Raw genomic sequence first — 54895 nt, 5'->3', positions numbered from 1 at the left:
CCCACATCGGCGGCGGCGGCGCCGCCATGCCGCAGGCGGTGGCGCAACGCCTCTTCGAGCAATACGGCCTCAAGTACCAGGAGGGCTACGGCCTCACCGAGACCGCCGCGCCCTCGCACACCAACCCGTCGGACCACCCGAAGCAGCAGTGCCTGGGCATTCCGTTCATGAGCACCGATGCGCGCGTCGTCGATCCCGACACGCTGGCCGAAATGCCCATTGGCGAATCGGGCGAAATCATCATCCACGGCCCCGAGGTGTTCCAGGGCTACTGGAAGCGCCCCGACGCCACTCGCGCCGCTTTCGTCGAGTTCGAAGGCAAGCGCTTTTTCCGCTCCGGCGACATGGGCCGCATGGACGAGGACGGCTATTTCTTCATCACCGACCGGCTCAAGCGCATGATCAATGCGAGTGGCTTCAAGGTGTGGCCCGCCGAGGTGGAGCTGCTGATGTTCCGCCACCCCGCCATCCAGGAGGCCTGCGTCATCTCGACCAAGGACAGCTACCGCGGCGAATCCGTCAAGGCCGTGGTGGTGCTGCGCGCCACCCACAAGGACACCACCGAGCAGGAGATCATCGACTGGTGCCGCGAGAACATGGCCGTCTACAAGATCCCGCGCAAGGTGCAGTTCGTCGATGCGCTGCCCAAGAGCGGCAGCGGCAAGGTGATGTGGCGGTTGCTGCAGGAAGACGAGAACGGCGCGGCCGCGTAACAGCCGGTTCGCGCCACGGCGCGCGGGCGCCTGGCACGGAGAATCCGTGGCTTCGGCCGCCATGGTCTATGCTTCTCCGCCCATGCCCTCGCGCTTCCTCCTGGCCCTCGGTCTCTCGCTCCTGCCCCTGCTGTCGCAAGCCGCTGCCCGGACCTGTCTCGTGGTGGGCATCAGCGACGGCGACACGCTCACCGCGCGATGCGGCCGCATCGGCTCTTATGAAGAGGTCAAAGTGCGCATCGCCGCGATCGATGCACCTGAAAGATCCCAGCCCTATGGCCAGCGCAGCCGGCAGGCGTTGAGCCGCCTCTGCTATTTCGAGCAGGCCGTGATCACCGAGCGCGACACCGACCGCTATGGCCGCACGGTCGCCGATGTGAGCTGCAAGGGAGAGGATGCCGGCACCCATCTGGTCACCGAAGGCTGGGCCTGGGTGTACGACTTCAACGGCATCGCGACGCGGCGCGGCGGCGAATTGTTCAAGCTGCAGGACAGCGCGCGCGCACAGCGGCTGGGCCTGTGGGCCGGCGCCAAGCCGACGCCGCCGTGGGAGTGGCGGCGGCACGAGCGCGAGAGCCGTTCGAACGACTTTCTTTTCTGACCCGTCCGGGGGGAGCGCCGCTACGACTCGCTCTTGCCCTGCACGTCGGCCACCACGCGCGCGTTGCGCTGGAAGCTCCAGTAGGCGCTGGCCCAGTCCATCATCACCACGAGGCGGTTGCGAAAACCGATGAGGAAGTAGGCGTGCGCGAAGAGCCAGAAGAGCCATGCGAGCCGGCCGCTGAAGCGCAGCGGGCCCAGCGGGGTTTCCAGGTCCACCACCGCGGAGTTGCGGCCGATGGTGGCCAGGTTGCCGTAGTCGCGATAGCGGAACGGCGCGGTCGGCTCGCCCTTGATGCGGCGCAGGATGTTCTCGGCCGCCGCACGGCCCATCTGCTTGGCACCGGGAGACACGCCGGGCACGGGTTTCGGCGGCTTGCCGGGCGCATGGCTCAGTGCTGCGGCAAGGTCGCCCACCACGCTGATCTCCGGATGGCCGGCCAGGCTCAGGTCGGGTTCGACCTTGATTCGGCCCGCGCGGTCGCATTCGACGCCGGTGGCGCTGCCCAGCATCCGGCCCAGCGGGGAAGCGGCAACGCCCGCCGCCCACACCACGCAACTGGTTTCGATTCGGTAGCCCGTGGCCGGCGCGCCGTCCGCACCGCCCGACTGCACTTCGACCCCGGTGGCGTCGATGGCGGTCACGCGGGCATTGAGACGCACCTCGACCCCGAGTTTTTCCAGCTGGTCCAGCGCCTTCCGGCTCAGGCTCTCGGGCATGGCCTGCAGCACGCGCGGGCCGCCTTCGATCAGCAGCACCTGCGCGGTCGCGGGGTCGATGTGGCGGAATTCGCCGGCCAGCGTGTGCTTGGCAATCTCGGCCAGCGTACCGGCCATTTCGACGCCCGTAGGGCCGGCGCCGATGACCGCGAAGGTGAGCAGGGCGCGGCGGCGCTGCGGATCGGTGGCGGTTTCGGCCGCCTCGAACGACATCAGCACGCGGCGGCGGATCTCGAAGGCGTCGGCCAGTGTCTTGAGTCCGGGCGCCACGGGCGCCCATTCGTCGTGGCCGAAATAGCTGTGCGTGGCCCCGGCCGCGACGATCAGGTGGTCGTAGGGCACGCGGTCGCCGCTGGCGAGTTGCACCGCGCGTGCCGCGGTGTCGATGCTGCCCACCTCGCCGAGCAGCGTGGTGATCCGCGGCTGCTTGCGGAAGAGGGCGCGCACCGGCGCCGCGATCGAGGGCGCGGCCAGCCCGGCGGTCGCCACCTGGTAGAGCAGGGGCTGGAACAGGTGATGGTTGGTCTTCTCGATCACCGTCACGTCCACATCCGCACCCTCGAGCTTGCGGGCGGCCTCGAGCCCGCCGAATCCGCAGCCGACGATCACGACACGGGGGCGGGTGGGGGCGTTGTTCGTTTGCATCGGGCGGATGATACGCAGCCGCCCTGCACGCCAGCCCGTCTTGTGCCAAAGTGGCTTCCCCCGCCGATGCGGCAACCCCCGCGGAACAGGGCAGGCGAGCCCTTGTCCTACGCGGCGCTGCAACACCGATCGGCTACAAATTGCGGTTGACCCGACTGGAGACTCCATGACGCTTTCCCGGCCGAACGCCCAGGCGGCAAGCGCACTGCGCGACAAGTTCCGCGAAGTGCGCGCGGCCAGCCTGGCACTCGCCGCCCCGCTCTCCGCCGAGGACCAATGCATCCAGTCGATGCCCGACGCGAGCCCGACCAAGTGGCACCTGGCGCACACGACGTGGTTCTTCGAGACCGTGCTGCTGCAGCCCCACGCCGCGGGTTACCGGCCCTTCGATACCCGTTTTCATTACCTCTTCAATTCCTACTACGAGGCGCTGGGCCCGCGCCATCCGCGGCCCCACCGCGGGCTGCTCACGCGGCCGTCGGTGGACGAGGTGCATGCCTACCGCAGCCATGTCGACGAGGCGGTGCTCGCCCTGCTCGACGGCGACGCCGGCGAGCAGGGCTGGACCGCCATCGAACCCATCGTCACACTCGGCCTGCACCATGAGCAGCAGCACCAGGAGCTGCTGCTCACCGACATTCTTCATGCGCTGTCCTGCAACCCGTTGCTGCCGGCCTACAAGCCTGCCGCCGGTCCCGCGCTGCGGCTTGCCGCCGTGCCGGCGGCGATGCGCTGGCTGCCGCAGCCCGGCGGCGTGGTCCAGGTCGGCCATGAGGGACCGCAGCAGGTCTTTGCCTTCGACAACGAGACACCGCGCCATTCGGCGCTGCTGCAGCCCTATGCCATTGCGGACAGGCTGGTGAACTGCGGCGACTTCGCGCAGTTCATCGCCGACGGCGGCTACCAGCGGCCCGAACTCTGGCTCTCCGACGGCTGGGCCGCGGTCCAGGCGCAGGGTTGGCGGCATCCGGCGTATTGGCTCGCGGCGGACGATCCGCGGCTCGGGGCCCAGCAGCAGCAGGGCGGCTGGCATGTGTTCGGGCTGCACGGCGTGCGGCCCATGGAGGCCGATGCGCCGGTGTCGCAGCTCAGTTTCTACGAGGCCGCCGCCTATGCCGAGTGGGCCGGCGCGCGGCTGCCGACCGAGTTCGAATGGGAGGCCGCCTTCGACGTGCCCGGCATCTCCCAGATGAACAGCCATGTGTGGCAATGGACGCGGTCCTCCTACGATCCGTACCCGGGGTTCCGTCCCATGCCCGGCATCGCGGCCGAATACAACGGCAAGTTCATGGTGGGCCAATTGGTGCTGCGTGGCGGCAGCGTGGCGACCCCGCCCGGGCACACGCGGCCCAGCTACCGCAACTTCTTTCCGCCGGCCGCGCGCTGGCAGTTCTCGGGGCTGCGCCTCGCGAAAGACCTCTGAAATCATGCGCAATCCAACTTCTTCGTCCTCCTTCTCATTCGCCGCCGCACCGCAGCAGCGCCCGCCCGAGGCGACCAGCGCGGTCTCCGCCGTGCCGCTTTCCGAGTTCGGCCGCGAGATGCAGGCATGCCTCGCGCGCAAGCCACGCCGGATTTCACCCAAGTTCTTCTACGACGCGGCGGGTTCGCAGTTGTTCGATCGCATCTGCGACTTGCCCGAGTACTACCCCACGCGAACCGAGCTGCGCATCCTCGGTGAACGTGCCGGCGAGATCGCAGCGCAGATCGGGCCCGGCGCGGAGATCGTGGAGTTCGGCGCCGGCTCCCTCACCAAGGTGCGGCTGTTGCTCGATGCGCTCGAGTCCCCCCGGCGCTACCTGCCCATCGATATCTCGGGCGAATACCTCGAGGCCGCCGCCGAGCGGCTGAAGGCCGACTACCCCCGGCTCGCGGTGCAGCCCATTGCTGCCGACTACACGATGCCGCTGGTGCTGCCGGCACCACTGCCCGGTGCGGGCAAGCGCGTGGGATTCTTTCCGGGTTCCACCATCGGCAACTTCGAGCCCGACGAGGCCCTGGCGTTCCTGCAGCTGGCAGCGCGGATGCTGCGCGGCGGAGGCCTGCTGATCGGCGTCGACCTGGTGAAGGACCCCGCGCGCCTGCATGCGGCATACAACGACGCGCAAGGCGTGACCGCCGCCTTCAACCTCAATCTGCTGCGGCGCGCGAATGCCGAGCTCGACACCGATTTCGACATCGACGGCTTCGCGCATGCGGCGTTCTACAACGCGCCGAAGCAGCGCATCGAGATGCATCTTGTGAGCCGGCGGGCGCAGACGGTTTCGTTGAGCGGAGAGCGCTTCGGCTTCGAGGAAGGCGAGACGATCCATACGGAGTACTCGCACAAGTTCACTGTCGATGGGTTGCGGGCGCTGGCTGTGAAGGCGGGCTTCCGACCGTTGGCGGTCTGGACGGATCCGGAGAGGCTTTTCAGTGTGCATTGGTTGGGGGCCTGATTTAGATTCCGAGGCCGGGACTCGCCCCGGCGGGCGACCTACTTTTCTTTGCTTCGCCAAAGAAACGTAGGCAAAAGAAAGGCGACCCCACTGTCTGCGTCCCTCCGCTTCGCTGCGGGCAACCTGCGGTGCTCGGGTTTCGCGGGGTCTCGCAGAACTCGCTTCGCTCAAACAGCTGCGAGCCCTGATCCGCGAAACCCTGCGCTCCTCGGCGCATACAGAGGGGCGGGGGAACCGCACGGGCCTTTGCTTCGCTCGGCCACCAGCCCCCCGGCGCTGCGCGCCGCGGGGGTTGGTATTGGCTGTTGGTCTCTGGGCCGAGCGGGAGCGAAGGCTGCCCGTTCCCACCCCTTCTGTATGCGCCGAGGAGCGCAGATGGAGGCGGGATCAGGGCCGCAGCTGTTTGAGCGAAGCGAGTTCTGCGGACCCCCGCCGGAGTCGAGCACCGCAGGTTGCCCGCAGCGAAGCGGAGGGACGCAGACAGTAGGGTCGCCTTTTCTTTGCTTACTTTCTTTTGGCGAAGCAAAAGAAAGTGAGTCCGCCGCCGGGCGGATATCCCGGCCTCGGGAAAGAACCAAAAGCCCAAGTAACCCGGACAGAAAGCTATGCCAAAAGCAAAGGGCACAATATCCCTCCCCCGTGGAGAGCAAGAAATGAAAGCAACCTGGAACGGCGTCACCATCGCCGAAAGCGACGACACCGTGCTCGTCGAAGGCAACCACTATTTCCCGATGAGCGCGCTCAACCGCGATCACGTCACCTTCAGCAACCACAAGACCACCTGCCCCTGGAAGGGCACGGCCAGCTACTACTCGCTGCTGGTCAACGGCGAACTCCATGCCGATGCCGCCTGGTACTACGCCGATCCCAAGCCCGAAGCCGAGGAAATCCGCGACCGCGTGGCATTCTGGAAAGACGTGAAAGTCACTGCCTCGTGACCACGGCCGCGTTCGCCCCGCCGTTCGTTGCGCCCGCCGAACTCACGGCCGGCCTGCGCGAACAGGGCTATGCGGTGCTGAGCCCGCAAGGCGTGAGCGAGTGGCTCGGCGTGCCGATCGCGCAGCTCGAGGCACTGCATGCCGATTGGAACGATCTTCCACCGGACGAGTATTTGAAGGACGGGGGGCGCTACCGGACGCGGCGCCATGCGTGCTTCACGGTCCAGGGCGAGGCGATTGCCCAGGTGCCGCACCGCGCGCACTGGCAGCCGGTCGAATACAACGCGCTGCATGGCGGCATGCAGCGCTGGTTCGCGCCCATGCACGAAGCGACGGTGGCGCAGCCGGCTTGGCAGCGCCTGCTGCAACGCCTGGCCGAGGCCGCGAGCGGCATGCGCGGAAACGCGGCGCAGCCATGGTTCGTCGAGGCGCACCAGTTCCGCATCGACACGGCGGGCGGCATCGGCCGGCCCACACCCGAAGGCGCCCACCGCGACGGTGTCGACCTGGTGGCGGTGGCGCTGGTGGGGCGCAGCGGCGTGAAGGGCGGCGAGACGCGCGTCTTCGAAGCCAACGGGCGGCGCGGCGAGCGCTTCACCATGACCGAACCTTGGACGCTGCTGCTGCTCGACGATGCGCGCGTGATCCACGAGTCCACACCCATCCAGCCGATCGAAGAGGGTGCCGCCGGCTGGCGCGATACCCTGGTCGTCACTTGCCGCGCTCAGGGTTTCCAGGGGGATTGAGCCCGCTGGCTTGAGTCCTACAGTCACGCCTCCGCGCAGGGGGTAAATTCGAGGGACGGTTCGGTTGCGAGCCGCGCCTGTCCGCGAACGATAAAGTGAGGTCCGCCATGTTCAATCACATCCTGGTTCCGATCGACGGCTCCGAAACTTCCATGCTCGCGGTCAGCAAGGCCAGCGGCCTGGCGCTGGCGTTCGGAAGCCGGATCACGCTGATCCACGTGATCGACAACTATCCCTTCATCGGCGTGGGGGCGGACTATGCATTGGGGCAGAACGAATACCTGGCGGCGGCCACGGCCAGTGCGAATGCAGCGCTGGCACGCGGTGTTGCGGCGCTCGCGGCCGAAGGCCTGCACAGCGACCAGCGCGTGATCGACGGGCACGTGGTGCACGAAGGCATCGTCGACACCGCCATTGCCATCGCGGCCGACCTGATCGTCATGGGTTCGCACGGCCGCAGCGGCATCGAGAAGCTGCTGCTCGGCAGCGTCACGCAGCGTGTGCTGCAGGACGCGCCCATGCCGGTGCTGGTGGTCAAGGGCGGCTGAGCGCGAAGTCCGGCGCGCGCTCGAACCGAAGAGGCTGTTGCGTCGCGGGATGCACGAAGCCCAGCTCGCTCGCATGCAGCAGCAGGCGCGGCGCACGCGCCTGGACTTCTTCACTGCCGTAGAGCGCATCGCCCAGAATAGGATGGCCGATCGAGAGCAGGTGCACGCGCAATTGATGCGAACGTCCCGTGAGCGGCTCCAGCTCCACGTGCGTGGCCGCGGCGTTTGCTGCCGGCGATGAATGCATTGCCCGCCAGCGCGTGATGCTGGGCTTGCCCGCCGGGTCGACTTTCTGCAGCGGACGCCGCGGCCAGTCGGCCATCAGGGGCGTATCGATCACCGACCACTCGTCTTTCACGGGCATCGCGCCATCGACGATGGCTTCGTACCGCTTGTGCACCCGGCGCTCGGCAAAGGCATCGCCCAGGGCCCGCCTGCATGGCGGCGCCGCGCGCCATCAGCACGAGGCCGCTGGTGGCCATGTCGAGCCGGTGGACGATCAGTGCATCGGGCCACTGCCGCATGGCGCGCGCGCTGAGGCAATCCTGCTTGTCTTCTCCGCGCCCGGGCACGCAAAGCAGGCCGGCGGGCTTGTTCAGCACCAGCAGGTGTGCGTCCTCGTAGACCAGGTCGATGGCGGCGGCGGCGTCGGTTTGCGGCATGGGTGGCCAGAGTGTAGAGAGCCCGTGCTCATGCGCGGCTCATGGTGCCTCGGCTATCCTCGAACGAATGTCAGGCCCCGCCTCCGCTCCTGCTTCCCGGCCGCCGAGCTTTTCCGAACTCACGCGCGAACGCCCGTTCATGCGGATGTGGGTGGCCCGCCTCTTCGGCACGGCGGCCTCGCAGATGCTCCTGGTGGCCATCGGCTGGCACATGTACGAGCTCACCGGCAGCGCCTGGGACCTCGGGCTCGTGGGCCTCTACCAGTTCGTTCCCGCGCTGTTGCTCGCGCTCCTGGCCGGGCACGTGGTCGACCGCCATCACCGCGGGCGCATCGTCGCGGCCTGCTTCGCGGTGCAGGGGCTGGTCGCGCTGGTGCTGCTGCTTGCGGTGCTGCAGCGCTTCGATTCGCGCGGCCTGCTGCTCGGCCTCTCGCTGGTGCTGGGCGCGGTGCGTGCCTTCCAGATGCCGGCGCAGCAGGCGCTGACGCCGCTCCTGGTACCGCCCACCATGCTGCCGCGCGCGATGGCCTTCAGCTCGGCCGGCATGCAGGGCGCGATCATCGGCGGGCCGGCCCTGGGCGGGCTGCTCTTCGTGGCCGGCATGCAGGTGGTGTACGGCGCCAGCGTGCTGTGCTTCGCGGTGGCTTGCACGCTGGTGTTGCGGCTGCGCTATGCCCATACGCCGGCCGCGCGCGAGCCGGTCACGCTGGCCACCGTGTTCGCCGGGGTCGATTTCATCTGGCGGCGCAAGCCCGTGCTCGGCGCCGTCTCGCTCGATCTGTTCGCGGTGCTGCTGGGTGGCGCGGTGGCGCTGTTGCCGATCTACGCCAAGGACATCCTGCATACCGGCCCCTGGGGACTCGGCCTCTTGCGCGGGGCGCCGGCGGTGGGAGCCCTGGTGATGTCGATCGCGCTCACGCGCCGCCCCATCGAGCGCAACATCGGCCGCACGCTGCTGATGGCGGTGGGGCTCTTCGGGCTGTGCATGGTGGTGTTCGGCATCTCGCGCAGCTTCGCCATCTCGCTGATCGCGCTGGTGGTGTCGGGCGGTGCCGACATGGTCAATGTGGTGATCCGGCAGACCCTGGTGCAACTCGAGACGCCTGATGCGATGCGCGGCCGCGTGAGCGCCGTCAACTCGATCTTCATCGGCGCCAGCAACCAGCTGGGCGAGTTCGAATCGGGTGCCACCGCAGCGCTGCTGGGACCGGTGGGCTCGGTGGTGCTGGGCGGCGTCGGCACCATGATGGTGGCGCTGGGCTGGTTCAAGCTGTTCCCGTCGCTGGCGCAGCGCGACCGGCTGGTGGTGGCGATTCCTTCGGCGGCCGCCAAGTAGCGCGAAGCGGTGCGGTGTTCTTCAGAAGACCGAGAACGCCTTGGGCACATCGATCGTGAGGTCGCCTTGCGCCTCGGCCACGCAGGGCAATATCCAGCCCTCGGCCTTTTCCTCGGCGCTCAGGCCGGGCCATTCGATGACGTGGCGGATGGCGCCCGACACCAGCTGGCAGATGCAGGTGCGGCAGGTGCCGTTGCGGCAGGAGCTCGGCATCTCGATGCCGGCCGCCTCGGCCGATTTGAGGAGCGTGGTGCCGGGCTCGGCCTCGAAGGCCAGGCCCGACGGTTCGAGTCGAACCCTCATCGCGCGGGAGGCTGCTGCTGTTGCTCGCGGCGCTGTTCGCGCAGCATGAAGAGATAGAGGCTCTCGACCTTCTCGCGCGCCCAAGGCGTCTTGCGCAAAAACTTGAGGCTGGAGCCCACGCTGGGGTCGATGGCGAAGCAGCGGATGGGAACGAGCTCCCCGAGCTGTTCCCAGCCGTAGTGCTCGGCCAGCGCCGTGACGATGGCCTCCAGCGTGAGCCCGTGCAACGGATTGCGCGGCTGCGCCGGTTTGGCGGGCGCCGGTGGCGGCACCGCCGGTGCCTCGTCGGTCACTTGTTCTTGAGCTTGCCGCGCGGAATCACCGCCGTGGTGATCGTGCGGACGGGCTCGATGCCGCCGGTGCCCACCGGCTTGGGCGGAGAAGTGTCCTTCTTCGGTTTCTTGGCTTCCTTGTTCGCGCGTTGTTGACCTTTGGCCATATCGACTCCTTTTGATGCTGCGTATGCGGCGTAAGTAGCGGGCAGTTTAGCGGTGCGGCGACAATACCCGGTTCCATCTGATTTTCCGCATCCATGTCCGATTACGAAGTTCGCCCCGCCACCCTGCGCGACGCCAAGGCCGTCGCCGAAGTCCACGCCCTGGCCGCCAAGGCCGCCTACGAAGGCATCCTGCCCGAAGAAGAGCTGCGCCTGCTGGCTCCCGCGTCGCGCGAAGCCAAGTGGCGCGAAGCCATCGAGTTCAGCGAGCCGCAGGTGCAGGTGGCGGTGCTCGACGACGAGATCGTCGGCTTCGTCGGTTTCGACCGCTCGCGCGATCCCAAGACGCCGTCCACCACGGGCGAGATCTGGGCCATCTACGTAAAGCCCGAGCATTGGGGCAAGGGCATCGGCGTCGCCCTGTGGGACGCCGCGCGCGAAGGCCTGGAGGAAGAGGGCTGCACCACGGTCACCGTGTGGGTGCCCATTCGCAACGACCGCGCCATGCGCTTCCACGAGCTCGCCGGCTTCAAGCGCGAAATGAAGACGGCCAAGACCACCGCGCTGGGCACGGTGCGGGTCGAAGAGATCCGCCTCAAGCGCAGCGTCGCCTGACACCGCGGCCGCCCCTGGCGGGGCTGCCGCGTACGGGTATTGCCGGCGCGGACGGCGCTTGCGGCTAAGCTCGCCGGTTCTTTTTTCCATACCGACCCTTGCTCATGGCCACCAGCCTGCTTCTGCTGCTCGACGACATCGCGACCGTCCTGGACGACGTGTCGATCCTCACCAAGGTGGCCGCCAAGAAGACGGCCGGCGTGCTCGGCGACGACCTCGCGCTCAATGCGCAGCAGGTTTCCGGCGTCAAGGCCGAGCGCGAAATCCCGGTGGTCTGGGCCGTGTGCAAGGGCTCCTTCGTCAACAAGCTCATCCTGGTGCCCGCGGCCTTGGCCATCGGCACATGGCTGCCGTGGCTGGTGACGCCGCTGCTCATGGTGGGCGGCGCATTTCTGTGCTTCGAGGGCTTCGAGAAGCTCGCGCACAAGTTCCTGCACAAGCAGGCGCACGACGCCGACACCGCCCGCCACGAGCGGGCCGTGGCCGACGAAACCGTCGACGTGGTAGCGGTCGAGAAGGACAAGATCAAGGGTGCCGTGCGCACCGACTTCATCCTCTCGGCGGAAATCATCGCCATCACGCTGGGCACCGTGCAGGGCCAGTCCTTCGTCACGCAGCTCACCGTGCTCGCGGGCATCGCGCTGATCATGACCATCGGCGTCTACGGGCTCGTGGCCGGCATCGTGAAGCTCGACGACGCCGGGCTCTACCTGAGCCGGCAGGCCAGCAAGGCTGCGCAGGCGCTCGGCCGCAGCATTCTGGCGGCGGCACCTTGGCTCATGAAGGGGCTGTCGATTGCCGGCACCGCAGCCATGTTCCTGGTGGGCGGCGGCATCCTCGTGCACGGCGTGCCTGCGTTCGGCCACGCGGTCGAAGACTGGGCCAAGGCCACGGGCGGCGTGTTCGGCGCGCTCGGGTCGATGGGGGTGAACGCAGGCGTCGGCATCGTGGCCGGCGCCATCGTGCTGGCGTGCGTGGAGCTCGCCGGCAAGCTGCGCGGCAAGAAGGCCTGAGGCCCCGTTACTTGCCCCGTTTGAAAAGGCTGACCGCCACCAGCGCCACGCCCAGCGCCAGCGCGAACCAGCCGACCAGGTAGGCGCCCGCGACCATGTCGAACCAGCGCGTGCCTTGCAGGAAGCGCGGACCCAGCAGGACGGCGGCGCCGATCGCCAGGCAGAGAATGCCGCGTTCCAGCGTGCGGAGTGGTCGTTTGGGTTGCGCCATGGCGTTGCGGTTCAGCTCGGTTCGCGGGGTCAGTGCGACATTGTCCCGCGCATGGCGGCCGGATGTCCCTGCAGCTGGAACGACTTGCCCGTGGGCACCAGCGTGTCGCCGTCCACGCGCAGGATCGTGATGTCCTGGTCGATGAAGTTGCCCACGTACAGGTATTGGCCGTCGGCGCTCCACACGGCGCCTTCGGGCAGGCCGCGCACCACCACTTCGTTGGCGCGCGTCACCTTCTTGCCGTCGATCTTCAGCAGCACCACCGAGCCATTGCGGTTGTAGAAATAGGCGTTCTTGGCGGCGTTGCTGCCGCGCAGGAGCACGGCCACGGCATGGCGGCCCGTGGGGCTCACGGCCAGGCCCTCGGGGCCGTCGCCCACCACCACCTTGTCGACCACGCGCGGCGGCACGGCTTCGAGGTCGATCACGCTCACGGTGTCGATCTGTCCGTCCGACGCGCCCGAGTTGCCGTTGTCGGCCGTGAGCGCGAGCTTGCCGTCCGGCGTCACGTCGACGTTGTAGGGCCAGAGGCCGGCCGCGAGGTCCACCTTGTTGTAGCTGACCTTCTCGCCGTTCACCTCGAGCAGCGCGATCTTGTGGGTCGGGAACTTGGCCGCCAGCGCGCGCTTGCCGTCGGGCGTGAAGCGCACGTGCGCCACCGAATCGTTCATGGCCACCGTGTCGATCAGCGTCACCTTCTTGCCCGCGATGCGCAGCACGCTGACCGAGTTGTCGGCGCGGTTGGCCACCAGCGCAAGGTCGCCCGCGCGGTTGATCGACATGCCCGAAGGCTGCTTGCCCACGGTGAGCGTGTCGATGAGCTTGGGCGGCGTGGTGGTCAGGTCGATCACGAAGAGGCGGTTGTCGGGCACCTGCTTGCGCACGCCGTTCTCCTCGACCACGTTGAGCGAGTTGGCCACCAGCGCCAGCGTTTCGCCCGGCGTGATCGCAAGATTGGTCGGGGGGCCGGCGATGGTGTTGTCCAGCTGCAGCGTGCCGACGAGCCGGGGTGCGAGCGGGTCGGTGCCGATGTCCAGCACCTGCACCGTGTCGCGGCCCATCGGGCCCAAGATGACGGCGCCGGCATCGCTCCACGACTGCTTCTCGTCGTTCGCCACCAGCATCAGCTGGCGCTGTGGAGCGGTGGGCGTGAGGTTGGTGCAGCCGGCAAGGGCGGCCAGGGCCAGGGCGGTCGAAATGGCCGTCGACAGGGCCGTGCTGAATTTCATGAGGCGTCTCCGTGTTGTAGGTCTTTGTGCAGCGGGCCGCTCGCGCCCGCAGCGCATGGTAGCGGCACAATCGACCGGCCCATTCAAGAACCGTGGAACAGTCCGCAATGACCATCGAAATATCCAGGGAAGCGCGCCAGCAGGCCATCGCCTCGATCGAGCGCTACTTCAACGAGAACATGGACGAGAAGATCGGCAACATCGCGGCCGGCGCACTGCTCGGGTTCTTCCTGGAGGAGGTCGGCCCCCTGGTCTACAACAAGGCCGTGGCTGACGTGCAGGAGCGCCTGCAGTCGCGCATCTCGGAAGTCGATCTCGAAGTGCACGAGGACGAATTCCAGTACTGGCGCAAGTTCGACCGGCAGAAAAAAGGCAAGTAGGCGTGGCGCCCGCCACGCAAAGTTGCTTCCAGACGTTGCAAAATCCAGAGCCATGCAACCACACCGCCCGACCCACCTCCTGGCCGCTTCGCGCTTGACGCTGCGCACCTTCGTCGCCGTGCCGCTGCTCTGCCTGGCCGCATCCATCGCCGGCGCGCAGCAGGCGCCCTCCGACTTTCCGATGGATTCCATGGGCTACCTGAACGAGGAACTGCCTCGCATGGAGGCGGCCATCGCGGCCAGGGACCGCAGCTTCTTCCACGGCGCAATGGCGCGCACGGTGCAGTTCTCGGAGCGCTGGGGCTTCAAGGCGCAGGCCAATCCCGACCTGGCCAAGTACCCGATGTGCACCGACGCGGTGATGGACTACGTGGTGGTCGGCATGTGCAAGCTCAACCCCTCGGGCGACGGGTGCGAACCCGGGTTGGCGCAGCGCTTCGATGCCAACGTGCAGCGCTGCCGCGACATGGCGGCGCGAAAATAAGCCTCCCGTCGCTCGACGCAAGAATGTCCTCGCGATAACGCGAGGCGGAGACACGCCATGGACTACGCCCGTTACCAGACCCTTGCCATCACGCGCCGCGGCACCGGCGACGCGGTGCTCGACATCCAGATGCGCGCCGCCAACGGCAAGCTGCCCACGGCGGGCCATGACGGCCACCGCGAACTGGCCGAGATATGGCGCGACGTGTCGGCCGACGACACGGTGCGCTGCGCGGTGCTGCGCGGCGAAGGGCTGGGCTTCTCGGGCGGCGGCGACCTGGCGATGGTGCAGGACATGACCACCGACGACACGGTGCGCCAGCGCGTGTGGAAGGAAGCGCGCGATCTGGTCTACAACCTCATCAACTGCGACAAGCCCATCGTGAGCGCCATGCACGGCCCGGCCGTGGGCGCCGGGCTGGTGGCGGGGCTCCTTGCCGACATCTCCATTGCCGCCAAGACCGCGAAGATCGTCGACGGCCACACGCGCCTGGGCGTGGCCGCGGGCGACCACGCAGCCATCGTCTGGCCTCTGCTGTGCGGCATGGCCAAGGCCAAGTACCACCTGCTGCTCTGCGAGCCGGTGAGCGGGGAGGAGGCCGAGCGCATCGGCCTGGTGTCGCTGGCGGTGGACGAGGCCGACCTGCTGCCGCGCGCCTACGAAGTGGCCGACCGGCTGGCGGCCGGCAGCCAGAGCGCGATCCGCCTCACCAAGTACGCGCTCAACAACTGGCTGCGCCAGGCGGGGCCGACCTTCGATGCGTCGCTGGCGCTCGAATTCATGGGCTTTGCAGGCGCCGACGTGCGGGAGGGCGTGGCCTCGCTGCGCGAGCGGCGGGCGCCGAACTTCGGCTGATCAGGCGGGCGGGTAGGCCACGCCGCTTTCGCCGGCGTTCCACGGTGCGTATTTGCGCATCGCACGTTCGAACAGCGGCGAGCCCGTCCAGCCCGAGAGCCAGGCGCGCAGGTTCGGCCAGGGCTCGCCCTCGAACCACGCGGGTTCCACCATCGCGAATTGCCGCACGAACGGCACGATGGCGGCATCCGCCAAGGAAGCACGCGCACCGAACAGCTGGCCGGTGTCGGCGAGCCGCGCATCGAGGTGCAACAGGAACTGAGCGCCCCGTCCGCGCGCATCGGTCGACAACCCGGCGAAACGGCCCGGGTACTTGTAGCGGTCGAGCTGCAGCTTGAAATTGCCGTCGCATTCGGCCACGAGCGCGAGCATGGCGGCCAGCGTTCCAGCGTCGGGCTCCAGCCATCGCAGGGGGTCGTTGCGGTGCAGGGTCCACCGCATGATGTCCAGGCTTTGCTCCAGCACCGCTCCGTCGGGCAGCACCAGCACGGGCACGGTGCCCTTGGGCGAGGCGGCAAGCATCTCGGCCGGCTTGTTCTTCAGCACCACTTCGCGCAGCTCGCAGCGCTCGCCGCTTGCGGCCATTGCCAGCCGCGCGCGCATCGCATAGGGGCAGCGGCGAAAGCTGTAGAGAACGGGCAGGCCGGGTGGTTGCAGTTGCATCGCGCAGGACTTCATGCCGGGGAGCGCTGAAAGCCGGATTTCAGCCCCTGCATTCCCCGCAGGTGCCGTGCAGCGTGAGCGCGGTGTGGCGGGTGTCGATGCCTTGCTTGCGCAGCTCGCGGCCCAGGCGGCTCATCACCTTGGGGAGCTCGGGATCCGATGGAAGCGCGAGCACCTTGTGGCACTGGTCGCATTCGAAGATGTGGCCCGAAGCGGCTTCCACGTGGCGCGAGAAGCGGTTGACGCGATCGGCGCCCACGCGGCGATCGCACAGGCCCGCTTCCACCAGGCGGTCGAGCACGCGGTAGATGGTCACGCGGTCGGGCGCCTCGCCAGCGGCGGCGGTGTAGGCGGCCACCATGTCGTCGTGCGTGAGCGGCTGCGAGGCGCGTGCGAGCAGATCCAGCACGGTTTGCGCAGCGCGCGTCACGCGCAGGCCACTCTGGCGCAACAGGGTTTCGCTGTCGGGCGCGTTGGAGGCGGGCGAGGGCTTCGGATGCAGGCTCATGGGTTCTTTGCGGAACCGCCATTGTGTTGCATTCCGTGAGTCCGCGTCCCGGCCGTCCCGAATGCGCTAAGGTCTGGTTTTCGCGTCCCTGAATACCTTCTACCGACCATGTCCCGTTCCCCGATCGAAATCGAAACCGCTCCCCATCCCACCGCCACGGTGATCGTGATGCACGGCCTGGGTGCCGACGGCAACGACTTCGTGCCGATTGCCAACGAACTCGAGCTCTCGAGCGTGGGCCCGGTTCGCTTCGTGTTTCCCAATGCCCCGGTCATCCCCGTCACCATCAATGGCGGCTACCAGATGCCTGCCTGGTACGACATTGCCGTGGCCGACCTGGCCGCGCGCGAGGACGAGGCAGGGCTGCGCCGTTCGCAGGCCACCATCGAGACGCTGATCGCCAACGAGAAGGCCCGCGGCATCGCGGCGGGCCGCATCGTGGTGGCGGGTTTCTCGCAAGGCTGCGCCATGGCGTTGATGACCGGCCTGCGCCACACCGAGCGGCTGGCGGGCATCGTCGGCCTTTCAGGCTACCTGCCCATTGCCGCCACCACCGCGGCCGAGCGGCATGCCGCCAACCACGAGACGCCGGTCTTCCTGGCCCATGGCCGGCAAGACCCCGTGGTGCCGCTCGACCGGGCCCTGCAATCGCGCGACGCGCTCATCGCGCTCGGCCATCCCGTCGAGTGGCACCAGTACACGATGGCGCACTCGGTCTGCATGGAAGAAATTGCCGACCTGAACCGGTTTCTTCTGCGCGTGCTGGCATCCTGACGCTTTCGGGCCCTCACGCATCCGCGGCAACAAAGGAGACAACGCAATGATCCTCGTCATCGGACACGCCATGGCGAAACCCGAAACCCTGCAGGCGATGCTGGCCATCAGCGTGGAACATGTGCTGCGCTCGCGCACCGAACCCGGCTGCATCTCGCACGAGGTCAGCGCGGACGTGCAGCAGCCGCTGCGGCTCAGCTTCGTCGAACGGTGGAGCGACATGGCGGCGCTGAAGGCGCACTTTCGCGTCGAGGCTTCGCGCGCGTTTGCCAAGGCAATGGCCGGCATGGCCGACGGCATGCCGCAGATGTCGGTCTACCAGTCGGAAGAGATCGACCTCGCGGCGGGACGCGGCTGATCCTCTGATCCTGCCCGCAGGCGGAACCGATGAGCGCAGCTATCAAAACCGTAGCGCGGCGCAGGATAGCGGAAGACGGGATTCCCTGCGCCAGCAATGCCCGCGCGGCCGTGCTACCTTCCAGCCCCTCAGAGAATGACGGGTCATAACAATATGAGCAGCAGATTGCAGGAGAGGTTGGGTGCAATCCCGACCACGCGGTTGAAGGGAATGCGCCGCGGCATCGAGAAGGAAAGCCTGCGCGCGCTCCCGGACGGCAAGCTTGCGCTCACGCCGCACCCGATCGCACTGGGCTCGGCCCTGACCCACCCGCACATCACCACCGACTTCAGCGAGTCGCAGCTGGAGCTCATCACCGGCGTGCACGGGGGCGTCGAGTCGGCGCTCGAGGAACTGACCCGCGTGCACCAGTTCACCTACCGCGTGCTCGACACGCTGGGCGACGAGCGGCTCTGGGTGTCGAGCATGCCCTGCGGCCTGCCGACCGATGAAACCATTCCGATCGGCCGCTACGGTTCCTCCAACGTCGGCCGCGCCAAGAGCGTCTACCGCATGGGCCTGAGTCACCGCTACGGGCGGCGCATGCAAACCATCTCGGGCATTCACTACAACTGGTCGCTGCCCGACGTGTCGAGCGAACAGTATTTCGCGCTCATCCGCAACTTCCGGCGCCACGCCTTCCTGCTGCTGTACCTGTTCGGCGCCTCGCCGGCGCTGTGTTCGAGCTTTGTCGCTGGCCGCCCGCACGAGCTGCAGCCGCTGGGCGACGGCAGCATGTTCATGCCGCACGGCACGTCCTTGCGCATGGGCCGTCTCGGCTACCAGAGCGATGCGCAGGCCTCGCTGGCAGTGAGCTACAACAGCCTGGAAGGCTATGCCGCCTCGCTGCAGGACGCGCTCACGCGGCCGTGGCCGGGCTACGAGGCGATCGGCATCCAGAACCTCGGCGGCGACTACAACCAGCTGGCCACCAGCCTGCTTCAGATCGAGAACGAGTTCTACGGCACGATCCGCCCCAAGCGCGTGATCAACCCCGGCGAGCGCCCGCTGCATGCACTGCGGGAGCGCGGGGTCGAATACGTCGAAGTGCGGCTGATGGACCTCGACCCCTTCGAGCCGGTGGGAATCAATGCGCAGACGATGCGCTTTCTCGACGTCTTCCTGCTGCAGTGCCTGCTCAGCGACAGCCCGGTCGACACGCCGCAGGAAATTGCCGAACTCGCCCACAACCAGCATCTCACCGCCGCATGCGGGCGCGAGCCCGGCCTCAAGCTCCTGCGCAGCGGGCGCGAGGTGCCATTGACCGATTGGGGCGTGGAACTGGTCGAGCAGTGCCTGCCGATTGCCGCGGCGCTCGATGCCGCGAACGGCGGCACGCAGCATGCCGACGCGGTGCGCGCGGCGCTTTCCGCCTTGCAGGACCCCGACAGCCTGCCTTCGGCGCGCGTGCTGGCCGCCATCGAGGAGCGGCACGGCAACTCGTTCATCGGCTTCGTGCGTGCACAGTCCGAGCAGACCCGCACCACGCTGCTGGCGCTGCCGTTCTCGGACCAGCAGAAGGCCGAGTTCGAGCGCATGACGGAAGAATCGATCCAGGAGCAGAAACGCATCGAGGCCGCCGACACCATGCCCTTCGAGATCTACCGCGAGCAGTACGTTTCGCCGGCGCGCCTGGGCATCGGCCGCGGCCGGATGGCCGTGGCCGCCTGAGCCCTGCCTGTCCTGCGCGTTCTCACCGCCTCACGGTCCGCCTGACGACAGGCGCGGGGGCCGATGGCCTACAGGCATTGGCCAGCATGACCCACTGCGGGCGCCGCTTCGGAGGCGACCATGGGTCCATGCACCGCGCAAGCTCCCGTTTCCCCCTTTGTCCCGTATCCCGTCCCCTGTCCCGGCCAGAGATTCCGGTATGACTTTCAAGGCCTATCTCGTCGAGGACAGTGCCCTCATTCGTGACAACCTCGTGGGGTTTCTTCACGACGTTGCCGACGCGGACGTCGTGGCCTGCGCCAGCAGCGAGGAAGAGGCGGTGCACTGGCTGCGCCAGCACCGCGACGACTGGGACCTGACCATCGTGGACCTGTTCCTGGCGCGCGGCAACGGCCTCGGCGTGATCAAGGCTTGCCGCAACCGCAAGGCCAGGCAGAAAGTGGTGGTCTTGAGCAACTACGCCACCGCCGACATGCGCCAGCGTTCCGCGCAACTGGGCGCCGACGCCTTCTTCGACAAGTCGGCCGAACTCGACCAGCTGGTCGCCTATTGCGAGACGCTGCGTCACGCCCGCGACTGAGCGGATGAACGCGCGGCCTGACCGGCGCGCGTTTCTGGGGTAAAACGCCACGCGGCCGCCATGGCCGCACAACCCCCATCCAGGCAAAGCAGCGAGAGCGACACATGAGCAACAGCACCATCGATTTCAAGGACCGCGTGGCCATCGTGACCGGCGCGGGCGGCGGCCTGGGCCGCCAGCATGCACTGGCCCTTGCGGCGCGCGGCGCCCGGGTGGTCGTCAACGACCTGGGCAGCGCCAGCGATGGCTCCGGTGCCTCGGTGAGTGCGGCGCAGGCCGTGGTCGACGAGATCGAGGCCGCGGGCGGCGAGGCCATGGCCAATGGCGCTTCGGTGACCGACTTCGACGCCGTGCAGGCCATGGTCAAGCAGGCGACCGACGCCTGGGGCCGCGTCGACATCCTGGTCAACAACGCCGGCATCCTGCGGGACAAGAGCTTTGCCAAGATGGAACTGGCCGATTTCAGGCTCGTGGTCGACGTGCACCTGATGGGCGCGGTGAACTGCACCAAGGCCGTCTGGGCGCTCATGAACGAGCAAAAGTACGGCCGCATCGTCATGACCACGTCGTCCTCCGGGCTGTACGGCAACTTCGGCCAGAGCAACTATGGCGCCGCCAAGCTCGCGCTGGTGGGCCTGATGCAGACGCTGAGCATCGAAGGCGCCAAGAATGACATCCGCGTCAACTGCCTCGCACCCACCGCGGCCACCCGCATGACCGAAGGACTGATGCCGCAGGAAGTGCTCGATGCGCTCCGGCCCGAGGCCGTGGTGCCGGCCATGCTGGTGCTGGCCTCCGAGGACGCGCCGAACCGCACCATCCTGTGCGCGGGTGCAGGCACCTTCGAGGCCGCGCACATCACGCTGACGCAGGGCGCATGGCTCGGTATCGGGCCGGACACGCCGGAGCAGCTCGCCGCACGGCTTTCCGAAGTGACGTCGCGCGACGGCGAGGCCGTGCCCCAGAGCGGCACCGCGCAGGGCAGCAACGAAGTCGGCAAGGCCATGGCTGCCAACGCGAAAAAAAGCTGACGCGAAATCCCCATGACCCTCGCCGAAATCGCCCCCCTCCTGCTGCCGGAGGGCATTCGCTCGCGCCAGGTCGACAACGGAAACGGCCTGTCCATGCACGTGCTCGAGGCTGGCTTCGACACGCCCGGGCGCCCTTGCGTGCTGTTGCTGCACGGCTTTCCGGAACTGGCCTACAGCTGGCGCAAGGTGATGTTGCCGCTGGCCGAGGCGGGCTTTCACGTGGTCGCACCCGACCAGCGCGGCTACGGCCGGACCACGGGCTGGCGGCAGGGCTACGAAGCCGGGCTGGACGAGTTTCGCCTGCTCAACCTCGTACGCGATGCGGCGGGGCTCGTGTCGGCGCTCGGCCACCAGACCGCGGCGGTGGTGGGCCACGACTTCGGTTCGCCGGTGGCGGCCTGGTGCGCATTGACCCGTCCCGACGTGTTCCGCTCGGTTGCGTTGATGAGCGCGCCGTTCCCGGGCCCGCCGGCCGCCGGGTCGGCACCCGTGTTCGCAGAGGCCACCCGGCACCTGCTCGAGGGCCTGGCTGCATTGCATCCGCCACGCAGGCACTACCAGTGGTACTACTCGGGGCCAGAGGCCGATGCCGACATGCGGCATGCACCGCAAGGGCTGCATGCCTTTTTGCGCGGCTACTACCACCACAAGAGTGCCGACTGGCCGCAGAACCGGCCGTTTCCGCTGGGCGCCATGAGTGCCGGCGAACTGGCCCGCCTGCCCACCTACTACGTGATGCGGGCCGACCAGACCATGGCCGAAACGGTGGCTGCCGAAACGCCCTCGGCCGAACAGATCGCCGCCTGCCGATGGCTGCCCGAAGAAGAGCTGGCCGTGTACACCGCCGAGTACGCGCGCACCGGCTTCCAGGGCGGACTGCAGTGGTATCGCTGCGGAACGGGCGGGGACTACATCCAGGAAATGCAAGCCTGGTCGGGACGCACGATCGACGTGCCCGCGTGTTTCATCGCGGGCCGCAGCGACTGGGGCGTGTTCCAGAAGCCTGGCGACTTCGAAGCCATGCAGGCAACGGCCTGCACGCGGTTGCGCGGCGTGCACTGGATCGAGGGCGCGGGGCACTGGGTGCAGCAGGAGCAGCCCGCCGAAGTGAGCCGCCTGCTGCTGGATTTTCTGGCTACTCCGCGATAAAGCCGGTGTCCTTGCGGATCGAGTCGCGGTCGCGATGGTTGTTGAGGCGGCCGAGCGTGTTGTCGATCAGGCGCTTGAGCTTTTCGGCCGCGCCGCGAAAGGCCTCGTCGAGGCTGGTGGCATGCTGCGTCACCACCAGCGGCTGGTGATGCGCAAGGCGTGCTTCCATCACGCAGCACTTGTCGCCGGCGCCGGTCTTGTCGTGGTTCTCGTCGCTCAGATGCACTTCGACGCGGGTGACGTCGTCGACGAAACGGCTCAGCTGCTGCTTGATCTCCGTGTCCGCCCAGCGCTCCAGCGCGTCCTTGTTGTTGACGCCGTTGCTCGTGTTGACCTGAATCTGCATGCCATGTCCCTGCTGATGGATGAACGAGCCCCTAATGTGCGCCCTAAACGGTGACCCTGCGCGTAGGCGTGTTCCCCACGCGCCGGCCGGGCCCGGTCCGGGTTCGGGGTCTGCCTAGCTCTGGATATAGCTGGTGAGCTGGTCGATGGTCTGCTCGTGCTCGCTGATGATGTCGTCCATCAGGTCCTGGATGGAGATCATGCCGACCACCCGGGTGCCGTCGACCACCGGCAGGTGGCGGAACTTGCGCTGGCTCATGAGGGCCATGCAGGCGCGCGTGCGGGTCTGCGGCGTGACGGTCATCACGTCGGGCGTCATGATCTCGGAGACCTTCATTTCCTTGGAGTTCTTGCCTTGCAGTGCCACCTTGCGGGTGTAGTCCCGCTCGGACAGGAAGCCCACCAGGCGGTCGCCGTCCATCACCATCAGGGCGCCCACCTCGAAGTGCGCCAGCGTGGCCAGGGCATCGAACACGCTGGTGTCGGGCGAGGTGCGCCAGGCCGCGGAATCATGGCGCTTGAGAAGTTCGGAGACGGGTTTCATCGCGGGAGCTCCATCAGGAAGGTTTCGATCCGGCCGGCGCGCCGATGCGCCGCACTCGCTCAAATGATAGGGGCGATGGCCGGTGGAATCGCCCCCCGCGATGCAAAAACCTCTAGGGGATTGTGCGCGTGCGGCGCACTGCGCGCCCACGCGAACTTAGGTGTCGGTGCCGGCACGCGACAATACCCTCCCGGGCTTCGAGCCCCACCCTCCCAGACAGAGCGAAGAAAGAGCATCCATCGATGGCGATCCAGTGGTTCCCCGGGCACATGTACACGACCCAGAAGGCCATCACCGAACGGGTGAAGGACATCGACGTGGTCATCGAGCTGCTCGATGCGCGGCTGCCGGGCTCCAGCGCCAACCCGATGCTGGCCGAGCTCACGGCCGGGCGGCCCTCGCTGAAAGTGCTCAACAAGCAGGACCTGGCCGATCCGGCGCGCACAGCGCTCTGGCTCGCGCACTACAACGCCTTGCCCGCCACGCGCGCCATTGCGCTCGATGCGAGCCAGGCCACGCCGGCGCAAGCCATCGTGCGCGCCTGCCATGAGCTCTCGCCCAACCGAGGCGGCATGGCCAAGCCGATGCGCGTGCTGATCTGCGGTATTCCGAACGTCGGCAAGTCGACCCTCATCAACACCCTGACCGGCAGCCGCAAGGCCAAGACCGGCGACGAGGCCGGCATCACCAAGCTGGAGCAGCGCATCACGCTGGCCGACGACTTCTACCTGTGGGACACGCCCGGCATGCTGTGGCCGCGCATCGTGGTGCCCAAGAGCGGCTACAACCTGGCGGCCAGCGGCGCCGTGGGGCGCAATGCCTTCGACGAGGAAGAAGTGGCGCTGGAACTGCTCAACTACCTGAAGGCGCACTACGCGGAAGGCATCACCGCGCGATTCAAGCTGGCCGAGCATGACGCTGTCGCCATCGCCGCCATGAAGGACGAGGAAGTGCTCGACCTCATCGGACGCAAGCGCGGCGCGCTGCTGGGCAAGGGCCGCGTCAACCTGCAGAAGGCCGCCGAGATCGTGATGCACGAGTTTCGCGCCGGCAACCTCGGCCGCGTCACGCTCGAAACGCCTGAAGAGTTCACGCAATGGCTGGCCGAGGGCCAGCGCATCGATGCGGAGCGTGCGGCCAGGAAGGCGGCGCGGGGCAGCAAGAAACGCAAGCCGGGCGCCGAGCCCGCCGAAGGCCAGGCGCCCGAGCCGCACTGAGTTGCGCGCGCTCAGCGCATCTGCAGCCGCGCGTCCTTCGGGTAGCTGATGGTGTAGTCGGCCGCCACGCGCGCAGTCTTGCCCGCGTCCAATTCGAAGCTCCACATGGCGAGCCCCGGCTGCTTGTTCCAGGCCAGCTCGCCGGGCTGGGGCGAGAACTGCGCGGCCACGCGCACCTGCTCGTCGACCGAGACCGGCGCCGCTTCCAGCACCTGCACCGCGATGGGTGTGCGGTGGCGGTTCTCCACCACGTAGGCGCGCTGGACCTTGCGCTCGGCGCGCGAGCCCACGAACCCGCCCGTGCCCTGGCTGTCCTGCTCGGGCTCGGGTTGCACCCGAACCAGTTCGTCGCGCCCGAAGGAGAGCGTGAGCTTTGCGTCGCTGGGTGCGTTCCAGCGGCCGCTGCCGACGAAGTTGCCGTCGCGGTAGAGCTGCAGCGCACCGGCCGGCCACACGCCCGCGGGCTGGGCGAGCTCGGCGACCAGGAAGGCGCTGGCATCGACGCGCGGGCTGGTGCGCGCGGCGAGCTTTGCGGTGTCTTCGTGCTGGCCCAGCGCCAGCGTGACGCGCTGTCCGTTGGAGGGCACGTCGATGCTCTGCGGCACCGCGAATTCGGTCGCAAAGCTGTTGTCGAACACGTTCACGTCGAAGAGCGGCTGCGCAGCCTCGGCCATCACACGCTTGTCGGCCGACGCCATGGGCGCAGGCGCAGCCATCATGCCCCCCTGGGCGGGGCTCGCGGGCGCACGCTGCGGCGGCTCGATGCCGATGCGCCATGCGCCAGGCGTGCGGCCCGCGGTTTCGCGGCGTGGCTGGCCGGTGGAGAGCACCAGCGTCACGCCGCGCCAGTCTTCGCCCGTGGCCTGCGCCACCAGGGCCTGGCGCTCGATGCGCACTTTTCGCGTGGCGGTGTCGAGCAGTGCGCGGTAGGTGGGCGTCCAGCCAGGGCCGTTGACCTGGTAGCTGAGCTTCACGTCGGCATCGGCGCTGGCGGCGAGCGTGACGGTCACGGCCACCACCTGCGCGCCGTTGCCCTGCGTGCGCGTGCGCTCGGCCAGCAGCGGGTTGAGCTGGCGGTCGATGTCGGCCTGCCGGCGCTGGATCTGGTGCTGCTTGAGCAGCGACTCCTGTCCGGTGCGGCGCATCGCATCGGCTGTGGCGGCGAGGTTGCGCGCATCCAGTGGCGCGCGTGCGCCCTGGGGCGATTCCCCGCCGCCCGAGAGGCCCTTGAGATAGCCCGTCACCATGCCGAGCGCGTCGTTCTCGGCCTGGAGCGCGGCCTTCTGGTCTTCGAGTTCACGGATGCGTCCGTCCAGCGCGCTGGTGGCGCAGCGCGCCGAGAGTTCGCGCGGCACGCTGAGCACCGAGGTCTCGCCCACGCGCACCGATGCGCCGGCCGACACCTGCAGGCTCTGCACGTCGAGCCCTGCGGGCAGGCAGGCGAAGGTGACCGAGCGGCTGCCGGCCGCGATGCGCGCCACCCGCTCCACCGTGGCACTGCCCGGATAGACCTTGACCTGCGTGATGCGCGACGACGCATCCGCACCGGTGCCGACGGCCTGTCCTTGCGCGCCGGCGGCAAGCATCAGCCAGGCGGCTGCGACGGCGACTGCGCGCAGGTCGGACCGGAAGGAAAAAGAAGTGGAGATGGCGTTCATCGGAGCCTCGGTAGTGGATCGTTCCCCGGCTCATACGGCCGGGCCGGCCGAACGGGGTTAAAGCCGGTGCAAAAGAATTGCGCTGTCGCCAAGGCAACTGGCCGGACCCGCCGCGTCGCGGGCGCGACGACGCGTGGCGCGGCTGCTTCGTAGAGTGGCTTTTCCGTTCTCGACGCTTCATCCTTCTTCGCGAAAGACCGCCATGCTCGACACCCTCCAGGCCATCAACAGCACCGCCGCCTTCAATCGCTGGGCTGGCTTCGAAGTCACCCGGGCCGCCGCCGGCGAAGCCGAGGTGCGCATGGCATGGCGCGAGGAAGACATGGGGCAGTACGCCGGGTTCCTGCATGCGGGGCTCATCGGCGCCATGCTCGACACGGCCTGCGGCTTTGCGGCCGCCACGGTGGCGGGGCGGGTGCTGGCCTCGCACTTCTCGGTCAACTGCCTCTCGCCCGCGCTGGGCCGCGCCTTCATTGCGCGCGGCAAGGTGGTGAAGGCCGGCCGCAAGCAGGTGTTCGCGACCGCCGAGCTCTATGGCCAGGGAGAGGGCGACAGTCTCAAGCTCGTCGCGACGGGGAGCGCCATCCTGGTGCCGGTGGAAGAGGCGCCTCCGGCAAAAGTGGCCCCGCGCGCCGGGGCTTGAGCCCGAACAGCGGCCGCAGCCAGCGGGTGATCAGCGTCTGGTGCAGCACGTACCACGGGTACACCGATTCGCTGGCCCAGCGCAGCGCTGTGCTGTTCCGGTGCGCCGTGAATGGTGGTGGCCCCGTTTTGGCTCCGTAACGCACCATCGAAGAGCCTGCAGGCACCATTTTTGCTTTCTTGCTGCGCTGCCCCGCGCAATCCGGGTGCATGCACCAATTCAAACCAGAAAAAATGCAAGAAGCTCCAATGGACGCACTTAAACAGGGCGCTGACGCGCTGTTCATCCTTCTCGGCGCCATCATGGTGTTGGCCATGCACGCCGGGTTCGCCTTTCTCGAACTGGGCACGGTCCGCAAGAAGAACCAGGTCAATGCGCTGGTCAAGATCCTGGTCGACTTCTCGGTTTCGACAATCGTCTACTTCCTGGTCGGCTACGGCGTGGCGTACGGCACGCACTTCTTCGTGAGCGCCACGGAGCTTGCGGCCAGGAGCGGCTATGAGCTGGTGAAGTTCTTCTTCCTCCTGACCTTTGCAGCGGCCATTCCGGCCATCATCTCGGGCGGCATCGCGGAGCGCGCCAAGTTCTGGCCGCAGCTGATCGCCACCGCGGTCATCGTCGGGGTCGTCTACCCGCTCTACGAGGGCATTGCATGGAACAAGGCCTTCGGCATCCAGGCGTGGATCGCCTCCGTCACCGGCAGCGAGTTCCATGACTTCGCCGGTTCGGTCGTGGTGCACGCGGTGGGCGGCTGGCTTGCGCTGCCGGCCGTGGTGCTGCTGGGCGCGCGGCGCAACCGCTACCGTGGCGACGGTTCGCTGAGCGCGCATCCGCCGTCGAACATTCCCTTTCTCGCGCTCGGCGCCTGGGTGCTGTGCGTCGGCTGGTTCGGCTTCAACGTGATGAGCGCGCAGAGCATCGACAAGATCTCGGGCCTGGTGGCCGTCAACTCGCTCATGGCGATGGTGGGCGGCACACTGGCGGCGCTGGCCTTGGGCAGGAACGATCCCGGCTTCGTCTACAACGGCCCGCTCGCCGGGCTGGTGGCGGTGTGCGCCGGCTCCGACCTGATGCATCCACTGGGCGCGCTGGTCGTCGGCGGCGTGGCGGGTGCCATCTTCGTCGCCATGTTCACGCTCACGCAGAACAAGTGGAAGATCGACGACGTGCTGGGCGTGTGGCCCTTGCACGGCCTGTGCGGCACCTGGGGCGGCATCGCAGCCGGCATCTTCGGCTCGCAGGCGCTCGGCGGCATCGGGGGCGTGAGCCTGTGGGCGCAGCTCATCGGCACCTTGATGGGCGTGGCCTGGGCTGCGCTTGCCGGCGCGGTGGTGTATGGCGCGCTCAAGGCCACCATGGGCCTGCGGCTCACGCAGGAAGAGGAGTACGACGGGGCGGACCTGTCGATCCACCATATTTCGGCCACGCCGGAGCGCGAGGTGAATTGGTAGGCTCAGCCGGCGCCGCCTGGCGCGTCTTCGCCCTGGGCACCATGCGTCCATCCGGGCATGGTTACGTAGTAGCGCAGGGCTTTTCCCTGACCCGCCGTGTGGAGCATGCCGTTGCGTACGAGGTCAGACAGGTCGCGCGTGGCCGTTGCCTTCGAGACGCGCACCATTTTCAAGTACTTCTCGACGTTGAGCCCGCCGAGAAAGCCGCCGTCGCCGGCTTCGAGCAGCCTGCGCAGCAGCAGGCGCTGCCGCTCGTTGAGCGCATGCCCCGCATGTCTCGCCCAGAAGCGCGAACGCTCCAGTGAAGACTGGATCAACCGGCTCGATGCAATGCACGCCTGCCCGAAAGCATGGGCGAACCATTGCACGAACGCCGTCACGTCCGTGCCGCCCGACTGGCCCGCGGCCAAGGCAGCGTAGTAGCCCTTGCGGTCCACGAGCAGTTGCCGCGAGAGGCTGAAAAGGCGGGTCGATGCACCGGTGTCTTGGGCCAGCGCCATGTCCGCCACCGCGCGGCCGACACGTCCATTGCCGTCCTCGAACGGGTGGATGGTTTCGAACCACAGGTGCGCAATGGCCGCGCGTGCAATACCGTCCATGCCGGCGTCGCGTGTCTGCGCAAACCACGCGAGAAAGGCATCCATTTCGCACGCGACGGCGGAAGAGGGCGGCGCCGTGTAGTGCACGATCTCCCTGCCGGGCAATCCGCTCACGATCTGCATGGGATCGGCATGGTCCCGGTAGCGGCCCACGGCGATGCGCCGGACGCCCGTCGTGCCTCCAGGAAAGAGCGCCGACTGCCAGCGGCACAGGCGGTCTTGATCGAGCGGCTCGTCGAAATGGGTCGTGGCGTCGTGGATGACCTCGACCAAGCCATCGACATGGCGGTCGGTCGGGCCCGCGTCGCCGGAGCCCAGGCGCCGCATCACCGAGGAGCGAACTGCTGCAAGCTCGAGCCGTTCGCCTTCGATGGCCGCGGTGGCAACGGCCTCCTGCGTCCATAACTCGCGCTCGGTTTCAACCAGGCCTTCCAGGCCGATGGCACGCGCCATGCCATTCACTTCTCCCTTGAGTTCGCGCGCGCGCAGCAGGGCGGGGCTGGCGGCCACTGCGTCGTACCGAAGCCGGGGCCAGTCGGCTTGCTGCCAGGTGTAGAGCGGTGCGGAAGTGGCCATGCGCCGCATTTTATAATAATCGGCTCAAAAGATGATCCGCAAATTCAAAATTGCGGCGCATGAGGTGCCTTAGCGGCATAAAACGCACGGAACTGTCACCTGTAGCAAACTCGCTTGACCCACTCCGACCAAGTTCTCAAACGCGTATGACCCAGACATCCCCCGCCCTCGAAGTCCTCCCGCGCGATCTTTCCGCCTACCGCAAGGGCAACATCGGCATCGACTACGTGCACCGCTTCGAGTCGGGCAAGCCCGGCCCGCACGTGCTGATCAACGCGCTCACGCACGGCAACGAGATCTGTGGCATGACCGCCGCCACGCACCTGCTGGACACGAACGTGCGCCCCAGGATCGGCACGCTCACGGTGAGCTTTGCGAACGTGGAGGCGTACGAGTCCTTCGACCAGGCGCAGCCTTTCGACAGCCGCCAGCTGGTGCACAACCTCAACCGCGTCTGGTCGCCCGAGTGGCTGGACGGCACCGAAGACAGCCCCGAGCTGCGCCGCGCTCGCATGCTGCGTCCGGTGGTGAGCGCGGCCGACCACATCCTGGACATCCACTCCACCAGCCAGCCGGTGATTCCGTTCTGGGTGTACCCGGCATTCGATCGCAATGCCGAGGCGGCAATGGCGATCGGCCGTCCCTCGGTTCACCTCGTGATGCCGGACGGCCTGGGCTCCGGCACCCCGTTGATCCAGCATGGACGCCACGGCCTTCCCGAAGGCAAGGGCGTGGCGCTGGTGGCCGAATGCGGCCAGCACTTCCTGCGCTCCGCGTCCGACCTGGCCACCGCCATCTCGCTCGATTTCCTGGCGCATTTCGGCCTCATCGACAAGGGCCCCACCGTGCCGGCGCCCGGGCCGCAGCGCCGCTTCGAGCTGCTGCAGACGCATGTCATCAAGTCGGAAGGGTTTGCGTTCGTGCGGCCGCTGATCGGCTTCGAGACCTTTGCCAAGGGCGAGCTGATCGCCACCAACGGGCCGGACGAGATCCGCGCGCCGTGCGACGACTGCACGATCTTCATGCCGGCGCAGCGGGTGATCGTGGGGCGCGAGGCGGTTTATTTGACGAAGCCGCTTTGACGACGCCAGGCGACGGCCACCTTCGGCTTTGGCGTTGTCCCGTCTCTGCGCCTGGGGAAATTGGCGCACCCGACGATCACCGTGCGACAGCGTTGGCCCGGGCGTCGCGAATGGCGTTTTCCGCGGCCTGCTGCGCTTGCAAACTGGGCGACTCCTGGGCGAGGGCTTCCTCCGGAGTGCCGGGTGGTTTGCTGATTTCCTTGACGAGGTCGGTCAAATCCGTGTCGTCGTCTCCTCCGCACTGCTCAGGCGGCCGCTTCAAACGGGTGCCATCGAAGTGCCATCCGGCGGGGCCACCCGTGGCGGCCTTGGTGCGCAGCCAGAGCTGTTCCCAGCGCGGAAATGCCGCAGGGTCGCCGCGCGAGGACAAATCCTGCAGCATCCGGTGCAGGGCCACTTGGGTCTCGCGTTTAGCCGGTTGCGTTGAGACGATGATCTCGGCAACCTCGAAAAGTTGTGGCGTCGAGATGAAGTAGCGGCGCCCCATGCGGGTGCGCTGGGCGTCCGGCCCTTCGGGCATGAGGTAGCCCCAGCCGCCGCTTCCGCTGTCGTACCCCAGGATGCAGAGCGCTTCGGCCTGCGTGAAGTGCCGCAGGTCACCGAGTGCGCTTGCAGTGGCCTTTCGGTCGCCGCGCGCCACGATCTGGCTGAACTTGCGGAATTCGGCGTACGAAGCATTCCAATCAGCTTGGCGTGCGGCGTCGACGATGCTGAAGGCCGCGATGACCAGCACGACGCCGCCGGTGAGTCCCGCGATGCTCGCTTTGAGGGTATGGGTCGCGCTGCCTGCGACCACAACTCCTGCGAGGACGACCAACAAGGCCAGTCCAATTCCAAATGGCAAGAGGTACGCGAACCAAAGAGGCAATACGCTCAAGCCGATGACGCACAAACCCGCGAGCACGGGAATGACAGCGAGCCAGATCAGAAAGGACTTGGTTCGGTGTGTCATGCGCCAAAAAAGGGATCGGGAAGGACGGATTCCTGCTCGCGCCACTCAAGCCGCAATGAACAGCGCCGGATCCACCATCGCCCGGTTCAGCATCACGGACCAGTGCAGATGCGGCCCCGTCACGCGCCCGGTGGCGCCCACGGCTGCCAACTGCTCGCCGGTCTTCAGCACGTCGCCGACCTTCACGTCGACGCGGCTCAGGTGGCAATACATCGTCAAGAGGCCGCCGCCGTGGTCGAGCCAGACCGTGCCGCCGTTGAAGAAATAGTCGCCCGTGTCGATCACCCGCCCGGCCAGTGGAGCGAGCACCGGCGTGCCGGTGCCGGCCGCGATGTCCATGCCGCTGTGCGGATTGCGCGACTGGCCGTTGAACACGCGGCGCAGGCCGAACGAGCTGGAGCGGCGGCCCGGCACGGGCACGCGCATCCGCAGCGAGGCATCGGGCCGCAGGTCGGTGAGCGTGGCCATCACGGTGGCGAGGTGCGCGCGCTCGCGCTGATAGCGTGCCTCATCCTCGGGCGAAAGATCGACCGTGCGCGGCGGTACCGTCAGGCGTTGCTCGCGGTACTGCTTCGTGCCGATGGCGTAGGCGATGACTCTCTCGCTGCCGCTTTCGCTGCGCACGGCGATGCGCGCCTCGCCAGGCTCGGCCGCGAGTGGAATGCCGACCACGGCGGTCCAGTCGATGGCGTCGCCGAGGACGAGCAGCGGCACGTCGCCCGCAAAGGCGGCCGGACGCTTCGCCGCCGGACCGAGCGACAGGCGCGCGACGCCGCCAGGCACCTGGGACGCACGTGGCCACACTTCAGGTTGCTGCTGCTGCTTCTTCTTGGAAGCGGCTGCACCGGCATACGTGGAGGCCAATGCCAGCAGGCCCGCCGTGCCGAGCAGTGCGCAACGGCGGGTGAGGGCAGGGCCGGTGGATTCGGGTGGCGACCTATGCATGAATCCCGCTACTTGCCCCAGCTGTCCCGCATGCCGGCCGCGCGATTGAACACGAGCTTGCCATCCGCGCCGGCCTTCGCGTCGCGCACGAAGTAGCCATGCCGCTCGAACTGGAACGCCGCACCGTCCGGGGCCTTGGCCAATGCAGGCTCGACATACGCGACGCAAAGCTCCAGGCTCTGCTTGTTCAGTTCTTCCATCAGGTCTCCGCTGCCGGGATTCGCCGCAGCGAACAGCCGCTCGTACAGCCGCACCTCGGCCTGCACCGCATCGGCCGCGGCCACCCAGGTGATGTTGCCCTTCACCTTGATGGCATCGGCGCCCGGCGTGCCGCTCTTGGTGTCCGGCACGAGCGTGGCCTGCACTTCGACGAGCTTGCCGCTCGCGTCCTTCGTGCCGCCGGTGCACTCGATGACGTGGCCGTACTTGAGCCGCACCTTGTTGCCCGGGAACAGGCGGAAGAAGCCCTTGGGCTGCACTTCCTCGTAGTCGGTGCGCTCGATCCACACCTCGCGGCCGAGCTTGAAGTCGCGCTTGCCCATCTCGGGGTGGTGCGGATGCACGGGGGCGGAGCAGTCGTCGAGCACCTCGTCGCCGCCCATCAGTTCGCCCCAGTTGGTGATGACCAGCTTGACCGGGTCGAGCACGGCCATGGCGCGCGGGGCGATGGGGTCGAGCGTGTCGCGCAGAGCAGCTTCCAGGCTCGCGTAGTCGATCCAGCCGCCGGACTTGGTGGTGCCGCTGCGTTCGCAGAACAGGCGCAGCGCCTCGGGCGTGTAGCCGCGCCGGCGCAGGCCCGCCAGGGTGGGCATGCGCGGATCGTCCCAGCCGTCGACGTGCTTTTCCTCGACCAGTTGGCGCAGCTTGCGCTTGCTGGTGAGCACGTGCGTGACGTTGAGGCGTGCGAACTCATACTGCCGCGGATGCGGGCTGGCGATGAGGCCGCCTTCCGCCAGGCGGTCGAGCAGCCAGTCGTAGAAGGGGCGCTGGTCTTCGAACTCCAGCGTGCAGATGGAGTGGGTGATCTGCTCCAGCGCGTCTTCGATCGGGTGCGCAAAGGTGTACATCGGGTAGATGCACCACTTGTCGCCGGTGTTGTGGTGCGTGGCCCGGCGCACGCGGTAGAGCGCGGGGTCGCGCATGTTGATGTTGGTGCTGGCCATGTCGATCCTGGCACGCAGGATGGCGGCCCCGTCGGCCACCTGGCCGTCACGCATGGCGCGAAAGCGCGCAAGGTTTTCCTCCGGCGTGCGGCTGCGGAAGGGGCTGTCGGTGCCGGGCGTGTTGAAGTCGCCGCGGTTGGCGCGGACTTCTTCGGCCGTCTGTTCGTCCACGTAGGCGAGACCGGCGCCGATCAGGTACTCCGCCGCGCGGTACATGAAGTCGAAGTAGTCGCTCGCAAAGTACTCGTGCGGCTGCAGGGTGCCCGGCGCGCTGGGGCGGTCGGCCAGAAAAGTCTCGTAGCCGAGCCACTGGACGGCATCGCGGATGGAATCGACGTATTCCTGCTCTTCCTTCTCGGGGTTGGTGTCGTCGAAACGCAGGTGGCACACGCCGCCATATTCCCTCGCCAGCTCGAAGTTGAGCCAGATGCTCTTGGCGTGCCCGATGTGCAGGTAGCCGTTGGGTTCCGGCGGAAAACGCATGCGCACCCTGGCCGGATCGGGCATGCCATGGGCATGATGGGCGGCGTCGCCGGGCGAGCCACCCCACTTGCGGCCAGAATAGGCCCCTTGCGCAAGGTCGTTCTCGATCACGTGGCGCAGGAAATTACTCGGTGCAGCGGCGGTTTTTGCGCTGTCTTTGTCGGTCGGGGAGGTCATTGCGGCATTCTAGAGTGCACCCCCTTCCGGTTACGTTTGGCAACGTTCTTCACATTGCGGCGGGCAACCGGTTTGCATTTGGCGCGTTCAATACATACATGGGCGGAAACGCCCCAACAAGGAGTCCAAGATCATGAGCCTCACACGTTCAACCTTCTTCAAATGGGCCGCCGCGGGTGTCGTGGCAGCCGGTGCATTGTTTGCGGCCACTTCGGCCAGCGCCCGCGGTGACGTGAGCTGGTCGGTCGGCGTGGGTCTGCCAGGCGTGGCCGTGGGCGTTGGCGCTCCGGCCTACTACCCGGCACCGGTGTACTCGGCCCCTGCGCCGGTCTACTACGCGCCGCCGCCCCCGGTGTACTACCGCCCGCCGCCGCCGGTCTACTACCGTCCGGCCCCGGTGTACTACGCGCCGCCGGCCTACTACGCGCCGCGCTACTACGGTCCGCGTGGCTACCACCACGGCCATCGCCACTGGCGTTGAGCGGAGCCGCATGGCGGGAGCAGCCGCCATCTGAAAGAAAGCCGGTCTCCTCGGACCGGCTTTTTTCATGGGCGGTTCGCGCCGCGAGATTTCACATGGCGCGAAACAGATGGCCGTACAGCCGGCTGACCGGAATCTTCTCCGGCCGGCCCCGCAGGTCCAGGTGCAGCTTGCCGGCCTCGTCGCGGTGCACCGCCTCGATGGCGGAGCTGCGCACCACCACCGCGCGGTGCACCTGCCAGAAGATCCCGGGATCGAGTTGCGTCAACAGCTGCTTCAACGGCGTGCGGATCAGGTACTCGTGCGAGGCGGTGAGCACGCGGATGTACTTGTCGGCCGCCTCGAAATACAGCACCTCGTCGATCGGGACCATGCGCACGGTGCTGCCGCCGGCGTCGCTGGCTGCAATGATCCGCAGCGGGGCCGTGGCTGGCGGGGCCGATGCGCCGTTGCCGGAAGCGGCGGCAAGCACCTCGCGCCACTGCGCCAGGGTTCGCTCCAGCATTTCATCGGCCGTTGCCGGGGCCGCCTTCGAAGGCGGCTGGGCGGCCAATGCCTGCTGCAGCCGCAGCACGGTCTTGCGAAGCCGCCCGGGCTGCACCGGCTTGAGCACGTAGTCGAGGGCCTGGGTCTCGAAGGCGCGGGCCGCGTATTCGTCGTAGGCCGTCACGAAGACCAGCTGCGGCATGGGCGCCTCGGCGACCGGCCAGCTGTCGGCCAGTTCGGCGGCGGCGCCAAGGCCATCGAGCCCGGGCATGCGGATGTCCAAAAACAGCACCTGCGGCAGCAGGCGCAGCGCCTCGCGCACCGCGCCTCGGCCGTCACCCGTGATGGCAAGCACCTTTAGTTCAGGCCAGGCGGCCGCCAGCTCGGCCTTGAGGGCCTGTGCGAGCAGGGGTTCGTCTTCGGCGATGAGGGCGGTGGGGTTCATGCGCTTGGTGGCAAGGGGAAACTGACGGTGGTGCGGGTTCCGCCCGCGGGTTCGGCGGCGAGGCTCATGTGGCCCTGCTCGCCGTACACGGTGGCCAGCCGTTCGCGGACCTGCGCAAGCCCGAAGCCGCTGCCTTCCGTGCTTGGCCGCTCCGCATCGAGGCCGGCGCCGGTGTCGCTCACTTCGATGACCAGCCGACCCGCGTCACGGTAGGCGCGCACGACGATATCGCCGCCCTCGACCTTGGGCTCGAGTCCGTGCCGGATGCTGTTTTCCACCAGCGGCTGCAAAAGCAGCGGCGGCACGGGCGCGTCGCGCAGGTCTTCCGGCAGGTCGAGCGTGTAGCGCAGGCGCTCGCCCATGCGCACGGACATCAGCTCGAGGTAGTCGGCCAGCCGTTCGAACTCGGCCGACAGCGGATGCGCAAGCGCGCGCGACCCGCTGAGCGTCATGCGCAGGTAGTTGTTGAGCCGATCGAGCATGGCGATGGCGCGCGGCGGATCGGTCGCGATCAGGACGCGCAGGTTGGCCAGCGTGTTGAACAGCATGTGCGGCTCCAGCTGCGTCTCGAGCAGCTTGAGCCGGGCCTCGGTGGCGTTGCGCTGCGCGAGCTCGATCTGGCCCCGCATGTGCTTGCTCTTGCCAAGGCTGTAGAAGAAGAAGCACATGCAGACGGTGGCCGTCAGCGTGATGATGATGGTGGTCGCGAGCCGGCGCTCGGTGAAGCTGCGGAAGTCGAGCAGGGGCTGATGGGTCCAGGCGTCGCCAATGGCATTGCCGCCCAGGAAGCCGACCGTCACGCCCCCCGCCACCAGCAGGTAGCCCCAGGGGCCCGACGGCCAGAGGATTTCCTTGTGGCCGCTGATCACCAGCCGGCCGATGTCGATGAAAAGCCAGCTGATCAGCCCGATCGAGAGCGAATACACCATCTGCGCGCGCCAGTCGCCGTGCTGCGTGATGGTCAGCGCCCCGGCTATGAAGCAACAGAAGACGACGGTGATCAGGCCATGCCGGAGCACGCCGCGGACGTTCTCCGCTCGGAAACGGGGCAGTGCGCCCACGCTCATCCGCGCTCCCCCGCGCGCAGTGCCTGCCGTTCGCGTTCGACCAGCCGGTCGTAGAAGCTGCCACCGGGCGCAATGAACCAGACGACGGCGCCGTGGATCAGCAGGCCCAGGCCCCAGCCCATGAGCGGGTACACCGCCCAGCCATGGCCGCGCGACGCGGAGAGCGCCACCAGCGCGAGGTTGACCAGCACGTAGACGAAGGCATGGATGTACCAGCCCATCTTGGCGCCGGCGCGGCGGCGGGCCCGGCGCTCGACGTCGGGAAGAGAAGAATTCGACCGGGATTCAACGGGATTCATGACAGCTCCTTGAGTTGGACAGGAATGAGATCGGTGGCAATGGGCGACGGCGATGCGGGTGCCGGCACGGCCGCCCGCTGGCGCATTTCCGCCGTCGTTTCGCCCGGCCCGTCATGCCGCCAGCCCGGAGGCATGACGAGGTAGCCCACGAAGGCCCGCAGCGAACGCGCCGAGCGCAGGTCGCGCAGCAGCGCGCGCCAGTGGGTGAACTCGATCTCGAAGATGTTGTTGGAGGTGATCGGCTTCACCAGCCCGTAGCGGCAGGGCAGGTCGGCGCGCTCGGGAATGTAGGTGCCGAACAGGCGGTCGAACACGATCAGCACGCCGCCGTAGTTGCCGTCCAGGTATTCGAGGTTCGAGGCGTGATGCACCCGGTGGGCCGAGGGCGTGTTGAGCACCCACTCCAGTGGGCCGAGCTTCGGAATCCACGCCGCGTGGATCCAGAACTGGTAGAGCAGGTTCAGCGTGAGCATCAGCAGGATCACCTTCGGCGGCATGCCCAGGAGCGGCGCGAGCATGAAGAAAGCCAGCGTGCCGGTGAGCCGGCCGGTCCAGCCGAAGCGGTAGGCGGCCGACAGGTTCAACTGGTTCGGCGAATGATGGATCGCGTGCGTGCACCAGAACCAGCGCACCCGGTGCGCGGCGCGGTGGTACCAGTAGTAGCAGAACTCCTGGCCGATGAAGCAGGCGGCCCAGCCGCTCCAGTGGCCCATGGGCAGCGTGAAGAGGCGGTGGTTCCAGAACCAGTCCATGGCGCCCGTCCAGAAGGCCAGCGGCAGCAGCCAGCGCAGCGGGTATTCGCGGACCAGGAAGTCGATCACCGAGACGCCGGCGGCCTTCCAGTCGTAGCTGCGCCAGCCGTTGCGCCAAGACAGCACCAGGGCTTCCGCGATGGAGGCGGCGAGCACCACCGTGACGGCTATCTTGAGGATCAGAAAGAGCACGGTCATGGCGGTTCCTGGCGTTTGCTGGATATGGGACGGCGGCGATCTTAGGCTGCGCGAGCCGCCACGGCCATGGCGTCGGTGCGGATTGCCAGCTTCCACAGCCGCACGGCGCGCGCCGAAAAAACGCCGCTGAAGGCGCCGTACAGCATCGGAACCGCGACCGCGAAGCCGGCCTGCTGGTGCAGTTCGGGGTGCATGGCCAAGGCCGCGCCCACCACGTACTTGGTGAAGAAGATGCCCATCATCAGTACCAGCGGCACCGCGCTGCCGGCCACCTGGAACTCGCGTGCCGCGCGGTCGTAGCGCGTGCTGGCGGGCAGGGGCTGCTGGAGCACCACCAGCGCCATCGCAGCCGCCGCCACGGCCCAGCCGAGCAGGGCGCCTGGCGAATCGCCGAAGGCCGAAACCACCCCGGCCAGCGAAAGGCCGGTCATGGCGACCGGCATCACCGTGACCTTGGCCAGGCTGACGCTGCCGGACATCAGCTGCTTGCAGCCGAGCCACAACAGCAGCACGAAAACGGCGAAGACCCACTTGGGGGTGTGAAGAATGATCTGCAGCAGCATGGCGTTTCTCCGGTGGAAGTGATTCGATGGGCGGACTGTGCCGGCGCGCCCCCGGTCGCACCACGGGTCTGCGACGAAATGCAGGCCGGCGGCGCGAGGCGCAGCCGGGCGCCGCGAAACGTGCCGTTTTCCGGAGCTTTACCGGCGCTTTACGGTTCATGGGACAGGCGCGCTACGATGCAGCGCTCCACTAGCAGCCGTACTTGCGCACTGCCACACCACACATGGAATCTCCGAACTCCGAGCCTTCTTCCGGCGATTCGCCTGCTGTTCAACCGGTACAACCCACCTCTTCGTCCCCTCCACCCCGGCCGCCCTCGCGCCGCAAGCGCTGGCTGGGCAGCCTGATCGCGCTGCTGCTGCTGGCCGCGCTGGGAGGCGGTGCCTGGTACCTGATCAACCGCAAGGCAGGCAAGGAAGGCGGACCAGGATTCGGGGGCGCGACCGTCACGGTGGGCCATGCGGCGGCGCGCGAGATCGAGCTGCCGGTCACCATCGATGCGCTCGGCACGGTCACGCCGCTTGCAACCATCACGCTCAAGGCGCAGGTCGGCGGCGTGCTGACCGAGGTGCTCTTCACCGAAGGCCAGACCGTTGCCAAAAACCAGCTGCTCGCACGCATCGACCCGCGTCCCTACGAGCAGGCGCTGATGCAGGCCCGCGGCACCCGCCAGCGCGATGAGGCGCAACTGGAGGCCGCACGTGTCACGCTGGCGCGCTACCGCACGCTGCTGACGCAGGATTCCATCGCCAGGCAGGACGTCGACACCCAGGCCGCGCTGGTCCGCCAGCTCGAAGGCACGGTCACCACCGACCTGGCCGCCGAGGCCGCCGCCAAGCTGAACCTCGACTACACCCGCATCACCTCGCCCGTGGCGGGCCGCATCGGCCTGCGCGCGGTGGATGCCGGCAACACGGTCACGGCCAATGCAACCACCGGCATCGCGGTGATCACGCAGATGAACCCGATCGACGTGCAGTTCTCGGTGCCGCAAGACCGCGTGCCCGACATCCAGGCGCAGCTCGCCAAAGGCGAGCCGCTGGCGGTCACCGCGTTCGACCGCACCCGCGCCGTGACGCTGGACACCGGCACCTTCTCCACGCTCGACAACGTCGTCGACACCACCACCGGCACCGTGAAGGCCAAGGCCCGCTTCGGCAATGCGGAAACCACGCTGTTCCCGAGCCAGTTCGTCAACGTGCAGATGCTGCTGCGCAAGGTGCGCGCCGTGGTGGTGCCGGTGACGGCCGTGCGCACCGGGCCCAATGGCGACTATGTGTATGTCATCGACGAAGAGCGCAGGGTGTCGACGCGCCCGGTGAAGCGCGGCGAAGCCAACGTCGAGGTGGTGGCCATCACCTCGGGCCTGCGGGTCGGCGAGAACGTGGTGACCGAGGGGGGCGACCGCATCAAGGATGGCGCGGTCGTGCAGCTGCAGGGCGACCGTCCCGCGGCAGGACCGCGCGGCGGCGCGTCCGGTCCGCGCGGTGCGGCATCGGGCCCGCGCGGCGCACGCGGAGAACGCGGCGAGGGCAGCGGAGAGCGGCGGCGCCAGCGTCCGCCGCAATGACGAGCCACACCGACACACGGAACCAGCGAGCGCGTTCGCGATGAGCCCCTCCCGCCCTTTCATCGAACGGCCGGTGGCCACGGCGCTTCTGATGGTGGCCATCGTGCTGGCCGGCCTGGTCGGCTTGCGGCTGCTGCCGCTGGCCGCGCTGCCGCAGGTCGACTACCCGACCATCCAGGTGCAGACGCTCTACCCCGGGGCCAGCCCCGAGGTCATGGGACGCACCGTCACCGCGCCGCTGGAGCGGCAGTTCGGCCAGATGGCAGGCCTCAACCGCATGAGCTCCGTGAGCTCGGCGGGCGCGTCGATCATCACGCTGCAGTTCGCGCTCGACCAGACCCTGGACGTGGCCGAGCAGCAGGTGCAGGCCGCCATCAATGCCGGCGGCTCGCTGCTGCCGGCCGACCTGCCCGCGCCGCCCGTGTACGCCAAGGTGAACCCGGCCGATGCACCCATCCTGACGCTGGCCGTGAGCTCCGAGACCATGCCGCTCACCGAGGTGCAGAACCTCGTGAACACGCGGCTCGCGCAGAAGATCAGCCAGGTCGGCGGCGTGGGGCTCGTTTCACTGTCCGGCGGGCAGCGCCCGGCCGTGCGCATCCAGGCCGACACCAACGCGCTCGCGTCGGTGGGCATCGGCCTGGACACGCTGCGCAGCGCCATCACCGCGGCCAATGCCAACAGCGCCAAGGGCAGCTTCGACGGACCGCGGCGGGCCTACACCATCAATGCCAACGACCAGCTCGTGACGGCGGACGACTACAAGAACCTCATCGTCGCGTGGAAGAACGGCGCGCCGGTGCGGATGACCGATGTCGCGCGCGTGGTCGACGGCGCCGAGAACACGCAGCTGGGCGCATGGGCCGCATTGCGCGCGGGCGAGCAGCCGGCAACGCTCTACCCGGCCATCATTCTCAACGTGCAGCGCCAGCCGGGCGCCAACGTGATCGGCACCGTGGACGCCATCAAGAAGCAGCTGCCCGAACTCGAAGCCGCGCTGCCTGGTTCGCTCAAGGTGGAAGTACTGAGCGACCGCACCACCGGCATCCGCGCCTCGGTCTCGCACGTGCAGCTGGAGCTCGGGCTGGCCGTGGTGATGGTGGTGCTGGTGATCTTCTTCTTCCTGCACAGCGTGCGAGCCACGGTCATCGCCAGCCTGGCCGTGCCGATCTCGCTCATCGGCACCTGCGGGCTGATGTACCTCCTCGGCTACAGCCTCAACAACCTGAGCCTCATGGCGCTGACCATTGCCACCGGCTTCGTGGTGGACGACGCGATCGTGATGATCGAGAACATCGCGCGCTATCTCGAGGAGGGCGATCCGCCCTTCAAGGCGGCGCTCAAGGGTGCGACGCAGATCGGCTTCACCATCATCTCGCTCACGGTGTCGCTCATCGCCGTGCTCATTCCGCTCTTGTTCATGGGGGACGTGGTGGGCCGGCTGTTCCGCGAGTTCGCGGTCACACTGGCCATCACCATCCTGATCTCCGCCGTGGTGTCGCTCACGCTGGTGCCGATGATGTCGGCGCGCTGGCTCAAGCCGCAGGCCGAGGAGGGCGGACGCTTCGGTGCCAGCGTGCAGCGCTTCTTCGACCGCGTGATCGGCCGCTATGACCTGTGGCTGCAATGGGTGCTGCGCCACCAGCCGCTGACGCTGGTCGTGGCGGTGGCAACGCTGGGGCTCACGGTGCTGCTCTACGTGGTGATTCCCAAGGGGCTGTTCCCGACGCAGGACACCGGGCAACTGCAGGCGCGCATCGAGGCCGCGCAGGACGTGTCGTACACGCGCATGGCCGAGCTGCAGCAGCAGGCCGCCAACGCCATCCTCGCCGACCCCGAGGTGGCGAGCGTGAGCTCGGTGGTGGGCGTGGACGCCGCCAACAACACGGCGCTGAACACCGGCAGCATGCTCATCAACATGCGCGCCGGCCGCGGCGACCAGGAAGCCACCATGCAGCGCCTGCGCGAACGCGTGCGCGCCGTGGCCGGCGTCACGCTGTACCTGCAGCCGACGCAAGACCTGACCATCGACGCCGAGACCGGCCCGACCGAATTCCGCGTTTCCCTCGAAGGGGTGGACACCAATACCGTCGATACCTGGGCGCAGAAGCTGGTGGAGCGCCTGCGTTCCGAGCCGCTGGTGCGCAATGCCACCACCAACGCGGGCGCGAAGGGCCTGGCCGCCTATGTGGACATCGACCGCAACACGGCCTCGCGGCTGTCGGTCACGGCCAGCTCGGTGGACGACACGCTCTACAGCGCGTTCGGCCAGCGCATCGTCTCGACCATCTTCACCGAAACCAACCAGTACCGCGTGATCCTCGAGGCGCAGCGCGAAGCCCTGGCCTCGCCGCAAATGCTGGGCAACCTGCAGCTGCGCACCGGCAGCGGCGGCGCGACCACGCTGTCGTCATTCGCCACAGTGCGCGAGCAGGCGGCGCCGCTGCAGGTGACGCACGTGGCGCAGTACCCGGCCGCCACCGTGGGCTTCGACACGGCGGAAAACGTGGCGCTCGGCAAATCGGTCGCGGCCATTCGCGCGGCGGCCAAGGAAATCGGCATGCCGTCGAGCATGACCATGACCTTCCTGGGCGCGGCGGGCGCGTACGAAAAATCGCTCTCCAACCAGCTCTGGCTCATTCTGGCGGCGGTGGTGTGCGTGTACATCGTGCTGGGCGTGCTGTATGAGAGCTACATCCATCCGCTGACGATCCTCTCGACCCTGCCCTCGGCCGGCGTGGGTGCGCTGCTCGCGTTGATGGTCACCGGCAACGACCTGGGCGTGATCGGCATCATCGGCATCATCCTCTTGATCGGCATCGTCAAGAAGAACGCGATCATGATGATCGACTTCGCCATCGACGCCGAGCGCCGCGAGGGCAAGTCGCCGCATGAAGCCATCCACCAGGCGGCGTTGCTGCGCTTCCGTCCCATCCTGATGACCACGCTGGCGGCGCTGTTCGCGGCGCTGCCTCTGATGTTCGGCTGGGGCGAGGGCGCCGAGCTGCGCCGGCCGCTGGGCCTCGCGATCTTCGGCGGGCTGGTGGTGAGCCAGGTGCTCACGCTGTTCACCACGCCCGTGGTCTACCTGGCCTTCGACCGGCTCGGGCGGCGCTTCGGGCGCAGGCGGGAGGCCGTGGCCGAATGAATCTTTCCAGGCCTTTCGTCGAACGCCCGATTGCCACGGTCCTCTTGACCATCGGCATCGCCCTGTCCGGGATCGCGGCGTTCTTCGTGCTGCCTGTGTCGCCCTTGCCGCAGGTCGACTTCCCAACCATTTCGGTGACGGCCAGCCTCGCGGGCGCGAGCCCGAGCACCATGGCGTCGAGCGTGGCCACGCCGCTGGAGCGGCGCCTGGGTGTCATCGCGGGCGTCAACGAACTCACCTCGACCAGCTCCAACGGCTCGACGCGCATCAGCCTGCAGTTCGACCTGAAGCGCAACATCGACAGCGCCGCGCGCGAGGTGCAGGCGGCCATCAATGCCGCGCGCGCCGACCTGCCAGCCACCTTGCGCAGCAACCCGACCTACCGCAAGCGCAACCCGACGGCTGCGCCCATCGCGATCCTGGCGCTCACCTCCAAGACGCGCACGCCGGGCCAGATCTACGAGGCCGTGTCCAACATCGTGAGCCAGAAGCTCTCGCAGGTGGAGGGCGTGGGCGAGGTCGAGATCGGCGGCGGCTCGCTGCCGGCGGTGCGCGTGGAACTCGAACCCTTCTCGCTCAACCGCTTCGGCATCAGCAGCGAGGACGTGCGCGCCGCCATCCAGGCCAACAATGCCAACCGCCCCAAGGGCGCCATCGAGAACGATGACCGCCGGCTGCAGATCTACACGCCGTCGCCGGGCCGCCATGCGGAGGAATACCGCGACATGGTGATCGCCTGGCGCAACGGCGCGGCGGTGCGGCTGGGCGATGTCGCGCGGGTGATCGACAGCGTGGAGAACACGCGCACGCTGGGCCTCTTCAACGGGCAGCCGGCGGTGGTCGTGCTGGTCACGCAGGAGCCGGGCGCGAACATCATCCAGACCGTGGACGGCGTGCGCGAACTGCTGCCCGAACTGCGCGCGCAGCTGCCGCAGGACATCGAGGTGCAGGTGGCCTCCGACCGCACCAACTCCATCCGGGCGTCGCTGCGCGAGATCGAGGCCACGCTGATGATCTCCATCGCGCTGGTGGTGCTCGTGGTCGGGCTCTTCCTGCGCAAGGCGCGCGCCACCCTCATTCCCGCGGTGGCCACCGTGGTGTCGCTGCTCGGCACCTTCGGCGTGATGCACCTGCTGGGCTACAGCCTCAACAACCTGAGCCTGATGGCACTCACGGTGGCCACCGGCTTCGTGGTGGACGACGCGATCGTGGTGCTCGAGAACACCAGCCGCCACATCGAGGCCGGCATGGGCCGCATCGAGGCGGCCCTGCGCGGCGCGCGCGAGGTGGGCTTCACCGTGCTGTCGATCAGCCTCTCGCTGGTCGCGGTGTTCATTCCGCTGCTGTTCATGGACGGGCAGATCGGCCGGCTGTTCCGCGAATTCGCCGTCACGCTGTCGGTGGCGGTGCTGATATCGCTGGTCATCTCGCTCACCACCACGCCCATGCTGTGCGCCATGCTGCTGCGGGCCGAGGAGCCCGATGCCAAGCCTCCGGGGCGCCTGGCGCGCATGGCGGAAGGCGTCTACCAGTGGAGCCTGCGCACCTACGCCCACAGCCTCGACTGGGCGCTTGCGAGCAAGGCCGTGGTCATGGTGGTGCTGCTGGCGGTCATCGGGCTCAACGTGTACCTGTTCTCGGCCATTCCCAAGGGCTACTTTCCCGAGCAGGACAACGGCCAGCTCAATGCGGGCCTGCGCGCGGACCAGAGCATCTCGTCGGTGGCGCTGAGCGAGAAGCTGCGCCAGGCGGTCGACATCATCCACAAGGATCCGGCCGTCGATACCGTGGGTGGGCTTCGCGGGCGGCAGCCGCTCGGGCGGTGGATTCATGTTCGTCAACCTCAAGCCGATCTCGCAACGCACCGAGAAGACCGCCGCGGTGGTCAACCGGCTGCGGCCGCAGCTCAACCAACTGACGGGGCTGCGCGTGTTCCTGAGCCCGGTGCAAGACCTGCGCATGGGCGGACGCTCGAGCAACTCCACCTACCAGTACACGCTCAAGGGCGACAACCTGGCCGACCTGCGCACCTGGACCGCTAAGCTCGCGGATCGCCTGCGCCGGGAAACGGCGCTGACCGACCTGGACAGCGACCAGGCGGACAACGGGGTGGAGACCTACGTCAACGTCGACCGCGACAGTGCCGCGCGGCTCGGGGTGACCTCCAGCGCGGTCGACAACGCGCTCTACAACGCGTACGGCCAGCGCTCGGTGGCCACCATCTACGACGAGCTCAACCAGTATTCCGTGATCATGGAATGGGCACCGCGCTACCAGCGCGCGCCCGTGGTGCTGAAAGACCTGTACGTGCCCTCGACGCTCACCAGCAGCACCACCGCGAGCGGCGCGACGGTGGTGAGTTCGCTCGCCAACACCACCGACGCCACCACCGGCACGTCGACCACCACGTCGGCCAACCCGGCCCTGCGCACCGCGTCCACGGGGCAGGCGCTGGCGGCCAACACCACGCTCATGGTGCCGCTCTCGGCCATTGCCAAGGTGAGCGAGCGCGCGGTGCCGAGCTCCATCGACCACCAGGACACCGAACTTGCGAGCACCATCTCCTTCAACCTGGACGAAGGCGTCACGCTGCAGGACGCGCGGCGCATCGTCGCGCAGGCCGAGGCCGACATTGCCATGCCGGTGAACGTGCGCGGGAGCTTCCAGGGCACGGCGCTGGCGGCGCAGCAATCGCAAGGGCAGCAGCTGGCGCTCATCTTCGCGGCCATCGTGGTCATCTACATCGTGCTGGGCGTGCTCTATGAAAGCCTGATCCACCCGATCACCGTGCTGACCACGCTGCCTTCCGCGGGCGTGGGCGCGGTGCTCGCGCTGCTGCTGTTCCGCATGGAGTTCTCGATCATTGCGCTGATCGGGCTTTTCCTCCTGATCGGCATCGTGAAGAAGAACGCCATCCTGATCATCGACTTTGCGCTCGAGGCCGAGCGCGCGCGCGGCATCTCGGCGGTGGAGGCCGTGCGCGAGGCCTGCCTGATGCGCTTCCGCCCCATTCTCATGACCACGCTCGCGGCGGCGCTGGGCGCGCTGCCGCTGGCCATCGGCTTCGGGCAGGGCGCCGAACTGCGCCAGCCGCTGGGCGTGGCGATCATCGGCGGCCTGGTGGCGAGCCAGCTGCTCACGCTCCTCACGACGCCCGTGGTCTACGTGCTGCTCGACAAGCTGCGCCGGCGCTCGGGCAACGAGCGTCACCTGAGCCGGGCAGCAAGCTCGCCAACATGAAAAGACGAATGAACGAAGCTGCCATGACACGACAACGAGCACGCATCTTTTCGCAGCTGCCCGGCAGGCTTTCCGCGCTCGCGTTGGCCGCCGTGCTGGCTGGTTGCGCGGTGGGACCTCGCTATGAAGTGCCTACGGCGGCCGCTCCCGCCAGCTGGAAGGAACAGCCGGCCGCAGAGGGCTGGCTCCCCGCCGCGCCGGCCGATGCGCTCGACCGCGGCGATTGGTGGAAGCTCTTCGGCGACGCCACGCTCGACGAGCTGGCCGCCAGGGTGCAGGTGTCGAACCAGAACATTGCCGCGGCGGTGGCCAACTATGCGCAGGCCAAGGCCCTGGTGCGGGGCGAGCGCGCGGCGCTGTTTCCCACGGTTTCGGTCGATGGCAGCGGGCGGCGAAGCGGCAACGTCGGCGGCAGCAGCAATCCATCGAACGCCTTCTCGGCCACGCTGGGGGTCGACTGGGCGCCCGACGTGTGGGGCCGCCTGCGGCAGGCCGTGACCAGCGCCGAGGCCAATGCCCAGGCCAGCGAAGCCGACCTGGCGTCGGCACGCCTGTCGGCCATCGGCGACCTGGCGACCAACTATTTCTCGCTGCGCGAAGCCGATGCGGAGATCATGCTGCTCGACCAGACCATCGAGGGCTACCAGCGCGCCTTCGAGATCACAAGCAACCGCTACAAGGCCGGCATCGCGGCCCAGACCGACGTGCTGCAGGCGCAGACCCAGCTCGTGAGCGCGCAGGCCGAGCGCGTCGGGCTGCAGCGCACGCGCGCCACGCTGGAGCACGCCATCGCCATGCTGGTGGGCGTGGCCCCGGCCGACTTCAGCCTGCCGGCCGCGCAGTGGACGCCCACGGTGCCCGGCATCCCCACCGGCGTGCCTTCGACCTTGCTGCAGCGCCGGCCCGACATTGCCGCGGCGGAACGCGCGGTGGCGGCGGCCAATGCGCAGATCGGCATTGCGCGCTCGGCGTACTTTCCGAACTTCGGGCTCAGCGCTTCGGTGGGCAGCAACGCCAGCCGCGTGAAGGACCTGTTCAACGCTTCCAACACGCTGTGGGCGCTCGGCCTGTCGGTGGCGCAGGTGGTGTTCGATGCGGGCGCCATCGGCGCGAGCGTCGATTCGGCCAAGGCGGCGCACGAAGCCAGCGTGGCGCGCTACCGCCAGGCGGTGCTCACCGCTTTCCAGGCCGTCGAAGACCAGCTGACGGCCGGCGCCACGCTCGCGCAGCAGGAGGGCCTGCGGCGCGAGGCCTCGGCGGCCGCCGACAAGACCGAGCAGCAACTGCTCAACCGCTACCGCGCGGCACAGGTGAGCTACACCGAGGTGGTCACGGCCCAGGCGGCCGCACTCAACGCGCGGCGCACGCTGGTGCAGCTCCAGGTCAACCGCCAGGCCTCCGCGGTGGCGCTCATCCAGGCCCTGGGCGGCGGCTGGCAGCAGCCCGCCCCTGCGCGCTGAGCGGAGCCGCTCCCCTTCACCGCGCGGCGGTCATGCGCTCAGTGCGCGTGGCGGTCCATGGATCCGCCAAGGTAGTCCTTGTCGGTCACCAGCACCCAGAGCGCGAGCACCAGGATCGCCGCACCCACGAGCACCGCGTTCACCATCGCGTCCTCCACCGTGGCATAGCCGAGCACCCACGGCGATACGACGAGCCAGATGGCGATCGCGCCTTCGGTCCACTCTTCCCAGGCGCGCGGGACCAGGGTCGCCCCCAGGGCCACGGCGCCCAGCACGATCCCTGTCGCCACTGCACACCACATCGCGGCATCGACGTCCTGGAAGCCCAGGACCCAGGGCGAGATGATCAGCCACGCACCGAGCGCAACGCCGACCGGGTCTTGCCAATGTTTCACTTGCTTCATGGTCATTGCCTCCTGTCGCGGCACACCGCCTCGACACACCTTCGACTTGCGCCGCCCGGCAGGGTTCCGCATGCCGCGGTCGCAACACAAACCCCGCAACTGCCCGGGTCAGCTGATCCGGGCCTGACTCGGTGCCTCGCCATAATCGATGCTCTTTGAAGGAGCAAGTGTGGATATCGTTTTGCTGGTGAAGGCCGCCGTCATGGGCATCGTCGAGGGGTTGACCGAGTTTCTCCCCATCTCGTCGACCGGACATCTGATTCTTGCGGGCTCGCTGCTCGGCTTCGACGACGACAAGGCCAAGGTGTTCGACATCGCCATCCAGACCGGCGCGATCTTCGCGGTGATCCTGGTGTACTGGCAGAAGATCCATTCGACCGTGGTGGCCTTGCCGCGGCAGGCCAAGGCCAGGCGCCTGGTGCTGAACGTGATCATCGGCTTCATCCCGGCTGTGGTGCTCGGGCTGATATTCGGCAAGATGATCAAGGCGCAGCTCTTCACGCCCGTGGTGGTGGCCAGCACCTTCATCATCGGCGGCTTCATCATCCTGTGGGCCGAGAAGCGGCCGCCCGGTTCGATTCGCGTCGAGCATGTCGACGACATGACGATGTGGGACGCCCTCAAGGTCGGCCTGGTGCAGTGCTTCGCGATGATTCCGGGCACGAGCCGCAGCGGCTCGACGATCATCGGCGGCATGCTGCTCGGGCTGTCGCGGCAGGCGGCCACGGATTTCTCTTTTTTCCTGGCCATCCCGACGCTCATCGGCGCAGGTGCCTACAGCCTCTACAAGGAGCGCGCGCTGCTCTCGATGGCCGACGTCCCGCTCTTCGCGGTGGGGCTGGTGTTCTCGTTCGCGAGCGCATGGCTGTGCGTGCGTTGGCTGCTGAAGTACATCAGTACGCACAACTTCATTCCGTTTGCCTGGTACCGCATTGCCTTCGGCATCGTGGTGCTTGCCACGGCATGGACCGGCACGGTGGTCTGGGCGGAGTAGACCGACGCCTCAGCGCAGCAGGATGGCGCCGCTCGAGGTGCCGTGCACCAGCTCGGCGCGCGAGCCGAACGCCAGTTTCCTGTAGATGTTCCGGGTGCGGCGCTCCACAGCCAGCCGGGGAGTCGAGAGGGTCTCGGCAATGTCGCGGTGGGTGAGGCCCTGCACCACGAGTTCCAGCATGTTGCGCTCGCGCGGCGTCAGCGTCGCCTCGGGCATGGCGGGCGAATCGCTTGAATGTTCCGCATGCGCCGCATGCCACGCAAGAATGCGCCGGGCAATGGCCGCGTCGATGAGCGCGCCGCCCTGCTCGATGCTGCGCAGGCCGATGCTGAGTTCGAGATCGTCGCGTTCCTTCAGGAGATAGGCCGCCGCGCCGGCGCGCAATGCTGAAAAGATGGTTTCGTCGGAGCTGCGCGACGAGGTGGAAATGGCCACGCACGGCACCTGCGGATGGTGCACCTGGAGCCATTCGATGAGTTCGATGCCGCGGCCTTCCGGCAGGCCGATGTCGACCAGTGCGACCCCGAAGCGCTGGCTCCCGAGCAATTGCATGGCCGCCGCGTCGTCGTCGGTCCAGGCGATCTGGGGCTCGTCGCATCCGAGCATCGAGAGAACGTAGTGCAAACGTTCCTGCATCGCCCGGTCGTTTTCGACCACGAGGGTCGGACTGAGGGAGATGGCTTCAACGGCTTCCAACAGGGAAGTTGACATTTGTACGGCATTCTCGATCGGTGGCCGGCAAACTAGGACGTTTTTACTTATTTTCCTCGATTGTTACAGAAGATTGCCAAGTGTGTCGCGTGATATCCCCCTCTTGACAAGGGTCGTGAGGGCGGGCTGGCCCCACCCGCCTCATGCCAGGTTGCGCAGCGCCGCCTCGATGGCTGCGGCGGTGGCCAGCGGCTTTTCCATGGGGAACAGGTGCGTCCCGTCGAGCATGGCGATGCGCCCCTTGGTGACCTGCTCGGTCATCTTCATGCCCACCTGTTTCATCTCGGCCGACTGGCGCCCGCCGATGAAGGCCACCTTGCACCTGAGCGGATGGCGGCGCAGCAGGGCACTCAAGTTGTGGGGCAGGGTGTTGTAGATGGCCGTTTCCACGTTGCGGTCGAAGCTCAGCTCGCGCGTGTCGTCGCTGTCGAAGGTGCCGTGGTCGATGTAGTCGCGCAGCACCTGCTCGTCCCATTTCGCGAAGGCCTTCTTGCCGCGGAAGTGTTCGAACACCTCCTCGCGGTGCGCCCAGCGGTTCTTGCGCCTGCGGCTGATGGCGCCGGGCGAGACGGTCTTCATCAGCGGGGTGCGCTTGACCAGGTTCAGCGTGTTCGCGCGCCAGCCACCCAGGACGGGCGAATCGAGCAGCACCACGCCGCACGCGAGCGCCGGATGAATGGCCGCGCACATGAGGCTCAGGAAACCGCCGAACGAGTGGCCGACCAGGAACACCGGCTTGCCGGCACGCTCGGCCCGCGGCCGGGCAAAGTCGGCCAGCTGTTGCACCAGGTGCGGCCAGTTGTCGGTGACCGGGTACTTGGGATCGTGCCCGAACTTTTCGATGGCATCGACCTCGAAGCCGCGATTGCGCAGGCTGTCGAGGACGACGCGGTAGGTGCTCGCAGGAAAACTGTTGCCGTGCGAGAAGACGACGGGAGGCATCACCATGGCCGCGCTCGGCCTTGCCTAGATGAGCTTTTCGTCCGGAGTCGAGATCTTGCGCAGCGGGCTGTGGCGCGTGGCGGGCATTCGCAGCGGATGCTGGGTGACCGAGTCGTCCCACACCGGGTCTTCGATGCTGTCGAACACCTCGCGCAGTTTCTGGCCCCAGCTGTTGTGCATCATGCGGTAGTAGGGGTTGTCGGCATCGATGCAGATGACGCGGTCGGTCTCAAGCTTGTTGGCCTCGTACACCACCAGGTCGAGCGGCAGGCCGACCGACAGGTTCGACTTCATGGTCGAGTCCATCGACACCAGTGCGCACTTGGCGGCTTCGTCGAGCGGGGTTTCGGGCGTGAGCACGCGGTCGAGCACCGGCTTGCCGTATTTCGATTCGCCGACCTGGAAGTAAGGCGTCTCGGTGGTCGCCTCGATGAAATTGCCGGCCGCGTAGACCAGGAACAGGCGCATGCCTTCGCCCTTGACCTGCCCGCCGAAGATGAACGAAACGTTGAAGTCCAGCCCCGCATGCTTGAGCGCCTCGGCATCGCGGTCGTACACATGGCGCACGGCCGAGCCGAGCACGCGCGCGGCATCGAACATGCTCCTGGCGTTCCAGATGGTGATGGGGGCACCCTGCGAGCCGTCTTCGCGGGTTTCGCGCAGTTCCTCGATCTGCAGGATCTCGCGCACCGATTGCGAGATGCTCAGGTTGCCCGAGGACAGCAGCACCATGACGCGGTCGCCGGGCTGCTCGTAGACGATCATCTTGCGGAAGGTGCTGATGTGGTCCACGCCCGCGTTGGTGCGCGAGTCGGAAAGAAACACCAGGCCGGCGTTGAGTTTGATGCCTACGCAATAAGTCATGAGTTCGTCTCGCATGAATCAGGCCCGGTCAGCCGGTGCTGCGTTCACGCGTGTTCAGTTTTTGGAGGGCATAGAGCGCGTCGAGGGCTTCGCGCGGGCTCATGGTGTCGGGGTCGAGCGCAGCCAGCGCGGATTCTACGGCGCTGGCCATGGGGGTCTCGGCCGCGGGCGGCGGTGCGAACAGGTCGACCTGCGCACGGGTTTGCGCATGTTGCGATTCGAGCGCCTCCAGCGCCTGCCGCGCATGGTTGACCACCGCGGCCGGCATGCCCGCCAGCCGGGCCACCTGGATGCCGTAGCTCTTGCTGGCCGGGCCGGGCTGCATCTCGTGCAGGAACACGATGTCGCGGCCCGCCTCGGTGGCGCTCACGTGCATGTTCACCGCACAGTGGTGCGTGGCCGGGAATTCGGTCAGCTCGAAGTAGTGGGTGGCAAAGAGCGTGAAGGCTTTGCTGCGGTCGTGCAGCTGGGCCGCGATGCCCGCCGCCAGCGCCAGGCCGTCGAAGGTGCTGGTGCCGCGGCCGATCTCGTCCATCAGCACCAGCGACTGCGCGGTGGCGCTGTGCAGGATCTGCGCGGCCTCGGTCATCTCGAGCATGAAGGTCGACTGCGCGTTGGCCAGGTCGTCCGCCGCGCCGATGCGCGTGTGGATGGCGTCGATCGGTCCGAGCCGGCAGGCCGCGGCCGGCACGTGCGAGCCGATGGAGGCCAGCAGCACGATGATGGCCACCTGCCGCATGTAGGTCGACTTGCCGCCCATGTTGGGGCCGGTGATGACCTGCATGCGCTGCTGCGGACCGAGCTGCGTGTCGTTCGCGATGAAGCCGCCCGACGACTTTTCCGCCAGGCGGGCCTCCACCACCGGATGGCGGCCCTGCTGGATCTCGATGCAGGGGTGCGCCACGAAACTGGGTGCGCGCCAGTGCAGCGTGTGCGAGCGCTCCGACAGCGCGCACAGCGCATCGAGCGTGGCAATGGCGCCGGCCAGCTGCGTGAGCGCGTGCACCGAAGGCTGCAGCGCATCGAGCAGCTGCTCATAGAGCCACTTCTCGCGGGCCAGCGCGCGGTCTTGCGCACTCAACGCCTTGTCCTCGAAGGCCTTGAGCTCGGGCGTGATGAAGCGCTCGGCATTCTTCAGCGTCTGGCGGCGGCGGTAGTTGTCCGGCACTTTCGAGAGCGCGCTCTGCGTCACCTCGATGTAGAAGCCGTGCACGCGGTTGAACTGCACCCGCAGGTTGCTGATGCCGGTGCGCTCGCGTTCGCTGACTTCGAGCTTCAGCAGAAAGTCGTCGCAGTTCTCGCTGATGGCGCGCAGCTCGTCGAGTTCGGCGTCGTGGCCGGTGGCAATCACGCCGCCGTCGCGCACCAGCGCCGACGGGTCGGGCTTGATGGCGCTTGCCAGCAGGTCGGCGCAGCCCGGCGGCGGCGCGAGCCGCTCGGCAATGCGGTCGAGCAGCGCAGTCGACGAGGGCAGCAGCGGCGCCAGCTGCTCCGCCTTTGCCAGTGCGAGCCGCAACGCCAGCAGCTCGCGCGGGCGCACCTGCCTGAGGGCAACGCGCGCCGCGATGCGTTCCACGTCGCTTGTGTTCTTGAGCTGCTCGCGCAGCGTGCGCCAGGGCGCGGCCGTGCCGCCCAGCACCGTGGACTGCAGTGCGGCGATGGCTTCGAGCCGGCCCTGCGCCTCGCTGCGGTCGCGCCTGGGCGAGAGCAGCCAGCGCTTCAACAACCGGCTCCCCATGCCGGTCATGCAGGTGTCGAGCAGCGAGAACATCGTGGGCGAGTCTTCGCCGCGCAGCGTCTGCACCAGCTCCAGGTTGCGCCGCGTGGTGGGCGGCAACTCGATCAGGTCGCCGTCGCGTTCCACCGACAGCCGCTGCACGTGCGAGAGGGCGCGGCCCTGGGTGTGCTCGGCATAGCCCAGCAGCGCGGCGGCGGCCGCATGCGCGTTGGCAAGCGATTCGGCGTTCCAGGCGGCCAGGCTGTTGCTGCCCATCTGTTCGCTGAGCTTGCGCTCGCCCAGCCCGCCGTCGAACTGCCACGCCGGGCGGATCGAAAGCGTGAAAGGCGTGGTCCCGCGCGCGGTCTTCAGCCGCTGCTCGAAGGCCGGCGTGACTTCCGCGCTGTAGAGCAGCTCGCTCGGCGCGATGCGCGCGATCCAGGCTTCGAGCGCGTCGGCGGGGCACTCGGCCAGCCGCAGCTCGGCACCGGTGACGCTGAGCCAGGCCAGGCCGCAGAAATTGCGCGTGCCCGCATGCACCGCGAGCAGCAGCGATTCGCTCTTGTCGTTGAGCAGTTCCGAGTCGGTCAGCGTGCCGGGCGTGACCACCCGCACCACCTTGCGCTCGACCGGTCCCTTGCTCGCGCCGACCTCGCCCACCTGCTCGCAGATGGCCACCGATTCACCCAGCTTGATGAGCCGGGCCAGGTAGGTATCGACCGCATGGAACGGCACGCCGCACATCACCACCGGCTGGCCGGCCGACTGGCCGCGCTGGGTGAGCGTGATGTCGAGCAGGCGTGCGGCCTTTTCGGCGTCGGCCCAGAACAGCTCGTAGAAATCGCCCATCCGGTAGAACAGCAGGGTGTCCGGATGGTCGGCCTTGAGGCCCAGGTATTGCGCCATCATGGGCGTGTGCCCGGAGAAGTCGCTGGTCGAGGGAGAAGCTTGCGCAGTCGTCGTTTTCACTCGGCCGATTATCGGGGACGGCCGGACGCTCCGCCGATGACAGGCCGGACCGGCCCCGCTCTAAAATTGGCCGGCGCGAAACTCCGCGTGAAGAACAAGGCGCCCATGGCCCACCCGGACGAATTCAAAGGCCCAGAAGCGGACGCGTTGCCCGACACCGCCACCTTGCCCGCAGAACTCGCCGCGCTGTACCTCTGCATGTCGCCGGCCCAGCTGGCCGACCTGCGCAAGTCAAGGCGGCCCGATGGGCGCGCAGGCAACGGCCCGGCCATCGTCAAGCCGGTGGAGAGCGCCGGAGCCGGGGCGAAAGACGCCGTGCGCTACCAGCTCGGTACCTTGCGCGAGTTCGCAAGCGCCAGCGGTGCCGCCAACGCGTTCGACGCCGCGCTGAATTCCGGCATGCTGGGCTGGGTGTCCGCCAAGCTGCCTTTCTTTGCCGAGCTCGAACCGCGCGTCAAGCGCGGCCGGCGCGTGCTCATCGGCGGCGCCTGGGACCGGACCGATCCGTTGCGCGAGACGCGTTTCAACGAACTGGCGAAGGGCCGCATCCGCTTCACGTCGTTGACAAGCGCCGAAGCCGCCGCCAGCCTCTGGGCCGACCTCGAGAGTCACCGCGCTTTCGCGGAGAAAGGGCTCGCCCTGCTCAGGAGCGAAACGCAGGCCATCGAGGCGTCGCTGGCCGCCACCCGCCGCCTGGCCGAGCCCTCGAACCCGGAAGCTCCCAACTGACCCCTCCCAGACCGACCTTGGACGCGTACCGATGCTGATCAATTGCGTTGCCTATGAAAACGGCGCCAAGCTCGCCGATATCCCGGTCGAGGACATCAGCGAATACATCACGCGTCCCGGCTGCTTCGTCTGGGTGGCGCTGAGCGACGCCACGCCCGACGAGCTGGCCCAGATGCAGGAGGAATTCGGCCTGCATCCGCTCGCGGTGGAAGACGCCCATCATGGGCACCAGCGACCCAAGGTGGAGGAATACGGCGACTCGCTCTTTGTCGTGATGCACCTGGTCGAGCCTGACGCGGATGCCGACCATCGCGTGAGCGTGGGCGAGGTCGATGTGTTCGTCGGCCGGAACTACGTGCTTTCCGTGCGCAACCG

The 54895-nt window shown here is 67.8% G+C and carries 55 protein-coding genes and 2 pseudogenes (2 of these 57 only partly in view); 31 read left to right on the top strand and 26 right to left on the bottom strand.

Going from position 1 to position 54895, the window contains the following annotated elements; genetic code table 11:
• Positions 1 to 713 carry the 3' end of a long-chain fatty acid--CoA ligase gene (locus ABID97_RS21085; protein WP_354400506.1) on the top strand. Its footprint begins 988 nt before the window's first position, so only the last 713 of its 1701 coding nucleotides appear in the window; the start codon falls outside the window, past its left edge; its stop codon occupies positions 711 to 713.
• A gap of 82 nt (positions 714 to 795) precedes the next feature.
• Positions 796 to 1314, top strand: coding sequence for a thermonuclease family protein (locus ABID97_RS21080; protein ID WP_354401834.1), 519 nt, complete (start codon positions 796 to 798; stop codon positions 1312 to 1314).
• Positions 1315 to 1334: 20 nt separating this feature from the next.
• Here the strand turns inward: ABID97_RS21080 and ABID97_RS21075 are convergent, their stop codons facing one another.
• Complete coding sequence (locus ABID97_RS21075; RefSeq protein ID WP_354400505.1) at positions 1335 to 2678, bottom strand: NAD(P)/FAD-dependent oxidoreductase; 1344 nt, start codon at positions 2676 to 2678, stop codon at positions 1335 to 1337.
• 166 nt (positions 2679 to 2844) lie between these two features.
• Here ABID97_RS21075 and egtB point away from each other — a divergent pair, with 166 nt between their 5' ends.
• From egtB to ABID97_RS21050, 5 genes are all read left to right on the top strand, one after another.
• Complete coding sequence (gene egtB, locus ABID97_RS21070; protein ID WP_354400504.1) at positions 2845 to 4101, top strand: ergothioneine biosynthesis protein EgtB; 1257 nt, start codon at positions 2845 to 2847, stop codon at positions 4099 to 4101.
• Positions 4102 to 4105: 4 nt separating this feature from the next.
• On the top strand, positions 4106 to 5116 hold the full coding sequence (gene egtD / locus ABID97_RS21065; protein WP_354400503.1) for an L-histidine N(alpha)-methyltransferase: 1011 nt from the start codon (positions 4106 to 4108) through the stop codon (positions 5114 to 5116).
• 653 nt (positions 5117 to 5769) lie between these two features.
• Positions 5770 to 6054, top strand: a complete 285-nt coding sequence (locus ABID97_RS21060) for a DUF427 domain-containing protein (protein ID WP_354400502.1) — start codon at positions 5770 to 5772, stop codon at positions 6052 to 6054.
• Complete coding sequence (locus ABID97_RS21055) at positions 6051 to 6800, top strand: 2OG-Fe dioxygenase family protein (protein ID WP_354400501.1); 750 nt, start codon at positions 6051 to 6053, stop codon at positions 6798 to 6800. The genes ABID97_RS21060 and ABID97_RS21055 overlap by 4 nt, the downstream gene beginning before the upstream one ends.
• Before the next feature lie 107 nt (positions 6801 to 6907).
• Positions 6908 to 7348: a universal stress protein gene (locus tag ABID97_RS21050; protein WP_055799091.1), complete on the top strand. Its 441-nt coding sequence runs from the start codon at positions 6908 to 6910 to the stop codon at positions 7346 to 7348.
• Here ABID97_RS21050 and ABID97_RS21045 read toward each other — a convergent pair.
• Positions 7335 to 8010, bottom strand: a pseudogene (locus ABID97_RS21045) (RluA family pseudouridine synthase). The gene ABID97_RS21050 and the pseudogene ABID97_RS21045 overlap by 14 nt on opposite strands.
• Before the next feature lie 67 nt (positions 8011 to 8077).
• On the opposite strand from ABID97_RS21045, the gene ABID97_RS21040 reads away from it, so the two are divergent.
• Complete coding sequence (locus ABID97_RS21040) at positions 8078 to 9346, top strand: MFS transporter (protein ID WP_354400499.1); 1269 nt, start codon at positions 8078 to 8080, stop codon at positions 9344 to 9346.
• Positions 9347 to 9367: 21 nt separating this feature from the next.
• Here the strand turns inward: ABID97_RS21040 and ABID97_RS21035 are convergent, their stop codons facing one another.
• Genes ABID97_RS21035 through ABID97_RS21025 form a run of 3 tightly spaced genes read right to left on the bottom strand, consistent with a single transcriptional unit; the run spans position 9368 to position 10088 of the window.
• Positions 9368 to 9649: a 2Fe-2S iron-sulfur cluster-binding protein gene (locus ABID97_RS21035; protein ID WP_354400498.1), complete on the bottom strand. Its 282-nt coding sequence runs from the start codon at positions 9647 to 9649 to the stop codon at positions 9368 to 9370.
• Entirely contained in the window at positions 9646 to 9942 is a 297-nt protein-coding gene (locus ABID97_RS21030) for a VF530 family protein (RefSeq protein WP_354400497.1), read from the bottom strand. Before ABID97_RS21030 ends, ABID97_RS21035 begins: the two co-directional genes overlap by 4 nt.
• Positions 9939 to 10088 carry a hypothetical protein gene (locus ABID97_RS21025; protein ID WP_015866429.1) on the bottom strand — a complete coding sequence of 50 codons (150 nt, stop codon included), beginning with the start codon at positions 10086 to 10088 and terminating at the stop codon, positions 9939 to 9941. Before ABID97_RS21025 ends, ABID97_RS21030 begins: the two co-directional genes overlap by 4 nt.
• Before the next feature lie 93 nt (positions 10089 to 10181).
• Between ABID97_RS21025 and ABID97_RS21020 the strand changes: the two genes are divergently transcribed.
• Complete coding sequence (locus tag ABID97_RS21020) at positions 10182 to 10700, top strand: GNAT family N-acetyltransferase (RefSeq protein WP_354400496.1); 519 nt, start codon at positions 10182 to 10184, stop codon at positions 10698 to 10700.
• Between the two features lie 104 nt (positions 10701 to 10804).
• Complete coding sequence (locus ABID97_RS21015; RefSeq protein WP_354400495.1) at positions 10805 to 11713, top strand: DUF808 domain-containing protein; 909 nt, start codon at positions 10805 to 10807, stop codon at positions 11711 to 11713.
• Positions 11714 to 11720: 7 nt separating this feature from the next.
• Here ABID97_RS21015 and ABID97_RS21010 read toward each other — a convergent pair whose 3' ends face one another.
• Together ABID97_RS21010 and ABID97_RS21005 are read right to left on the bottom strand one after the other, a co-directional pair.
• Positions 11721 to 11924 (bottom strand): hypothetical protein, encoded by a 204-nt coding sequence (locus tag ABID97_RS21010; protein ID WP_354400494.1) that lies wholly within the window; start codon positions 11922 to 11924, stop codon positions 11721 to 11723.
• A 29-nt stretch (positions 11925 to 11953) separates the two neighbouring features.
• The gene (locus ABID97_RS21005) at positions 11954 to 13153 is read right to left on the bottom strand and encodes a YncE family protein (protein WP_354400493.1); all 1200 of its coding nucleotides are present in this window, start codon (positions 13151 to 13153) and stop codon (positions 11954 to 11956) included.
• A 107-nt stretch (positions 13154 to 13260) separates the two neighbouring features.
• Between ABID97_RS21005 and ABID97_RS21000 the strand changes: the two genes are divergently transcribed.
• From ABID97_RS21000 to ABID97_RS20990, 3 genes are read left to right on the top strand one after another with little or no spacing between them, the layout of a single operon-like run.
• The gene (locus ABID97_RS21000; protein WP_354400492.1) at positions 13261 to 13533 is read left to right on the top strand and encodes a DUF2164 domain-containing protein; all 273 of its coding nucleotides are present in this window, start codon (positions 13261 to 13263) and stop codon (positions 13531 to 13533) included.
• 52 nt (positions 13534 to 13585) lie between these two features.
• Positions 13586 to 14017 carry a hypothetical protein gene (locus tag ABID97_RS20995; RefSeq protein WP_354400491.1) on the top strand — a complete coding sequence of 144 codons (432 nt, stop codon included), beginning with the start codon at positions 13586 to 13588 and terminating at the stop codon, positions 14015 to 14017.
• Between the two features lie 57 nt (positions 14018 to 14074).
• Positions 14075 to 14872, top strand: a complete 798-nt coding sequence (locus ABID97_RS20990) for an enoyl-CoA hydratase/isomerase family protein (protein ID WP_354400489.1) — start codon at positions 14075 to 14077, stop codon at positions 14870 to 14872.
• On the opposite strand, the gene ABID97_RS20985 is transcribed toward ABID97_RS20990, so the two are convergent.
• Entirely contained in the window at positions 14873 to 15535 is a 663-nt protein-coding gene (locus tag ABID97_RS20985; protein WP_354400487.1) for a glutathione S-transferase, read from the bottom strand.
• 40 nt (positions 15536 to 15575) lie between these two features.
• Positions 15576 to 16043 (bottom strand): Fur family transcriptional regulator, encoded by a 468-nt coding sequence (locus ABID97_RS20980; protein WP_354400486.1) that lies wholly within the window; start codon positions 16041 to 16043, stop codon positions 15576 to 15578.
• Positions 16044 to 16151: 108 nt separating this feature from the next.
• On the opposite strand from ABID97_RS20980, the gene ABID97_RS20975 reads away from it, so the two are divergent.
• The 6 genes from ABID97_RS20975 to ABID97_RS20950 all read left to right on the top strand — a co-directional run bounded on the left by ABID97_RS20975 (position 16152) and on the right by ABID97_RS20950 (position 21645).
• Complete coding sequence (locus ABID97_RS20975) at positions 16152 to 16817, top strand: alpha/beta hydrolase (protein ID WP_354400484.1); 666 nt, start codon at positions 16152 to 16154, stop codon at positions 16815 to 16817.
• A gap of 46 nt (positions 16818 to 16863) precedes the next feature.
• Positions 16864 to 17175, top strand: a complete 312-nt coding sequence (locus tag ABID97_RS20970) for a putative quinol monooxygenase (RefSeq protein WP_354400483.1) — start codon at positions 16864 to 16866, stop codon at positions 17173 to 17175.
• A gap of 153 nt (positions 17176 to 17328) precedes the next feature.
• On the top strand, positions 17329 to 18885 hold the full coding sequence (gene gshA, locus ABID97_RS20965; RefSeq protein WP_354400482.1) for a glutamate--cysteine ligase: 1557 nt from the start codon (positions 17329 to 17331) through the stop codon (positions 18883 to 18885).
• Between the two features lie 199 nt (positions 18886 to 19084).
• Positions 19085 to 19465: a response regulator transcription factor gene (locus tag ABID97_RS20960; protein WP_354400481.1), complete on the top strand. Its 381-nt coding sequence runs from the start codon at positions 19085 to 19087 to the stop codon at positions 19463 to 19465.
• 104 nt (positions 19466 to 19569) lie between these two features.
• Entirely contained in the window at positions 19570 to 20496 is a 927-nt protein-coding gene (locus tag ABID97_RS20955; RefSeq protein WP_354400479.1) for an SDR family NAD(P)-dependent oxidoreductase, read from the top strand.
• 12 nt (positions 20497 to 20508) lie between these two features.
• Entirely contained in the window at positions 20509 to 21645 is a 1137-nt protein-coding gene (locus tag ABID97_RS20950) for an alpha/beta fold hydrolase (RefSeq protein WP_354400478.1), read from the top strand.
• Here the strand turns inward: ABID97_RS20950 and ABID97_RS20945 are convergent.
• Together ABID97_RS20945 and ABID97_RS20940 are read right to left on the bottom strand one after the other, a co-directional pair.
• A complete protein-coding gene (locus ABID97_RS20945) occupies positions 21632 to 21991 on the bottom strand; it encodes an HPF/RaiA family ribosome-associated protein (RefSeq protein ID WP_354400477.1) in 360 nt (119 codons plus the stop codon). The genes ABID97_RS20950 and ABID97_RS20945 overlap by 14 nt on opposite strands.
• A 114-nt stretch (positions 21992 to 22105) precedes the next feature.
• Positions 22106 to 22534, bottom strand: a complete 429-nt coding sequence (locus ABID97_RS20940) for a CBS domain-containing protein (RefSeq protein WP_354400476.1) — start codon at positions 22532 to 22534, stop codon at positions 22106 to 22108.
• A 242-nt stretch (positions 22535 to 22776) separates the two neighbouring features.
• Here ABID97_RS20940 and ylqF point away from each other — a divergent pair, with 242 nt between their 5' ends.
• A complete protein-coding gene (gene ylqF / locus ABID97_RS20935) occupies positions 22777 to 23751 on the top strand; it encodes a ribosome biogenesis GTPase YlqF (RefSeq protein ID WP_354400475.1) in 975 nt (324 codons plus the stop codon).
• Positions 23752 to 23762: 11 nt separating this feature from the next.
• On the opposite strand, the gene ABID97_RS20930 is transcribed toward ylqF, so the two are convergent.
• Complete coding sequence (locus ABID97_RS20930; RefSeq protein WP_354400474.1) at positions 23763 to 25409, bottom strand: DUF4139 domain-containing protein; 1647 nt, start codon at positions 25407 to 25409, stop codon at positions 23763 to 23765.
• A gap of 202 nt (positions 25410 to 25611) precedes the next feature.
• Here ABID97_RS20930 and ABID97_RS20925 point away from each other — a divergent pair, with 202 nt between their 5' ends.
• Together ABID97_RS20925 and ABID97_RS20920 are read left to right on the top strand one after the other, a co-directional pair.
• A complete protein-coding gene (locus ABID97_RS20925) occupies positions 25612 to 26052 on the top strand; it encodes a PaaI family thioesterase (RefSeq protein ID WP_354400473.1) in 441 nt (146 codons plus the stop codon).
• 248 nt (positions 26053 to 26300) lie between these two features.
• Positions 26301 to 27503, top strand: a complete 1203-nt coding sequence (locus tag ABID97_RS20920; protein WP_354400472.1) for an ammonium transporter — start codon at positions 26301 to 26303, stop codon at positions 27501 to 27503.
• 2 nt (positions 27504 to 27505) lie between these two features.
• Here the strand turns inward: ABID97_RS20920 and ABID97_RS20915 are convergent, their stop codons facing one another.
• The gene (locus ABID97_RS20915; RefSeq protein ID WP_354400470.1) at positions 27506 to 28678 is read right to left on the bottom strand and encodes a Fic family protein; all 1173 of its coding nucleotides are present in this window, start codon (positions 28676 to 28678) and stop codon (positions 27506 to 27508) included.
• A 146-nt stretch (positions 28679 to 28824) separates the two neighbouring features.
• Here ABID97_RS20915 and ABID97_RS20910 point away from each other — a divergent pair, with 146 nt between their 5' ends.
• Positions 28825 to 29760: a M14 family metallopeptidase gene (locus tag ABID97_RS20910; protein ID WP_354400468.1), complete on the top strand. Its 936-nt coding sequence runs from the start codon at positions 28825 to 28827 to the stop codon at positions 29758 to 29760.
• A gap of 76 nt (positions 29761 to 29836) precedes the next feature.
• Here ABID97_RS20910 and ABID97_RS20905 read toward each other — a convergent pair whose 3' ends face one another.
• The 3 genes from ABID97_RS20905 to ABID97_RS20895 are packed head-to-tail and all read right to left on the bottom strand — an operon-like array spanning position 29837 to position 33480.
• Positions 29837 to 30712, bottom strand: coding sequence for a hypothetical protein (locus ABID97_RS20905; RefSeq protein WP_354400466.1), 876 nt, complete (start codon positions 30710 to 30712; stop codon positions 29837 to 29839).
• Positions 30713 to 30757: 45 nt separating this feature from the next.
• A complete protein-coding gene (locus ABID97_RS20900) occupies positions 30758 to 31657 on the bottom strand; it encodes a peptidoglycan DD-metalloendopeptidase family protein (RefSeq protein ID WP_354400464.1) in 900 nt (299 codons plus the stop codon).
• Positions 31658 to 31665: 8 nt separating this feature from the next.
• On the bottom strand, positions 31666 to 33480 hold the full coding sequence (locus ABID97_RS20895; protein WP_354400462.1) for a glutamine--tRNA ligase/YqeY domain fusion protein: 1815 nt from the start codon (positions 33478 to 33480) through the stop codon (positions 31666 to 31668).
• 133 nt (positions 33481 to 33613) lie between these two features.
• Between ABID97_RS20895 and ABID97_RS20890 the strand changes: the two genes are divergently transcribed.
• Complete coding sequence (locus tag ABID97_RS20890; RefSeq protein WP_354400461.1) at positions 33614 to 33961, top strand: hypothetical protein; 348 nt, start codon at positions 33614 to 33616, stop codon at positions 33959 to 33961.
• A gap of 91 nt (positions 33962 to 34052) precedes the next feature.
• Here ABID97_RS20890 and ABID97_RS20885 read toward each other — a convergent pair whose 3' ends face one another.
• From ABID97_RS20885 to ABID97_RS20865, 5 genes are read right to left on the bottom strand one after another with little or no spacing between them, the layout of a single operon-like run.
• Positions 34053 to 34892, bottom strand: a complete 840-nt coding sequence (locus ABID97_RS20885) for a LytR/AlgR family response regulator transcription factor (protein WP_354400459.1) — start codon at positions 34890 to 34892, stop codon at positions 34053 to 34055.
• Positions 34889 to 35959 carry a sensor histidine kinase gene (locus tag ABID97_RS20880; RefSeq protein WP_354400458.1) on the bottom strand — a complete coding sequence of 357 codons (1071 nt, stop codon included), beginning with the start codon at positions 35957 to 35959 and terminating at the stop codon, positions 34889 to 34891. The genes ABID97_RS20885 and ABID97_RS20880 overlap by 4 nt, the downstream gene beginning before the upstream one ends.
• Positions 35956 to 36258, bottom strand: coding sequence for a 2TM domain-containing protein (locus ABID97_RS20875; protein ID WP_354400457.1), 303 nt, complete (start codon positions 36256 to 36258; stop codon positions 35956 to 35958). Before ABID97_RS20875 ends, ABID97_RS20880 begins: the two co-directional genes overlap by 4 nt.
• Complete coding sequence (locus ABID97_RS20870) at positions 36255 to 37208, bottom strand: sterol desaturase family protein (protein WP_354400455.1); 954 nt, start codon at positions 37206 to 37208, stop codon at positions 36255 to 36257. Before ABID97_RS20870 ends, ABID97_RS20875 begins: the two co-directional genes overlap by 4 nt.
• A 41-nt stretch (positions 37209 to 37249) precedes the next feature.
• Positions 37250 to 37771 (bottom strand): DUF6622 family protein, encoded by a 522-nt coding sequence (locus ABID97_RS20865; protein WP_354400453.1) that lies wholly within the window; start codon positions 37769 to 37771, stop codon positions 37250 to 37252.
• 224 nt (positions 37772 to 37995) lie between these two features.
• Here ABID97_RS20865 and ABID97_RS20860 point away from each other — a divergent pair, with 224 nt between their 5' ends.
• The 4 genes and pseudogenes from ABID97_RS20860 (at position 37996) to ABID97_RS20845 (ending at position 47190) form a co-directional block, all read left to right on the top strand.
• A complete protein-coding gene (locus tag ABID97_RS20860; protein WP_354400451.1) occupies positions 37996 to 39342 on the top strand; it encodes an efflux RND transporter periplasmic adaptor subunit in 1347 nt (448 codons plus the stop codon).
• A gap of 40 nt (positions 39343 to 39382) precedes the next feature.
• A complete protein-coding gene (locus ABID97_RS20855; protein ID WP_354400450.1) occupies positions 39383 to 42490 on the top strand; it encodes an efflux RND transporter permease subunit in 3108 nt (1035 codons plus the stop codon).
• Positions 42487 to 45730, top strand: a pseudogene (locus ABID97_RS20850) (efflux RND transporter permease subunit). Before ABID97_RS20855 ends, ABID97_RS20850 begins: the two are co-directional and overlap by 4 nt.
• 8 nt (positions 45731 to 45738) lie before the next feature.
• Positions 45739 to 47190: an efflux transporter outer membrane subunit gene (locus ABID97_RS20845; protein ID WP_354400449.1), complete on the top strand. Its 1452-nt coding sequence runs from the start codon at positions 45739 to 45741 to the stop codon at positions 47188 to 47190.
• A gap of 38 nt (positions 47191 to 47228) precedes the next feature.
• On the opposite strand, the gene ABID97_RS20840 is transcribed toward ABID97_RS20845, so the two are convergent.
• The gene (locus ABID97_RS20840) at positions 47229 to 47594 is read right to left on the bottom strand and encodes an SPW repeat protein (RefSeq protein WP_354400448.1); all 366 of its coding nucleotides are present in this window, start codon (positions 47592 to 47594) and stop codon (positions 47229 to 47231) included.
• Between the two features lie 169 nt (positions 47595 to 47763).
• Between ABID97_RS20840 and ABID97_RS20835 the strand changes: the two genes are divergently transcribed.
• Complete coding sequence (locus tag ABID97_RS20835; protein ID WP_354400447.1) at positions 47764 to 48588, top strand: undecaprenyl-diphosphate phosphatase; 825 nt, start codon at positions 47764 to 47766, stop codon at positions 48586 to 48588.
• 9 nt (positions 48589 to 48597) lie between these two features.
• Here ABID97_RS20835 and ABID97_RS20830 read toward each other — a convergent pair whose 3' ends face one another.
• From ABID97_RS20830 to mutS, 4 genes are all read right to left on the bottom strand, one after another.
• Positions 48598 to 49299 carry a response regulator gene (locus ABID97_RS20830; protein ID WP_354400445.1) on the bottom strand — a complete coding sequence of 234 codons (702 nt, stop codon included), beginning with the start codon at positions 49297 to 49299 and terminating at the stop codon, positions 48598 to 48600.
• A 141-nt stretch (positions 49300 to 49440) separates the two neighbouring features.
• Complete coding sequence (locus ABID97_RS20825; protein WP_354400444.1) at positions 49441 to 50247, bottom strand: alpha/beta fold hydrolase; 807 nt, start codon at positions 50245 to 50247, stop codon at positions 49441 to 49443.
• 18 nt (positions 50248 to 50265) lie between these two features.
• Entirely contained in the window at positions 50266 to 51105 is an 840-nt protein-coding gene (locus tag ABID97_RS20820) for a proteasome-type protease (RefSeq protein ID WP_354401833.1), read from the bottom strand.
• A 28-nt stretch (positions 51106 to 51133) separates the two neighbouring features.
• On the bottom strand, positions 51134 to 53731 hold the full coding sequence (gene mutS, locus ABID97_RS20815) for a DNA mismatch repair protein MutS (RefSeq protein WP_354401831.1): 2598 nt from the start codon (positions 53729 to 53731) through the stop codon (positions 51134 to 51136).
• Positions 53732 to 53896: 165 nt separating this feature from the next.
• Between mutS and ABID97_RS20810 the strand changes: the two genes are divergently transcribed.
• Together ABID97_RS20810 and corA are read left to right on the top strand one after the other, a co-directional pair.
• The gene (locus tag ABID97_RS20810; protein ID WP_354400443.1) at positions 53897 to 54520 is read left to right on the top strand and encodes a hypothetical protein; all 624 of its coding nucleotides are present in this window, start codon (positions 53897 to 53899) and stop codon (positions 54518 to 54520) included.
• Positions 54521 to 54551: 31 nt separating this feature from the next.
• Positions 54552 to 54895, top strand: the 5' end (the start) of a protein-coding gene (gene corA / locus ABID97_RS20805; RefSeq protein ID WP_354400441.1) for a magnesium/cobalt transporter CorA. It continues 634 nt past the right edge of the window; 344 of the gene's 978 nt are visible here — the first part of the coding sequence; its start codon is at positions 54552 to 54554; the stop codon falls past the right edge of the window.

Source organism: Variovorax sp. OAS795, from assembly GCF_040546685.1.
Taxonomy (GTDB): domain Bacteria; phylum Pseudomonadota; class Gammaproteobacteria; order Burkholderiales; family Burkholderiaceae_C; genus Variovorax.
This window is presented reverse-complemented; position numbering and strand designations above follow the sequence as displayed.

Coding starts and splice junctions, on each gene's coding strand:
- ABID97_RS20960 (WP_354400481.1), top strand. CDS start 19,085: ATGACTTTCAAGGCCTATCTCGTCGAGGACAGTGCCCTCATTCGTGAC.
- ABID97_RS20810 (WP_354400443.1), top strand. CDS start 53,897: ATGGCCCACCCGGACGAATTCAAAGGCCCAGAAGCGGACGCGTTGCCC.
- ABID97_RS21060 (WP_354400502.1), top strand. CDS start 5,770: ATGAAAGCAACCTGGAACGGCGTCACCATCGCCGAAAGCGACGACACC.
- ABID97_RS20990 (WP_354400489.1), top strand. CDS start 14,075: ATGGACTACGCCCGTTACCAGACCCTTGCCATCACGCGCCGCGGCACC.
- ABID97_RS20875 (WP_354400457.1), bottom strand. CDS start 36,258: ATGAATCCCGTTGAATCCCGGTCGAATTCTTCTCTTCCCGACGTCGAG.
- ABID97_RS21020 (WP_354400496.1), top strand. CDS start 10,182: ATGTCCGATTACGAAGTTCGCCCCGCCACCCTGCGCGACGCCAAGGCC.
- ABID97_RS20905 (WP_354400466.1), bottom strand. CDS start 30,712: ATGACACACCGAACCAAGTCCTTTCTGATCTGGCTCGCTGTCATTCCC.
- ABID97_RS20955 (WP_354400479.1), top strand. CDS start 19,570: ATGAGCAACAGCACCATCGATTTCAAGGACCGCGTGGCCATCGTGACC.
- ABID97_RS21040 (WP_354400499.1), top strand. CDS start 8,078: ATGTCAGGCCCCGCCTCCGCTCCTGCTTCCCGGCCGCCGAGCTTTTCC.
- gshA (WP_354400482.1), top strand. CDS start 17,329: ATGAGCAGCAGATTGCAGGAGAGGTTGGGTGCAATCCCGACCACGCGG.
- ABID97_RS20845 (WP_354400449.1), top strand. CDS start 45,739: ATGAACGAAGCTGCCATGACACGACAACGAGCACGCATCTTTTCGCAG.
- ABID97_RS20915 (WP_354400470.1), bottom strand. CDS start 28,678: ATGGCCACTTCCGCACCGCTCTACACCTGGCAGCAAGCCGACTGGCCC.
- ABID97_RS20920 (WP_354400472.1), top strand. CDS start 26,301: ATGGACGCACTTAAACAGGGCGCTGACGCGCTGTTCATCCTTCTCGGC.
- ABID97_RS20950 (WP_354400478.1), top strand. CDS start 20,509: ATGACCCTCGCCGAAATCGCCCCCCTCCTGCTGCCGGAGGGCATTCGC.
- ABID97_RS21035 (WP_354400498.1), bottom strand. CDS start 9,649: ATGAGGGTTCGACTCGAACCGTCGGGCCTGGCCTTCGAGGCCGAGCCC.
- mutS (WP_354401831.1), bottom strand. CDS start 53,731: ATGATGGCGCAATACCTGGGCCTCAAGGCCGACCATCCGGACACCCTG.
- ABID97_RS20855 (WP_354400450.1), top strand. CDS start 39,383: ATGAGCCCCTCCCGCCCTTTCATCGAACGGCCGGTGGCCACGGCGCTT.
- egtD (WP_354400503.1), top strand. CDS start 4,106: ATGCGCAATCCAACTTCTTCGTCCTCCTTCTCATTCGCCGCCGCACCG.
- ABID97_RS21005 (WP_354400493.1), bottom strand. CDS start 13,153: ATGAAATTCAGCACGGCCCTGTCGACGGCCATTTCGACCGCCCTGGCC.
- ABID97_RS20840 (WP_354400448.1), bottom strand. CDS start 47,594: ATGAAGCAAGTGAAACATTGGCAAGACCCGGTCGGCGTTGCGCTCGGT.
- ABID97_RS20830 (WP_354400445.1), bottom strand. CDS start 49,299: ATGTCAACTTCCCTGTTGGAAGCCGTTGAAGCCATCTCCCTCAGTCCG.
- ABID97_RS20880 (WP_354400458.1), bottom strand. CDS start 35,959: ATGAGCGTGGGCGCACTGCCCCGTTTCCGAGCGGAGAACGTCCGCGGC.
- ABID97_RS20945 (WP_354400477.1), bottom strand. CDS start 21,991: ATGCAGATTCAGGTCAACACGAGCAACGGCGTCAACAACAAGGACGCG.
- ABID97_RS20930 (WP_354400474.1), bottom strand. CDS start 25,409: ATGAACGCCATCTCCACTTCTTTTTCCTTCCGGTCCGACCTGCGCGCA.
- ABID97_RS21075 (WP_354400505.1), bottom strand. CDS start 2,678: ATGCAAACGAACAACGCCCCCACCCGCCCCCGTGTCGTGATCGTCGGC.
- ABID97_RS20980 (WP_354400486.1), bottom strand. CDS start 16,043: ATGAGCCTGCATCCGAAGCCCTCGCCCGCCTCCAACGCGCCCGACAGC.
- ABID97_RS20940 (WP_354400476.1), bottom strand. CDS start 22,534: ATGAAACCCGTCTCCGAACTTCTCAAGCGCCATGATTCCGCGGCCTGG.
- ABID97_RS21010 (WP_354400494.1), bottom strand. CDS start 11,924: ATGGCGCAACCCAAACGACCACTCCGCACGCTGGAACGCGGCATTCTC.
- ABID97_RS21025 (WP_015866429.1), bottom strand. CDS start 10,088: ATGGCCAAAGGTCAACAACGCGCGAACAAGGAAGCCAAGAAACCGAAG.
- ABID97_RS20870 (WP_354400455.1), bottom strand. CDS start 37,208: ATGACCGTGCTCTTTCTGATCCTCAAGATAGCCGTCACGGTGGTGCTC.
- ABID97_RS20995 (WP_354400491.1), top strand. CDS start 13,586: ATGCAACCACACCGCCCGACCCACCTCCTGGCCGCTTCGCGCTTGACG.
- ABID97_RS20900 (WP_354400464.1), bottom strand. CDS start 31,657: ATGCATAGGTCGCCACCCGAATCCACCGGCCCTGCCCTCACCCGCCGT.
- egtB (WP_354400504.1), top strand. CDS start 2,845: ATGACGCTTTCCCGGCCGAACGCCCAGGCGGCAAGCGCACTGCGCGAC.
- ABID97_RS21050 (WP_055799091.1), top strand. CDS start 6,908: ATGTTCAATCACATCCTGGTTCCGATCGACGGCTCCGAAACTTCCATG.
- ABID97_RS20860 (WP_354400451.1), top strand. CDS start 37,996: ATGGAATCTCCGAACTCCGAGCCTTCTTCCGGCGATTCGCCTGCTGTT.
- ABID97_RS20895 (WP_354400462.1), bottom strand. CDS start 33,480: ATGACCTCCCCGACCGACAAAGACAGCGCAAAAACCGCCGCTGCACCG.
- ABID97_RS21000 (WP_354400492.1), top strand. CDS start 13,261: ATGACCATCGAAATATCCAGGGAAGCGCGCCAGCAGGCCATCGCCTCG.
- ABID97_RS20890 (WP_354400461.1), top strand. CDS start 33,614: ATGAGCCTCACACGTTCAACCTTCTTCAAATGGGCCGCCGCGGGTGTC.
- ABID97_RS21080 (WP_354401834.1), top strand. CDS start 796: ATGCCCTCGCGCTTCCTCCTGGCCCTCGGTCTCTCGCTCCTGCCCCTG.
- ABID97_RS20865 (WP_354400453.1), bottom strand. CDS start 37,771: ATGCTGCTGCAGATCATTCTTCACACCCCCAAGTGGGTCTTCGCCGTT.
- ylqF (WP_354400475.1), top strand. CDS start 22,777: ATGGCGATCCAGTGGTTCCCCGGGCACATGTACACGACCCAGAAGGCC.
- ABID97_RS20970 (WP_354400483.1), top strand. CDS start 16,864: ATGATCCTCGTCATCGGACACGCCATGGCGAAACCCGAAACCCTGCAG.
- ABID97_RS20985 (WP_354400487.1), bottom strand. CDS start 15,535: ATGCAACTGCAACCACCCGGCCTGCCCGTTCTCTACAGCTTTCGCCGC.
- ABID97_RS21015 (WP_354400495.1), top strand. CDS start 10,805: ATGGCCACCAGCCTGCTTCTGCTGCTCGACGACATCGCGACCGTCCTG.
- ABID97_RS20925 (WP_354400473.1), top strand. CDS start 25,612: ATGCTCGACACCCTCCAGGCCATCAACAGCACCGCCGCCTTCAATCGC.
- ABID97_RS20910 (WP_354400468.1), top strand. CDS start 28,825: ATGACCCAGACATCCCCCGCCCTCGAAGTCCTCCCGCGCGATCTTTCC.
- ABID97_RS20885 (WP_354400459.1), bottom strand. CDS start 34,892: ATGAACCCCACCGCCCTCATCGCCGAAGACGAACCCCTGCTCGCACAG.
- ABID97_RS20825 (WP_354400444.1), bottom strand. CDS start 50,247: ATGGTGATGCCTCCCGTCGTCTTCTCGCACGGCAACAGTTTTCCTGCG.
- ABID97_RS20820 (WP_354401833.1), bottom strand. CDS start 51,105: ATGACTTATTGCGTAGGCATCAAACTCAACGCCGGCCTGGTGTTTCTT.
- ABID97_RS20975 (WP_354400484.1), top strand. CDS start 16,152: ATGTCCCGTTCCCCGATCGAAATCGAAACCGCTCCCCATCCCACCGCC.